General features: G+C 64.5%; 52 protein-coding genes (1 of these 52 only partly in view). 16 read left to right on the top strand and 36 right to left on the bottom strand.

Annotation, left to right across the window (positions count from 1 at the left end; translation table 11 throughout):
• The 26 genes from AC0GNR_RS12465 to AC0GNR_RS12340 all read right to left on the bottom strand — a co-directional run.
• Positions 1–49: the 5' portion of an HDOD domain-containing protein gene (locus tag AC0GNR_RS12465; RefSeq protein WP_472901278.1), read on the bottom strand. The gene continues 785 nt to the left of window position 1, outside the view; the window shows 49 of its 834 coding nt (coding positions 1–49); it begins with the start codon at positions 47–49; its stop codon lies beyond the left edge, outside the window.
• A 106-nt stretch (positions 50–155) separates the two neighbouring features.
• Positions 156–983, bottom strand: coding sequence for an HDOD domain-containing protein (locus AC0GNR_RS12460; RefSeq protein WP_472901277.1), 828 nt, complete (start codon positions 981–983; stop codon positions 156–158).
• A gap of 180 nt (positions 984–1,163) precedes the next feature.
• Complete coding sequence (locus tag AC0GNR_RS12455; RefSeq protein WP_472901276.1) at positions 1,164–3,572, bottom strand: Tex family protein; 2,409 nt, start codon at positions 3,570–3,572, stop codon at positions 1,164–1,166.
• Between the two features lie 391 nt (positions 3,573–3,963).
• Positions 3,964–4,557 (bottom strand): HD domain-containing protein, encoded by a 594-nt coding sequence (locus AC0GNR_RS12450; RefSeq protein WP_472901275.1) that lies wholly within the window; start codon positions 4,555–4,557, stop codon positions 3,964–3,966.
• Positions 4,554–5,462: an SDR family oxidoreductase gene (locus AC0GNR_RS12445; protein ID WP_472901274.1), complete on the bottom strand. Its 909-nt coding sequence runs from the start codon at positions 5,460–5,462 to the stop codon at positions 4,554–4,556. Before AC0GNR_RS12445 ends, AC0GNR_RS12450 begins: the two co-directional genes overlap by 4 nt.
• A 19-nt stretch (positions 5,463–5,481) precedes the next feature.
• Positions 5,482–5,973 (bottom strand): GNAT family N-acetyltransferase, encoded by a 492-nt coding sequence (locus AC0GNR_RS12440; protein ID WP_472901273.1) that lies wholly within the window; start codon positions 5,971–5,973, stop codon positions 5,482–5,484.
• A complete protein-coding gene (locus AC0GNR_RS12435) occupies positions 5,970–6,905 on the bottom strand; it encodes a glutathione S-transferase family protein (protein WP_472901272.1) in 936 nt (311 codons plus the stop codon). Before AC0GNR_RS12435 ends, AC0GNR_RS12440 begins: the two co-directional genes overlap by 4 nt.
• A gap of 70 nt (positions 6,906–6,975) precedes the next feature.
• Positions 6,976–8,625, bottom strand: a complete 1,650-nt coding sequence (locus AC0GNR_RS12430) for an isovaleryl-CoA dehydrogenase (RefSeq protein WP_472901271.1) — start codon at positions 8,623–8,625, stop codon at positions 6,976–6,978.
• A gap of 54 nt (positions 8,626–8,679) precedes the next feature.
• On the bottom strand, positions 8,680–9,447 hold the full coding sequence (locus tag AC0GNR_RS12425) for a carbon-nitrogen hydrolase family protein (protein WP_472901270.1): 768 nt from the start codon (positions 9,445–9,447) through the stop codon (positions 8,680–8,682).
• 11 nt (positions 9,448–9,458) lie between these two features.
• On the bottom strand, positions 9,459–10,478 hold the full coding sequence (locus AC0GNR_RS12420; RefSeq protein WP_472901269.1) for an NADP-dependent oxidoreductase: 1,020 nt from the start codon (positions 10,476–10,478) through the stop codon (positions 9,459–9,461).
• A gap of 35 nt (positions 10,479–10,513) precedes the next feature.
• Positions 10,514–10,942, bottom strand: a complete 429-nt coding sequence (locus AC0GNR_RS12415) for a PaaI family thioesterase (RefSeq protein WP_472901268.1) — start codon at positions 10,940–10,942, stop codon at positions 10,514–10,516.
• A gap of 108 nt (positions 10,943–11,050) precedes the next feature.
• Positions 11,051–11,842, bottom strand: a complete 792-nt coding sequence (locus tag AC0GNR_RS12410) for an SDR family oxidoreductase (RefSeq protein WP_472901267.1) — start codon at positions 11,840–11,842, stop codon at positions 11,051–11,053.
• 200 nt (positions 11,843–12,042) lie between these two features.
• Positions 12,043–12,345, bottom strand: a complete 303-nt coding sequence (locus tag AC0GNR_RS12405) for a Dabb family protein (RefSeq protein WP_472901266.1) — start codon at positions 12,343–12,345, stop codon at positions 12,043–12,045.
• A complete protein-coding gene (locus AC0GNR_RS12400; protein ID WP_472901265.1) occupies positions 12,345–14,168 on the bottom strand; it encodes an acyl-CoA dehydrogenase in 1,824 nt (607 codons plus the stop codon). Before AC0GNR_RS12400 ends, AC0GNR_RS12405 begins: the two co-directional genes overlap by 1 nt.
• A gap of 151 nt (positions 14,169–14,319) precedes the next feature.
• Positions 14,320–15,288 carry a Bug family tripartite tricarboxylate transporter substrate binding protein gene (locus AC0GNR_RS12395; protein ID WP_472901264.1) on the bottom strand — a complete coding sequence of 323 codons (969 nt, stop codon included), beginning with the start codon at positions 15,286–15,288 and terminating at the stop codon, positions 14,320–14,322.
• A 46-nt stretch (positions 15,289–15,334) separates the two neighbouring features.
• A complete protein-coding gene (locus tag AC0GNR_RS12390; protein ID WP_472901263.1) occupies positions 15,335–15,667 on the bottom strand; it encodes an AtuA-related protein in 333 nt (110 codons plus the stop codon).
• Between the two features lies 1 nt (position 15,668).
• Positions 15,669–17,039 carry an acyclic terpene utilization AtuA family protein gene (locus tag AC0GNR_RS12385; RefSeq protein WP_472901262.1) on the bottom strand — a complete coding sequence of 457 codons (1,371 nt, stop codon included), beginning with the start codon at positions 17,037–17,039 and terminating at the stop codon, positions 15,669–15,671.
• 28 nt (positions 17,040–17,067) lie between these two features.
• The gene (locus AC0GNR_RS12380) at positions 17,068–18,243 is read right to left on the bottom strand and encodes an acetyl-CoA C-acyltransferase (protein ID WP_472901261.1); all 1,176 of its coding nucleotides are present in this window, start codon (positions 18,241–18,243) and stop codon (positions 17,068–17,070) included.
• 147 nt (positions 18,244–18,390) lie between these two features.
• Positions 18,391–20,499 carry a 3-hydroxyacyl-CoA dehydrogenase NAD-binding domain-containing protein gene (locus AC0GNR_RS12375; RefSeq protein ID WP_472901260.1) on the bottom strand — a complete coding sequence of 703 codons (2,109 nt, stop codon included), beginning with the start codon at positions 20,497–20,499 and terminating at the stop codon, positions 18,391–18,393.
• A 226-nt stretch (positions 20,500–20,725) separates the two neighbouring features.
• Positions 20,726–21,421, bottom strand: coding sequence for an ABC transporter ATP-binding protein (locus tag AC0GNR_RS12370; protein WP_472901259.1), 696 nt, complete (start codon positions 21,419–21,421; stop codon positions 20,726–20,728).
• Between the two features lie 13 nt (positions 21,422–21,434).
• Positions 21,435–22,229, bottom strand: coding sequence for an ABC transporter ATP-binding protein (locus AC0GNR_RS12365; protein ID WP_472901298.1), 795 nt, complete (start codon positions 22,227–22,229; stop codon positions 21,435–21,437).
• A 53-nt stretch (positions 22,230–22,282) separates the two neighbouring features.
• Complete coding sequence (locus AC0GNR_RS12360) at positions 22,283–23,575, bottom strand: branched-chain amino acid ABC transporter permease (RefSeq protein ID WP_472901258.1); 1,293 nt, start codon at positions 23,573–23,575, stop codon at positions 22,283–22,285.
• A gap of 4 nt (positions 23,576–23,579) precedes the next feature.
• Positions 23,580–24,605: a branched-chain amino acid ABC transporter permease gene (locus tag AC0GNR_RS12355; RefSeq protein WP_472901257.1), complete on the bottom strand. Its 1,026-nt coding sequence runs from the start codon at positions 24,603–24,605 to the stop codon at positions 23,580–23,582.
• Positions 24,606–24,759: 154 nt separating this feature from the next.
• On the bottom strand, positions 24,760–25,989 hold the full coding sequence (locus AC0GNR_RS12350; protein WP_472901256.1) for a branched-chain amino acid ABC transporter substrate-binding protein: 1,230 nt from the start codon (positions 25,987–25,989) through the stop codon (positions 24,760–24,762).
• A gap of 161 nt (positions 25,990–26,150) precedes the next feature.
• Positions 26,151–27,362, bottom strand: a complete 1,212-nt coding sequence (locus tag AC0GNR_RS12345; protein ID WP_472901255.1) for a branched-chain amino acid ABC transporter substrate-binding protein — start codon at positions 27,360–27,362, stop codon at positions 26,151–26,153.
• 133 nt (positions 27,363–27,495) lie between these two features.
• Entirely contained in the window at positions 27,496–29,139 is a 1,644-nt protein-coding gene (locus AC0GNR_RS12340; protein WP_472901254.1) for a 3-(methylthio)propionyl-CoA ligase, read from the bottom strand.
• A 131-nt stretch (positions 29,140–29,270) separates the two neighbouring features.
• On the opposite strand from AC0GNR_RS12340, the gene AC0GNR_RS12335 reads away from it, so the two are divergent.
• From AC0GNR_RS12335 to AC0GNR_RS12320, 4 genes are all read left to right on the top strand, one after another.
• The gene (locus AC0GNR_RS12335; RefSeq protein WP_472901253.1) at positions 29,271–30,791 is read left to right on the top strand and encodes a protein adenylyltransferase SelO; all 1,521 of its coding nucleotides are present in this window, start codon (positions 29,271–29,273) and stop codon (positions 30,789–30,791) included.
• 60 nt (positions 30,792–30,851) lie between these two features.
• The gene (gene msrB / locus AC0GNR_RS12330) at positions 30,852–31,268 is read left to right on the top strand and encodes a peptide-methionine (R)-S-oxide reductase MsrB (RefSeq protein WP_472901252.1); all 417 of its coding nucleotides are present in this window, start codon (positions 30,852–30,854) and stop codon (positions 31,266–31,268) included.
• A gap of 25 nt (positions 31,269–31,293) precedes the next feature.
• Positions 31,294–32,214, top strand: coding sequence for a cysteine synthase A (gene cysK, locus AC0GNR_RS12325; protein ID WP_472901251.1), 921 nt, complete (start codon positions 31,294–31,296; stop codon positions 32,212–32,214).
• A gap of 179 nt (positions 32,215–32,393) precedes the next feature.
• Entirely contained in the window at positions 32,394–33,419 is a 1,026-nt protein-coding gene (locus tag AC0GNR_RS12320; protein ID WP_472901250.1) for an LLM class flavin-dependent oxidoreductase, read from the top strand.
• A 51-nt stretch (positions 33,420–33,470) separates the two neighbouring features.
• Here the strand turns inward: AC0GNR_RS12320 and AC0GNR_RS12315 are convergent, their stop codons facing one another.
• Positions 33,471–34,457: a YcjF family protein gene (locus AC0GNR_RS12315; RefSeq protein WP_472901249.1), complete on the bottom strand. Its 987-nt coding sequence runs from the start codon at positions 34,455–34,457 to the stop codon at positions 33,471–33,473.
• 94 nt (positions 34,458–34,551) lie between these two features.
• Positions 34,552–35,010, bottom strand: a complete 459-nt coding sequence (locus AC0GNR_RS12310) for a hypothetical protein (protein WP_472901248.1) — start codon at positions 35,008–35,010, stop codon at positions 34,552–34,554.
• 156 nt (positions 35,011–35,166) lie between these two features.
• On the opposite strand from AC0GNR_RS12310, the gene AC0GNR_RS12305 reads away from it, so the two are divergent.
• The 6 genes from AC0GNR_RS12305 (at position 35,167) to AC0GNR_RS12280 (ending at position 40,653) form a co-directional block, all read left to right on the top strand.
• Entirely contained in the window at positions 35,167–35,715 is a 549-nt protein-coding gene (locus tag AC0GNR_RS12305) for a septation protein A (protein ID WP_472901247.1), read from the top strand.
• Positions 35,712–35,990, top strand: a complete 279-nt coding sequence (locus AC0GNR_RS12300; protein ID WP_472901246.1) for a BolA family protein — start codon at positions 35,712–35,714, stop codon at positions 35,988–35,990. Before AC0GNR_RS12305 ends, AC0GNR_RS12300 begins: the two co-directional genes overlap by 4 nt.
• A 136-nt stretch (positions 35,991–36,126) precedes the next feature.
• Entirely contained in the window at positions 36,127–36,906 is a 780-nt protein-coding gene (locus AC0GNR_RS12295; RefSeq protein WP_472901245.1) for a peptidylprolyl isomerase, read from the top strand.
• 194 nt (positions 36,907–37,100) lie between these two features.
• The gene (locus tag AC0GNR_RS12290; protein ID WP_472901244.1) at positions 37,101–38,441 is read left to right on the top strand and encodes a glutamine synthetase family protein; all 1,341 of its coding nucleotides are present in this window, start codon (positions 37,101–37,103) and stop codon (positions 38,439–38,441) included.
• A 176-nt stretch (positions 38,442–38,617) separates the two neighbouring features.
• Positions 38,618–40,006 carry an aspartate aminotransferase family protein gene (locus AC0GNR_RS12285; RefSeq protein ID WP_472901243.1) on the top strand — a complete coding sequence of 463 codons (1,389 nt, stop codon included), beginning with the start codon at positions 38,618–38,620 and terminating at the stop codon, positions 40,004–40,006.
• A complete protein-coding gene (locus tag AC0GNR_RS12280) occupies positions 40,003–40,653 on the top strand; it encodes a GntR family transcriptional regulator (protein WP_472901242.1) in 651 nt (216 codons plus the stop codon). The genes AC0GNR_RS12285 and AC0GNR_RS12280 overlap by 4 nt, the downstream gene beginning before the upstream one ends.
• On the opposite strand, the gene AC0GNR_RS12275 is transcribed toward AC0GNR_RS12280, so the two are convergent.
• Both AC0GNR_RS12275 and AC0GNR_RS12270 read right to left on the bottom strand, forming a co-directional pair.
• On the bottom strand, positions 40,654–41,430 hold the full coding sequence (locus tag AC0GNR_RS12275) for a heparan-alpha-glucosaminide N-acetyltransferase (protein ID WP_472901241.1): 777 nt from the start codon (positions 41,428–41,430) through the stop codon (positions 40,654–40,656).
• Positions 41,427–42,188, bottom strand: coding sequence for an alpha/beta fold hydrolase (locus AC0GNR_RS12270; RefSeq protein WP_472901240.1), 762 nt, complete (start codon positions 42,186–42,188; stop codon positions 41,427–41,429). Before AC0GNR_RS12270 ends, AC0GNR_RS12275 begins: the two co-directional genes overlap by 4 nt.
• Positions 42,189–42,256: 68 nt before the next feature.
• Between AC0GNR_RS12270 and AC0GNR_RS12265 the strand changes: the two genes are divergently transcribed.
• Positions 42,257–44,239 (top strand): peptidase U32 family protein, encoded by a 1,983-nt coding sequence (locus AC0GNR_RS12265; RefSeq protein ID WP_472901239.1) that lies wholly within the window; start codon positions 42,257–42,259, stop codon positions 44,237–44,239.
• Positions 44,240–44,265: 26 nt separating this feature from the next.
• Here the strand turns inward: AC0GNR_RS12265 and AC0GNR_RS12260 are convergent, their stop codons facing one another.
• From AC0GNR_RS12260 to purL, 5 genes are all read right to left on the bottom strand, one after another.
• Positions 44,266–44,814, bottom strand: a complete 549-nt coding sequence (locus AC0GNR_RS12260; protein WP_472901238.1) for a hemerythrin domain-containing protein — start codon at positions 44,812–44,814, stop codon at positions 44,266–44,268.
• Between the two features lie 134 nt (positions 44,815–44,948).
• Complete coding sequence (locus tag AC0GNR_RS12255) at positions 44,949–45,923, bottom strand: DUF808 domain-containing protein (protein WP_472901237.1); 975 nt, start codon at positions 45,921–45,923, stop codon at positions 44,949–44,951.
• A 71-nt stretch (positions 45,924–45,994) separates the two neighbouring features.
• Positions 45,995–46,411 carry a PIN domain-containing protein gene (locus AC0GNR_RS12250; protein ID WP_472901236.1) on the bottom strand — a complete coding sequence of 139 codons (417 nt, stop codon included), beginning with the start codon at positions 46,409–46,411 and terminating at the stop codon, positions 45,995–45,997.
• Positions 46,408–46,671 carry a FitA-like ribbon-helix-helix domain-containing protein gene (locus AC0GNR_RS12245; protein WP_472901235.1) on the bottom strand — a complete coding sequence of 88 codons (264 nt, stop codon included), beginning with the start codon at positions 46,669–46,671 and terminating at the stop codon, positions 46,408–46,410. Before AC0GNR_RS12245 ends, AC0GNR_RS12250 begins: the two co-directional genes overlap by 4 nt.
• 74 nt (positions 46,672–46,745) lie before the next feature.
• Positions 46,746–50,903: a phosphoribosylformylglycinamidine synthase gene (purL, locus tag AC0GNR_RS12240; RefSeq protein ID WP_472901234.1), complete on the bottom strand. Its 4,158-nt coding sequence runs from the start codon at positions 50,901–50,903 to the stop codon at positions 46,746–46,748.
• Positions 50,904–51,017: 114 nt separating this feature from the next.
• Here purL and map point away from each other — a divergent pair, with 114 nt between their 5' ends.
• Entirely contained in the window at positions 51,018–51,845 is an 828-nt protein-coding gene (gene map / locus AC0GNR_RS12235) for a type I methionyl aminopeptidase (protein ID WP_472901233.1), read from the top strand.
• Between the two features lie 28 nt (positions 51,846–51,873).
• Positions 51,874–54,633, top strand: coding sequence for a [protein-PII] uridylyltransferase (locus tag AC0GNR_RS12230; RefSeq protein WP_472901232.1), 2,760 nt, complete (start codon positions 51,874–51,876; stop codon positions 54,631–54,633).
• 181 nt (positions 54,634–54,814) lie between these two features.
• Here the strand turns inward: AC0GNR_RS12230 and def are convergent, their stop codons facing one another.
• Positions 54,815–55,354 carry a peptide deformylase gene (def, locus tag AC0GNR_RS12225; protein ID WP_472901231.1) on the bottom strand — a complete coding sequence of 180 codons (540 nt, stop codon included), beginning with the start codon at positions 55,352–55,354 and terminating at the stop codon, positions 54,815–54,817.
• Between the two features lie 90 nt (positions 55,355–55,444).
• Here def and AC0GNR_RS12220 point away from each other — a divergent pair, with 90 nt between their 5' ends.
• The 3 genes from AC0GNR_RS12220 to AC0GNR_RS12210 all read left to right on the top strand — a co-directional run.
• Entirely contained in the window at positions 55,445–55,816 is a 372-nt protein-coding gene (locus tag AC0GNR_RS12220; RefSeq protein ID WP_472901230.1) for a hypothetical protein, read from the top strand.
• Positions 55,726–56,094 (top strand): type II toxin-antitoxin system prevent-host-death family antitoxin, encoded by a 369-nt coding sequence (locus AC0GNR_RS12215; protein ID WP_472901229.1) that lies wholly within the window; start codon positions 55,726–55,728, stop codon positions 56,092–56,094. The genes AC0GNR_RS12220 and AC0GNR_RS12215 overlap by 91 nt, the downstream gene beginning before the upstream one ends.
• Before the next feature lie 219 nt (positions 56,095–56,313).
• A partial coding sequence (locus AC0GNR_RS12210) for an IS30 family transposase (RefSeq protein WP_472901228.1) occupies positions 56,314–57,087 on the top strand: 774 nt, incomplete at its 3' end.

Genomic DNA, 57,087 nt, shown 5'->3' with positions numbered 1-57,087 from the left:
GTGCGGTCGGGAGTGCGTTGGGCTGTTTCAGGAGCTTGTCGAGGTGCATGGTGTGCCTGCCAATCGGTGGGGTCTGTCTCAGCGGATATGCGCTAAGTGTTATTTCGTCTCTGCGCCTCAAGACTTGAGACTTTTTAGCTCGTTGGTCGGTGAAGCTAATCGGTGAACGCGCTGATCGCCTGGCTGAACGACCATTCGGAGGGATCTTTACCCAGCACGCTGTCGAGATCGAGCCCGAGAGTCAGGCCCACCATGTCGGGGAACGTGGCCACCAGGCCGTTGTTGTCGAGCTGGATTTCTTCGGCCCGAGCGCGCCACGAAGCCAGGTGCAACACACCGCCCAATGGGTCGTAGGCGGCGCCTTCAAAAGGCTCAATCTGGTTGGCCAGTGCCGACACCATGGTGGTGGGAAACTGCCACTTTTCGATCATGCCGGCGCCTACGTCGGCATAGGTGTAGCCAAAAGCCGCTTTTTCGGCGGCGGCGCGCTGCAGGTCAAGCGGCGGCACGCGCATGTCGATCGGCCCTACTTCGTCGGGCATGGCAATGTGCATCACCAGGTCGCCAATGGCGTGGATCAGGCCAGCGGTGAAGGCGTTGCCTTCGTGCTGGCGCAGCAAGCCCGCCAGCGAGCGCGAGATTTCGGCCACGCGCAGGCTGTAGCGCCAAAACTGTTTCAGATCGACGCCAGGGACGTTTTTGAAACTCGCGCCCAGCGCGGCCGCCATGACCAGCGAGCGCACATGGGTCATGCCCAGCAGCGCCACCGCCTCATCAGCACTGCCCACTTTGCGGCTGACACGGAAAAAAGCCGAATTCGACAGCCGCAGCACGCGGGTGGTGAGCGCCGGGTCGCGGCCAATGAGCTCCCCCACCCGTTTCGGGCTGGGGTCTTCCTTGTTCATTTCCCCCAGCAAGTCGGAGACGCTGCGCGGCATGGTGGGCAGCGCCCGGGGATAGTTCAGAAGGGCTTCGAGTTGCATGGGCTGAAGTCCGTAGAGGTGGGTCGGATGTATTACCTGTTGGTATCGACCCAGACCGCCGCAACTTGAGCCCCTGCTGTCGCCTCCCAAGCCACCCTCCCGCACTGCGAAAAAGTGGGTCATCAAGCCGCTTAATAGTGGCAGCAGGGTTTGCTGGGAATACCAACTGCAGGACGAGCTTCAGCGCTTGCCCTGCAGCTTGGCAAATGCCGACGCCATGGCCGACGGTGTGGCCTGTGCGGGGGCTTGCGCACCTCGGGGCGCCGAGCGAGGCCCCTGGCGCGCAGGCTCAAACCGGTTGTCCCGGGCGCCGCCGTCCCGGCCAGACGAGGCCGGTGCGTCGCCCAGCTTCATCGACAACCCGATGCGCTTGCGCGCCACATCCACCTCCATCACCTTGACCTTGACGATGTCGCCGGTCTTGACGATTTCGCGGGCGTCGTTGACGAACTTGTGCGCCAGCTGACTCACATGCACCAGGCCGTCCTGGTGCACACCCAGGTCAATGAAGGCACCAAATTGCGCGACGTTGCTGACCGTTCCTTCCAGAATCATGCCCTCGCGCAGATCGCTGATGTCGTCCACGCCGTCGTTGAAGCGGGCCACCTGGAAGTCGGGGCGCGGGTCGCGGCCGGGTTTTTCCAGCTCGGTCAGGATGTCCTTGACCGTGATGACACCGAATTTTTCATTGGCAAACAGCTCCGGGCGCAACGTTTTGAGCATGTCGGCCCGGCCCATGAGCGCTGCCACCGGCTGGCCGGTCTGCGCCATGATTTTTTCGACCACCGGGTAGGTTTCCGGGTGCACGCCGGTCATGTCCAGCGGGTTGTCGCCACCGCGGATGCGCAGGAAGCCCGCGCTCTGCTCAAAGGTTTTGGCGCCCAGGCCCGCCACGTCCAGCAACTGCTGGCGGCTTTTGAAGGCGCCGTTGGCCTCGCGCCAGCGCACCACCGCCTTGGCCACACTGCTTGATAGGCCCGACACCTTGGACAGCAGCGGCACGCTGGCCGTGTTCAGGTCCACGCCCACGCCGTTCACGCAGTCTTCCACCACCGCGTCCAGCGTGCGGGCCAGGTCGCTCTGGTTCACGTCGTGCTGGTACTGGCCCACGCCAATGCTCTTGGGGTCGATCTTCACCAGCTCGGCCAACGGGTCTTGCAACCGCCGGGCAATGCTGGCCGCACCACGCAGACTCACGTCCACGTCGGGCATTTCTTGAGAAGCAAATTCGCTGGCCGAATACACCGAAGCGCCCGCCTCGCTCACCACCACTTTTTGCATGCCGTGGCAGGGGTGACCGGGTTCGGTGCCTTTTTGCACCAGCTTGATCAGGTCGGCGGCCAGTTTGTCGGTTTCACGGCTCGCCGTGCCGTTGCCAATGGCAATCAGGTTCACGCCGTGCTTCTCACACAGCTTGGCCAGCGTGTGCAGCGAGCCCTCCCAATCGCGCCGGGGCTCGTGCGGGTACACGGTCGATGTGTCCACCAGCTTGCCGGTGGCGTCCACCACGGCCACCTTCACACCGGTGCGAATGCCCGGGTCCAGCCCCATCACCACGCGCGGGCCAGCCGGTGCGGCCAGCAGCAGGTCGCGCAGGTTGTCGGCAAATACCTTGATCGCCACCGCCTCGGCGCTTTCGCGCAGGCGGGCAAACAGGTCGCGCTCGCTGGACAGGCTGAGCTTCACGCGCCAGGTCCAGGCCACGCATTTGCGCAGCAAATCGTCTGCCGCCCGGCCCTTGTGGCTCCAGCCCAGGTGCAGCGCAATGCGGCCTTCGGCCAGCGACACGGTGGGCGCGGACCGGCCGGTTGCCGTCAGCACCGGCTCGGGCTCGGGCAACACCAGCTTGGCGTCCAGCATTTCCAGCGAACGCCCACGAAACACCGCCAGCGCACGGTGCGAGGGCACGCGGGCAATGGGTTCGTCGTAGTCAAAATAGTCGCGAAACTTCGCCACATCGGGGTGGTTTTCATCCTTGCCGGCCACCAGCGTGCTTTTCAGCAGGCCTTCGGCCCAAAGCCATTCGCGCAGGTTTTGCAGCAGCGTGGCGTCTTCGGCCCAGCGCTCACTCAAAATGTCGCGCACGCCGTCCAGCACCGCCTGCGGCGTCGAAAAGTCGGCACCGGGCTTGCCGTCGTCCAGCACTTCGGCTGGCCTGGTGAACGCAGCGGCTTCGGCCAGCGGGTCCAGCGTCGGGTCGGCAAACAGCTTGTCGGCCAGCGGCTCAATGCCAAATTCCCGCGCAATCTGCCCTTTGGTGCGGCGCTTTTGCTTGAACGGCAGATACAGGTCTTCCAGTTCCTGCTTGGTCGGCGCGGCCGCAATGGCGGCGCGCAAAGCGTCGGTCAGCTTGCCCTGTTCGTCGATGCTTTTCAGCACCGTGCCACGGCGGTCTTCCAGCTCGCGCAGGTAAACCAGCCGGTGTTCCAGTTCCCGCAACTGGATGTCGTCCAGTCCGTCGGTGACCTCTTTGCGGTAACGGGCAATGAACGGCACGGTGGCGCCACTGTCCAGCAGCTCGACAGCGGCCTTGACCTGGTGAACGCCGACCCGAATTTCCTGCGCGATCTGCGCGATGATTTTTTGCATGTCCCTAGGGGCTCCAGCGGCCCGGTGTCATTCGAAGCGGGGGAGTTTGCCACATGGGCGGTGACCGATTTCGGTACGCTGATTGCGGAGCGTCGTCCATCACATGGGTGTTCCGCTCGCTCGGAATGGCTTGGGCTCATTTGGTGAAGCCCCTCGGTTCGCGTTCAATCTGCTCGATGCTCGCCATCCAGGAGTTCATTGTCCCGGCGCTTGCGGGGATGCGCGCCCTTACTGCGTGCGTTGCCCGGTGGGCGCGGGGCAGAACGCCTTTGTAACAATCAGCAACAAGGCAGAAGGCTGCGCACCGCTGTCGGTGCTGGCGCTGGCAGAGGGATTGGTCGACTTGGAGTCCCCATCACCGCCTTGAATGCGCCGCAGCGCGGGTGTTCGTTCAGCGCCCCTTAGCCGGCGGTTCCATGGCGGCCTTGTAGATGCTGTTGCGGGGTGTTGCCATCAGGCGCCTCAGCATGGGCTCGAAGTGGTCGAGCGGCAGGGCTTCCACGGCGGGGTCGAAGGCCCGGTTGTCGTACAGCTCGACGAATTCGGCCGTGCGGTCGTAGTGTGGGTGCGCCTTGAACTGGTCGCGCATGTGGCGGTCCAGCCCGATGTGGTGGAAGAAGTTGTAGCCCTGGAACACGCCGTGGTGCTGCACCATCCAGAGGTTTGCGTCGCTGACGAAGGGTTTAAGGATGGCGGCGGCGATGTCGGGGTGGTTGAAGCTGCCCAGCGTGTCGCCAATGTCGTGCAGCAGCGCGCACACCACGTATTCCTCGTCCCGTCCGTCCTGCAGCGCCAGCGTGGCGGTCTGGCGGGAATGGGTCAGTCGATCGACCGGAAATCCGCCAAAGTCGCCGTCGAGCAGACGCAGGTGGTCGAGGATGCGGTCAGGCAGCGACTTGGCCATCTTCATGGCCTCAGGGACGATGATTTGCCAGTCTTCCCTTGTGCTTTCTTCCATGCAGGTGAATTGGGCGCGAGCGTTCATGGGGTAGCCCTCAGCGCCTGGCGCAAGCCTTCGCCAATCTCCGGCCGTTCGGCAAACGGATCGGCCGGGTTGGTGCCGGCCACGATGGCGTCGAAACGCTGGCGGGCGTTGCCCAGTGCTTTGGGGTGGCTGTAGATGTAAAACTGGTCGGCGCGCATGGCGCTAAACACCATGTCGGCCACCTGGGCGGCGGTGATTTTGCCGGAGCTCACGGCTTTGTCGCTCATGGCCTGGCCGATCAGTTGGCTCTGGGTGGCTTGCTCATCGGCCAGCTCGGCGGGTTTGTTGCGGTGGCTCTGGCTGATGCCGGTGGGCACGAAATACGGGCACAACACGCTGGCGCTCACCTGGTCGCTCACCAGTTTCAGGTCTTGGTAGAGCGTTTCGGTCAGGCTCACCACGGCGTGTTTGCTCACGTTGTAAATGCCCATGTTGGGCGGTGTCAGCAGGCCCGCCATGCTGGCGGTGTTGACGATGTGGCCCCGATACGCCGGATCGGCCTTGGCAGCGGCCAGCATCATGGGGGTGAACAGGCGCACGCCGTGGATGACGCCCCACAGGTTCACGCCCAGCACCCATTCCCAGTCTTTCACCGAGTTTTCCCAGATCAGGCCGCCCGAGCCCACGCCGGCGTTGTTGAACACGAAGTGCGGCGCGCCAAAGCGCTGTTGCACCTCGGTGGCCAGAGCATCCATTTGCTCGGCGTTGGACACGTCGACCCGGCGCGCGAGCACCTGCGCGCCCGCGGCTTCCATCTCGGCCTGGGCTTTGTCCAGCGCGTCTTGCTGCACGTCCACCAGCACCAGGTTCATGCCCAGCCGGGCGCCGATGCGGGCACATTCAAGCCCGAAGCCCGAGCCGGCGCCAGTGAGTACCGCGGTTTTGCCTTTGAAGTCTTCAATCATGGGGTCTCCTGTGGGTGGTTCAGCGCCGGATCATTTCGGTGTGCGCAATGCCGTCTTCGTCATACAAATCGCCCACGGCTTCAAAGCCGTGCTGCTGGTAAAAGTGTTGCAGGTGCGCCTGCGCGCCAATGCGGATGGGCTGCACGCCCCACAGGCTGTAGAGGGTGCGCACCGACTCGGCCATGAGCACATGGCCCAAGCCGGTGCCGCGCGTGGTGGGCGCCGTCACCACCCGGCCAATGCTCGCCTCGGTGTACTTGAGGCCCGCCGGCACCAGGCGGGTGTAGGCCAGCAACTCGGGTTCGCCTGCGGGGTTCAGGCGTTCGCCCAGCAGGTGCATGCAGGCCGGGTCGGCACCGTCCAGGTCTTGAAAGGCGCAGGCCTGTTCCACCACAAACACCGCGCTGCGCAGTTGCAGCAGCGCGTACAGCGTGCGCGGCAACAAGGCGCCAAACGGCAGGCAGCGCCAAGCCACGGGTGCAACGGCTGGGGGCAAAGCGGTCGGGCTCAAGCGCGCACTTCCCGCAGCACAAAGCCGATGCGCGGAAAGTGCACATGCAACGTGCCCGCGCGTTCGTCGGTGCGCTCCAGCGTGTAGCGGGTGCGGGTGGCGGCGCGCAAGATGCCTTCGGTGGGCTCCTGGCCAAAGGCTTCGGCGGCCACGGTGACGCGGCTGCCCAGCGGTATGCCGTGTTCGTCCTGAAATGCTTCGTCACCCAAGGGTGCGGGCTGGGCGGCAGCGGCCACGGCAATGGCTTCGGCCGAACTGAGCTTGCTCAGGTGGCCATGGCCAAGCGCGGCCATGCGGTCCATCCAGGCGAGCACGGCCGGGGTGGCGTCCAGAACGCCGGCCATGGCCGGGTTGATGACGCGGCTGAACCACAGCGGGTGGTAGGCGGCAAAGTCGGCCACGCAGGGGGCTGCACCCAGCAAAAATGGCGCGTCTTCCAGCATGTTGGCCAGGCGGCGTAGGTAGCTTTTGTAGGCGGCGGTGGCGTCACCAGGGCGCAGGCTGGTCATGCCGGCGCGCATGGCGCCGCGGTCGGCGGCAAAGGCTTGCGCGGCTTCGGGTGGCTGCCCGGCAAACAGGGCCGCCGCACCACGGGGGCTGAGGTTGTGGCCCATGGCGGCCCAAAACAGCGTGCTGTCGGCCCACTGCGCCAGCACGCGGGCCACGCCTTTTTGGTGTTCTGGGTAGAGCGTGGGCTTGGGCTGGCGGTGCTCCAGCACGTCGCAAATCAGCGCGGTGTCGCAGTACACGTCGGCACCGATCTGCAAAAACGGGGTGCGGCGGTAGCCGCCGGTGAGCGCCAGCACATCGGGCTTGGGCATGATGCGCGGGATCACCACGCTCTGCCAGGCCAGCTGCTTGTGGCCCAGGATCAGGCGCACCTTTTCAGAAAAGGGCGATGTGGGGTAGTGGTGAAGAATGAGGTCGGTCATGGCGTTTCGCGTTTGGGTCGGGTCTTGTTGAGGGCTTCGACAGGCTCAGCCTGAACGGATATTTCGCGGCTCACGTGGGCAGGGCCCGGTGGATGATGCTGTCAAAGTCCACGCCTGCGCCCAGCGACCCAAAGCTCAGGCCCCAGTCGCCGCCCAGGCGCGAGTCGCAGAAGGCGCCGAACACAGCGCCGGGCGCGGTTTGCGCCAGCAGCGCGGCCTGAACGGTCAGCGCCACGTCTTGCGCCAGGCGGCGGGCTTCCATTTCGGTGGCCATCAGCTCCACGCGGGTGGGCAGGCTGGCCGCTAGGTGGTCCAGCGCGGGGTGCATGCCCTTGGCGGGCGCCAGCTCGTGGGCCAGCGCGGCGGCGGCATCGGCCTTGCGCAGGGCACGCAGCAGGTCCAGCGCCATGATGTTGCCCGCGCCTTCCCAGATGCTGTTCACCGGCATTTCGCGGTAAATGCGCGCCATGATGCCTTCACCGCCCTCTTCCACATAGCCGTTGCCGCCCAGGCATTCCATGGCTTCCTGGGCGAAATAGCTGCCGCGTTTGCAGATCCAGAACTTGGCCACGGGCGTGAGCAGGCGCTGCATCACGCGCTCGTGCTCGTCGTTGGCGGCGCGGTCGAAGCTGCGCGCCAGCCGCAGGGCCAGCGCGGTGGCGGCTTCGGACTCCAGCGCCAGATCGGCCAGCACGTTTTTCATCAGCGGCTGATCGATCAGCTTTTTGCCGAAGGCGCTGCGCTGGGTCGTGTGGTTCAGTGCGATGGAGAGCGCCTGGCGCATCAACGCGCTGGTGCCCAGGGCGCAGTCCAGCCGCGTCATGGTGCCCATGGCCAGGATCTGCGGCACGCCCCTGCCCTCCTCGCCCACCAGCCAGGCCGTAGCACCGCTGAACTCCACTTCGGAACTGGCGTTGGCCTTATTGCCCAGCTTGTCTTTCAGGCGCTGGATGAAGAGCGCATTCAGCGAACCGTCGGGCAGCACGCGCGGCAGGAACAGGCACGACAGGCCGGAGGGCGTCTGCGCCAGGATCAGGAAGGCGTCGCACATGGGCGCCGAGAAGAACCACTTGTGGCCGGTCACCTTGAAGCGCTGGCCCCAGTCGTCCGACCCAGCGGGCACCGCCTGCGTCGTGTTGGCCCGCACGTCGGAGCCACCCTGCTTTTCGGTCATGCCCATGCCCATGGTCACGCCGGCCTTGTCTTTCCAGAGCTTCAGCGCCGGGTCGTAGGCGCGACTGGTGAGCTGGGGCGCCCAGTCAGCGTAGATGGCCGGGTTGTCCTTGAGGGCCGGCGTGACCGCGTAGGTCATGGAGATCGGGCAAAGGATGGAAGGCTCCAGCTCGGTGAAGAGCATGAAGCCCGCTGCGCGATTCATGTGCGCCATGCCGGTGGCCTGCTCGGCCTCCGAAAACGCGGTGCCGTGCAGGCCGGCCGCGGTGGCCGCCGACATCAGCGCGTGGTAGCTCGGGTGGAACTCCACCTGGTCGATGCGGTGACCAAAGCGGCTGTGGCTCTTGAGCTGCGGCGTGAACACATTGGCCAGGCGCGCATGCTGCTGCATCTCCGCGCTGCCGACCTGCTGGCCGAGGGCGCGCAACGGTGCGGTGTCGAGTGCTGGCGCATTGAAGCGCAGTGCATCCTGCAGCGCCCGGTTGCCCTCGAACAGGTTGACATCGACCAGCGGCTCGGGCTGATTGAAGACTTCGTGGGTCGTCATGTTTGCTCCTACGGTCCATCCATCGCCAACGCAAGGGGCCTGGTCTCGCTCCGATCAGAGCGGAACACCCCGACCCAGCCAGTCGGACTGCTGTCGGTCCGCCACCAGCAGGCCGGCACCATCCCCGGGCAAGGCTGCGACACAGCGCCCTGCTTCGTCCCAGAACGCACTGCGTCCTGCGCACAGAAAACCACCCGAAGGGCTGCCCATGTTCGCCAGCAGAACGGGCATCTGGTGTGTGATCGCGTGGGTTTTCAACAAGGCTGCATCAGCGGCATAACCCTGCCCGGACACGACCATTCCCGCCAGATACAGCGTGGCGCCCGCCCCGTGCGCGGCCTTCGGGTGGGTGGCATGACTCACGTCCGCACAGATGGCCAGACCGCACTGCCGCCCAGACACATCGAACACGAACGGCTGAGTGCCCCCCGCGCTCGCGTAGAGCTCCTCACCAGGATGCAGGTGCTGCTTGTGATAGACCTGCACACCGCTATCAGGCCCAATGACCAGCGCTGAAATGTGCGGCAACGCCTCCGCGTTGTGCACCCCGGCCGGCGCCGTGGGTGCCCCTACGACCAGGGTCATCGCGTGGCGCCGGGCGGCCTCTTTCAACGGAGTCAGGAGGGTGTCGTGTGGGGGCGTGAGGCACTGCCTCAGCATGGTTGGCTCGTACCCCGACAACGACAGTTCGGGAAACAGCAACAGCTGCACACCGTGGCGCGCCGCAACCTCCACCATGTGAATGTGCTGATGCAGATTGGCCACCCGGTCCCCGGCCACCGGGGTGGTCTGCGCGGCAGCGATCGTGAACAGCTCGTGCACGGGGACTGGCATCAGGGAATCAGTTTGACCAACTGTTTGCCGAAGTTCTTGCCCTTGAGCAGGCCCATGAAGGCCTCGGGCGCGTTCTCCAGGCCCTGGGCGATGGTCTCGCGCGGGCGCAGCTTGCCGGTGGCGACCAGGGTGCCCAGCTCGGTGAGCGCTTCGGGCCAGACTTCCATGTGCTCGCTGACGATGAAGCCTTCGACCTTGAGGCGGTTGACCAGGATCAGGGCCGGGTTCGTCAGGGGCAGTGGCGCGCCGTCGTAGCCGGCGATCATGCCGCAGACCGCAATGCGGCCAAAGGCGTTCATGCGCAGCAGCACCGCGTCGAGCACCATGCCGCCCACGTTTTCAAAGTAGCCATCAATGCCGTTCGGGCATTCCTGCTTCAGGGCTTTGGCCAGTGAATACATGTCCTGGTGCAGCTTGTAGTCGATGCAGGCGTCAAAGCCCAATTCGGTGACCGCGTACTGGCATTTGTCCGGCCCACCCGCAATGCCCACCACGCGGCAGCCACGTGCTTTGGCCAGCGCGGCAAACGCGCTGCCCACCGCGCCCGTGGCGGCGCTCACCACCACGGTTTCACCGGCTTTGGGGTTGATGATCTTGACGAGCCCGTACCAGGCGGTCACACCAGGCATGCCCACCGCGCCCAGGTAATACGACAGCGGCACGTGCGTGGTGTCCACCTTGCGCAGCGCACCGGGCTGGGTGGCGTCCACCACGCTGTACTCCTGCCAGCCGCCCATGCCCACCACCTGGTCGCCGGCCTTGAGTTTGGGGTGTTTCGATTCGACCACCTCGCCTACGGTGCCGCCAATCATCACCTCGCCCAGCGGCTGCGACGCGGCGTAGCTCTTGCTGTCGTTCATGCGCCCGCGCATGTACGGGTCCAGGCTCAGGTAGTGGTGCTTCACGAGCACCTGGCCGTCGGCCAGGGGCGGCGTTTCGGTGGTGACCAGCTTGAAGTTGTCCACGGTAGCTTCGCCTTGGGGGCGGTTGTCGAGCACGATTTGGTGGTTGGTGGGCATGGGGTGGGTCTCCGGTGGGTTAGGTATGAGGCCGATCAGTCGGTCTTGATGGTGTTGAGAGCCTGGGTGCTTTTGCCACCCACGGGCAGGCGGGCGACAAATTTGAAGGTGCCGGTGGCGTGGGCGCAGAGCTTGCCGGCCGCGTCAAAAATGCTGCCCTCGGTGAAGGCCATGGTGGCGGTTCGGTGCAGCAGGCGGCCTTTGGCCAGCAGCGGCCCTTTGGCGGCGCGCATGAAGCTGGTTTTCATTTCAATCGTGACGCAACCCATGGCCGGCTCAACCGTGCGTGCGGCGTGCGCCATCACCACGTCGAGCAGCGTCATGCTGGCGCCACCATGCACCACGTTGAACGAGTTTTCATGCTCGGGCTGCGGCGCAAAGGCGATCTCTGCCTCGCCGCCCTCGAATTTCTGGAGCTCGAAGCCGAGCAGCTCGACAAAGGGAATGTGGACCGAAAACTGCATGGAGACTTGTCAAAAATGACCGTTCGTCCTGAGCCTGTCGAAGGACTTGCGCGGTGTTCGTGTGAAGGCTTCGACAGGCTCAGCCCGAACGGTATGGGGTGAATTCATTCAGCCTCCCGTGATAACCGAGACACCGCCATCGACGGCCAGCCATTGCCCGGTGATGTGTTTGCCAGCGTCGGACGCGTACAGCACCGTCAGGCCTTTCAGGTCTTCGTCGTCGCCCAGACGACCCAGTGGCGCATGGGCGGCCAGTTTCTCTTCACCCATGGCCTTCAAGGTGCCCTGGGTCATTTTGCTGGGGAAGAAACCCGGGCAAATGGCGTTGACGCGGATGCCGTGGGCGCCCCATTCGGCAGCCAGCGCGCGGGTGAAGTTGATCACCGCGCCCTTGGACGTGTTGTAAGCAATGGTCTTCATGCCCGACGGGTTGCCGCCCAGGCCGGCGATGCTCGCGGTGTTGATGATGCTGCCCGACCGGCGCGGAATCATGCTGCCCTTGGCGATGAGCTGGCTCAGCAAAAAGTAGCTGCGCACGTTGAGGTTCATCACCTTGTCCCAGGCTTCCAGCGGGTGGTCTTCGGCCGGTGCGCCCCAGGCGGCGCCGGCGTTGTTCACCAAAATGTCCACGTCGCCCACACGCTGCAGGGTTTCGCTGGTGAGGCGGCGAATGTCTTCTTCCAGCGAGCAGTCGGCGGCAATCCAGCGCGCGTCAATGCCGGCAGCCTGCAGTTCGGTGGTCGCCTCTTCCAGGTCAGACGCTTTGCGCGAGCTGATCACCACACGGGCACCGGCCTCGCCCAGCGCATGCGCCATTTGCAGGCCCAGCCCGCGCGAGCCGCCGGTGATGAGGGCGGTTTTGCCCTTGAGGTCAAAGAGTTGCTGGATGTTTCGGGTCATGTTGTCTCCTTCAGGTTTGTTGGGCTCCCTCCCCCGCTGGGGGAGGGTTGGGGTGGGGGCACGTTCCTATAGATCCGGCCCAGTGAAGTCTTAAAGTCCGTTCGGGTTGAGCTTGTCGAAACCTTCCTCAGACATTGCACCAGCCCTTCGACAGGCTCAGGGCGAACGGTTGATACTTCATAGGGCCGAATCAATAAGTATCAAGTCTCATAGTCCATGCACTGGCGCTCTTGCACCACCGCCTTCATGAACGGTTTGATGGCCACATGCTCCGGGTGGCTCTGGTAAGCCGCCAGCGCGGCGTGGTCGGTGAAGGGGGTGTTGAGCACCAGGTCGTAGGTGCATTCCAGCCCGGGCTGGGCTGTGCCCACCTCGAACCGCACCACACCTGGTACCAGCGCGGCACACGCTTGCAGCAGCGCCTGCGCCTTGCGCACATTGGTCGCCCGGTCCGCGCCCTCGGCGTGCTCTTTCAGTTTCCACATCACCACATGGTGCAGCATCAGAAAGCCTCCTCGGGCAGGCTGGCGCAGGTCTGGTCGCGGTTGCTCACCACCTGCAGCCAAGCGCCAATCTTGGGCAGCTCGTAATGGAAGAAAAACCGCATGGCCGCCAGGCGCCCGGTGCGGGCCGGTGTGTCTGCTGCCGCAAGGGCGGCCAGCGCCACGTCCAGCCAGATCCAGGCCAACACCGTGTGGCCAAAGGCCTGCATATAGGGCACGGCGTTGGCCAGCGCGTCTTGCGGGTTGCCGGTGGCCCAGGCGGCTTTGGTGGCAGCGCCCACCTGCGCCAGCGCAGCCCCCAAGGCGTTGGCGTGCGCGGCCAGTTCGGGCTGCTGAATGGCGCGTTCGATGGTGGCGTTGATGCGCCCGGTCAACAACTGCAGGCCCTTGCCGTTTTCCATCAGCACCTTGCGGCCCAGCAGGTCCATGCCCTGGATACCGTGCGTGCCTTCGTGGATCATGTTGAGCCGGTTGTCGCGCCAATACTGCTCAACCGGGAAGTCGCGCGTGTAGCCATAGCCACCGTGCACCTGTATGGCCAGGCTGTTGGCCTCCAGGCACCATTCGCTGGGCCAGCTTTTGGCGATGGGCGTAAGCACCTCCAGCAACAGACGCGCATCGTCGGCCACGTCCGCTGCCGCGGTGTGCTGCTCGTCCACCAGGCGGGCGCAATACAGCTCGAGCGCCAGCGCGCCTTCGCAATAGCTCTTTTGCGCCAGCAGCATGCGTTTCACATCGGCGTGTTCAATGATGCGAACCTGCGGCGCGGCGGCGTCTTTGCCACCGCTTGAAACGGGGCGCCCCTGGGGCCGGTTCTTCGCGTAGTCCAGGCTGGCGTGAAAGCCCGCCATGCCCAGCATGGTGGCGGCCATGCCCACGCCAATGCGGGCCTCGTTCATCATGTGGAACATGCAGTGCAAGCCCTTGCCGGGCTCGCCCACCAGGTAGCCCACAGCGCCCGCTTCGCCCTTCACGGGGTATTTGCCTTCGCCAAAATTGAGCAGGGTGTTGGTGGTGCCGCGCCAGCCACATTTGTGGTTCAGGCCGGCCAGCGCCACGTCGTTGCGCTCGCCGGTCAGCTGGCCTTCGGCGTCCACCAGCTTTTTGGGCACGATGAACAGCGAGATGCCGCGTGTGCCGGGCACCAGCTTGCCGTGTTCGTCCGGAATCTTGGCCAGCACCAGGTGGATGATGTTTTCGGTCAGCTCGTGTTCGCCGGCCGAAATCCACATTTTGTTGCCCTTGAGGCGGTAGCGCGGCCCCAGCGGGTCGGCCTCAAAGCCCTCGCCGTCCGGCACAGCGCGGGTCACCACGTCGCTGAGCGACGACCCGGCCTGCGGCTCGCTCAGGCACATGGTGCCGGAAAAGCGGCCGCTGAATTCGTTGAGCGCAAACACGCGTTGCTGCGCTTCGGTGCCGTGTTTCATCAGCAAATTGGCGTTGCCCGTGGTCAGCATGCCGCTGCCGATGCTGACCGAAGCCATGGCAAAGAACGCGTTGGACGCCGACTCCACCGTGTAGGGCAACTGCATGCCCCCCACGGCATAGTCTTGTGCCGCGCTGAGCATGCCGCTCTCGGCAAAGGCCTTGTGAGCGTCGTGCGTGGCTTGCGGCAGCGTCACCTTTTCGCCGTCAAAGTGCGGCTCTTGCGTGTCCACCAGGCGGTTGAACGGCGCGTACTTTTCGCGCGCAATGCGTTCACAGGTGTCCAGCACCGCGTCAAACGTTTCGCGGCTGTGGTCGGCAAAGCGCGCGCGCTGGTTCAGGCCCTCGGTGGCCAGCCAGTCGTAAAGCAAAAAGTCGATGGTGGTGCGAAGGCTCATGGCAACGGTGCGTGCGAAGTGGCGGTGGATTTCAAGTGTGCCGCCTACCGGCGCGAGAACAAGGGGCACATCCCGATGGGGCAGCGAATTTCGTCCCTCGCGAGACAGTCCGCTGCGGGACAGTGCCAGCCGACACCGCCCCGCAAAGCCGTTACTGGGGTTCGATTTTCGCGTCGCGGATCGCCTTGGCCCATTTGGCGGTTTCGGCCGCGCTGCGCTTGGCCAGGTCAGCTGGCGTGCCTGGGTCCACGGCAAAGCCGATACCGGCGAACCGCTCTTGCACTTCCTTGCTGTTGGCGGCGGCGTTCACGGCCTGGTTGAGCTTGTTGACGATGTCAGCGGGCGTGCCAGCCGGCGCAAACACCGCAAAGTAGGCGATCAGCTCGTAGTCTTTCAGGCCCAGGGCTTCGTTAACGGTCGGCAGGTCGGGCACGGCGGGCGAGCGTTTTGCAGACGTGACCGCGAGGCCACGCACCTTGCCAGCCTTGACCTGCGGCAGCATCACGGCAAAGTCGGCGCTGAACATGTTCACTTGCCCGCCGATGAGGTCGGTCATGGCGGCCGGGCCACTTTTGTACGGCACATTGGTGAGCTGGATGCCCGTCATGCCGGCCATCATCTCGGTGGACACCAGCTGCGAGGTGCTGGCACTGGCGAAGGTGACGAAGGTGGGTTTGGCCTTGGCCATGTCCACCAGCTCGCGCAGGGTCTTGGCTGGCACGTCGTTGTTGACCGCCATGATCAGCGGTACCGAGCCCATGTAGGCCACGGGCGCAAAAGCCTTGTCCTGATCGTAGGGCAGTTGCTTCATCAGGCTTTTGAGCGCCGCGTTGGTGCTGTTGGTGCCGATCAGGATGGTGTAGCCGTCGGGCGCAGCCTTGGCCACCGCATCAGCGCCCAGCATGCCGTTCACGCCGGGCTTGTTGTCGATCACGATGGGCTGCCCCAGCGCCTCCTGCATCTTCATCGCAAAGGCGCGCCCAATGGTGTCGGTGGCACTGCCAGCGGCGAAGGGCACGACCGCTTTGATGGGCCGGTCGGGCCAGGCCTGAGCCAGCGCGGTGGATGAACACAGCAGCGCGGCAGCGGTGGTCGCCAGCAATCGGAACATAGAACCCATGAAAGTCTCCTGTTTGTGGTTGAAAAGTGGCCGTCCAGTGTAGGGCTCAGAGCGGCAGATCGAGCAGTGCCGCACCCAGGGTTTTGCCGTGTGCGTCGAGCGCCAACGAGCGCGTGACGCCACCGCCCAGCGCGTCGAACATGACGAAGTGCACGGCACCCAGGTGGGGCAGCGTGTAGCGCTGAACCTCGCCCAGCACCACGCCCGCGTAGTGGGCCCGCACCCGCTCGACGGTGAGCAGGCGCTCCAGCACGGCATAGTCCGCCGTTTCCAGTGCAATCACGCTGAGCGTGGCCCGGTTGCCCTTGTCGCCCGAGCGCGCGATGGCGATGTCGCGCAGGGTGCGGGGCGCCTTGGAAGTGGGGGGAGGTGGTGACATCTCAGGCCTCTGTGTGGCGTTCGAGGATGTCGAAGCGGGGTTGTACCGCGCTGCGCGGTACCAGAGCCGAAGCCGCTGCAATCACCTCGCGCACGGTCTGCGTCACGCCACCGCCCCCCGCCGGGCCGTTGAGGTAGAGTGTTTCCACCTCCTGGCCCACGGCTTCAGCCTGCGCGCGGGTAGCGCAGCGCACCGCGAGTCGCACACGCACCTCATAGGGCTCGCGGTCAGCTCCCAGATGCGCGCCGTGCATCGCGTTCACGCCAATCAACTCGGCGCGGCGCTCCAGACCGGTGAGGCCATGGAACAGCGCGGCGTCGTCCAGCCGTTGGTGCAGGATGGACAGCGCGAGTTCGCCCCGAGCGCGCGCACCCAGGCCGGCGTACGAAATCTGACCCTCGCCGATGAAACCATCCCGGTAACCCAGCGTCACCTTCAGTTGCTCTGGGCGGGCACATCCGCTGGCGCCCTGTGCCAGCACCCGGTCTGTTTCGAGCTGGCTGAAGCGCACCTGTGAAAAGTCTCCCACCACATCGGCCTGCAGGTAGTGCGCAGGGTCCTCCACCTCATAAAGCAGTTGCGCGGTGCAGCTCAGCCGGTCCACACGCCCACCGGTGCCGGGCAACTTGGTGATGACGGCGCTGACGTCGGCAGACACTTCGGCCAGCGGGAAGCCAACGCGGTGCAGATCGGGCACGTCCACATGGCCCGGGTCGGCCAGGTAGCCGCCACTGACCTGCGCCGCACATTCGAGCAGGTGCCCCACCAGCAGGCCCTGCCCCAGCCGGGGCCAGTCGTCTGCAGACCAACCAAAGTGGGCCATGAGCGGCGCCAGAAACAATGAGGGGTCGGCCACGCGACCGGTGATGACCACGTTCACGTCTGCCTGCAGCGCGGGCAACAAGGCGTCGGCGCCGAGGTAGGCGTTGGCCGAGACCAGGCGCCCGTCCAGCGCCCGCACGCTGTCGGGCGAGTCCATCAGCGGCACGTCGTTCGCCTGCATCCAGGGCAACACGTCGTCGCCCGTCACCACCGCCACACGCAGGCGCGGCAGGCCCAGTTCGCGCGCCACGTCCAGCACGGCGCGCCCCGCCGCCATCGGGTTGGCGGCACCCATGTTGGTGATGATGGTGACGCCGTTGCGCACGCAGGCTGGCAACACCGCACGCATCCGCGCCTTGAGCATCGGGTCGTAGCCCGCCTCTGGGTCGGCCGCACGGCGCAGCTGGGCCAGGGCAATGGTGCGTTCGGCCAGGCACTCGAACACGAGCACATCCAGTTCACCGCGCTCGGCCAGGTCCACAGCGGGGTCGATACGGTCCCCGGCGTAGCCAGCGCCAGCGCCGATCCGGTAAGGCCTGGTGTCTTGCACGTCCGGATCTGCGCGGTGGCGGGCTGGATTACAAGACTTCGAAGATGCCCGCAGCGCCCATGCCGCCGCCAATGCACATCGTCACGCACACCCGCTTGGCGCCGCGGCGCTTGCCTTCGATCAGCGCGTGGCCGGTCAGGCGCTGGCCAGACACACCGTAGGGGTGGCCCACCGCAATGGCGCCGCCGTTGACGTTGAGCCGGTCGTGTGGAATGCCCAGCTTGTCGCGGCAATACAGCACCTGCACCGCAAACGCTTCATTCAGTTCCCACAGGTCGATGTCGTCCATCTTCAGGCCCAGGCGGGCCAACACTTTGGGGATGGCGAACACGGGTCCAATGCCCATTTCGTCTGGCTCGCAACCGGCCACGGCAAAGCCCAGGAAGCGGCCCAGCGGCTGCAGGCCACGCTTTTCGGCCAGGGTTTCATTCATCAACACGCAGGCGCCCGCGCCGTCTGAAAACTGACTGGCGTTACCGGCCGAAATGAGGCCACCCGGCAGCGCCGAACGCAGGCCGTGGATGCCTTCAAACGTGGTGCCGGCGCGGATGCCTTCGTCGTTCTCGATCGTGACCTGCTTGGTCATGAGGCCCATCACCTTGTCTGCCACGCCGGCGGTCACCGTCATGGGCGCAATTTCGGCTTTGAACAGGCCGGCTTCGAGTGCGGCCGAAGCGCGCTGCTGGCTGGCGGCGCCGTATTCGTCCATGGCGTCGCGACCAATGCCGTAGCGCTTGGCCACTTGCTCGGCGGTTTGCAGCATGTTCCAGTAGATCTCGGGCTTCATCTTTTCCAGCGCGAGGTCTTTGAGCATGTGGGTGTTCATTTCCTGCTGCACGCAAGAAATGCTCTCCACGCCGCCGGCCACGTACACATCGCCTTCGCCGGCGATGATGCGCTGTGCGGCCAGGGCGATGGTCTGCAGGCCCGACGAGCAAAAACGGTTGACCGTCATGCCCGATGCCGTGATGGGTAGGCCGGCCTTGAGCGCAATCTGGCGCGCGATGTTGGCGCCCGTGGCGCCCTCGGGGTTGGCGCAACCCATGATCACGTCTTCAACTTCAGCGGCGTCGATGCCGGCGCGCTGCACGGCGTGTTGCACGGCGTGGCCGCCGAGCGTGGCGCCATGGGTCATGTTGAAGGCGCCCTTCCAGCTCTTGGCCAGGGGCGTGCGGGCGGTGGATACGATGACGGCGTTGGTCATGATGGATTCCAGGTGAAATTCAAGAGTTGAGCGAAACCGCCCCGTCCAAGGCTCCCGTGGAACCGCCCTTCGACAAGCTCAGGACGGGCCACAGGGAGCGTCCCCCTCGGGGGGAAGACGCGAAGCGGCGCAGGGGGGCGTTCATCTTCAGAAGGTTTTGCCTTCGGCAGCCAGCTTGGCCAGCAAGGGCGCCGGCTCCCAGAACTTGGCGTCGTCCAGCGGATTCTTGGCAAAGCGCTTCATGGCCTGGACCACGTTGAACAAGCCCACTTCGTTGGCGTAGTTCAGCGGGCCACCGCGGTACACCGGGAAGCCGTAACCAAAGATGTAGACCACGTCGATGTCGCTGGCCTTGTTGGCAATGCCCTCTTCCAGGATGTGTGCGGCTTCGTTCACCAGCGAAAACACCAGGCGCTGCACGATTTCTTCGTCGGAGATTTTGCGCGGCGTGATGCCCAGGGCGGCGCGGTGGTCCTCGATCATCTTCACCACGTCGGCGTTCGGGATGGCGTCGCGCTTGCCCGGCACGTAGTCGTACCAACCGGCGCCGGTCTTCTGACCGTAGCGACCCTTCTCGCACAGCAGGTCAGCGGTCTTGCTGTACTTCATGTCCGGCTTTTCCTGGTAGCGGCGCTTGCGAATGGCCCAGCCAATGTCGTTACCGGCCAGGTCGCCCATGCGGAACGGGCCCATGGCCATGCCGAACTTTTCCATGGCCTTGTCGACCTGCTCGGGCGTGCAGCCTTCGTCCAGCAAAAATCCGCCCTGGCGGCCGTATTGCTCGATCATGCGGTTGCCGATGAAGCCGTCGCAGACCCCGGAAACCACCGCTGTCTTCTTGATCTTTTTGGCCACCGCCATCACCGTGGCCAGCACGTCTTTGGCGGTCGCTTCACCGCGCACCACTTCCAGCAGCTTCATCACGTTGGCCGGGCTGAAGAAGTGCATGCCCACCACGTCCTGCGGGCGCTGGGTGAAGTTGGCGATCTTGTTGACATCCAGCGTGGAGGTGTTGGACGCCAGGATGGCGCCGGGCTTCATCACGCGGTCGAGTTCCTTGAACACCGCTTCCTTGACGCCAATCTCTTCAAACACCGCTTCAATCACCAGGTCGGCCGAGCCGATGTCGTCATAGGTCAGTGTGGTGCTCAGCAGGGCCATGCGCTGCTCGTACTTGTCTTGCTTGAGCTTGCCCTTTTTCACCTGGGCTTCGTAGTTTTTGCGGATGGTGGCCACGCCGCGGTCCAGCGCTTCCTGCTTCATTTCCAGCATCTTCACCGGGATGCCGGCATTGAGGAAGTTCATGGAAATGCCGCCGCCCATGGTGCCGGCACCGATCACGGCCACCGACTCAATGGCGCGCTTGGGCGTGTCTTCCGGCACGTCGGGGATCTTGCTGGCAGCACGCTCGGCCACAAACAGGTGGCGCAGCGACTTGCACTCGGGCGTCCACATCAAAGCGATGAAGATCTCGCGTTCGAAGACCATGCCGTCATTGAATTTCTTCTTGGTCGCGGCTTCAACGGCGTCCACGCACTTGGCGGGCGCCGGGAAATTCTTGGCCATGCCTTTGACCATGTTGCGCGCAAACTGGAAATAGGCGTCGCCGTCTTTGTGCTTGCACGGCAGGTTGCGCACCAGTGGCAAAGCCGAACCGTCAGCGTGTTTGGCCGCCATCTCGCGGGCCAAGGCCAAGGCCTCTTCGGCCAGCGACTCGCTGGAGCCAGCCATCTTGTCAAACAGCTTCTGGCCGGGCAACTGCGCCAGCATCTCGCTCTTCACCGGTTCGCCACTGACGATCATGTTGAGCGCGGCTTCCACACCCAGCACGCGCGGCAGGCGCTGCGTACCACCGGCACCGGGAATCAGGCCCAGTTTCACCTCGGGCAAGGCCACGCTGCAGCCGGGTGCTGCAATGCGGTAATGCGCGCCCAGCGCCAGCTCCAAGCCGCCACCCATGCACACACTGTGCACGGCGGCAATGACCGGTTTGCTGGTGTTTTCCACCGCCAGGATCACGCTCAGCAGATTGGGTTCTTGTACCGCTTTGGGCGAACCAAATTCGCGAATGTCGGCGCCGCCCGAATACGCCTTGCCAGCGCCCGTGAGCACGATGGCTTTGACGGCGGCATCGTTCTGAGCCTTGTCCAGGCCCTCCACGATGGCCTGGCGGGTGGACAGCCCCAGACCGTTGACCGGCGGGTTGTTCAGCGTGATGACGGCGACGTCGCCGTGGACCTGGTACTCAGCGGTCATGGAATCTCCTCTGTGTGGATCAGTAAGTGGATCGGTAAGGGATGCACGTCCAAAAAAAGAACGATCGTGCGATTTTAGGGAATTTGTCCGGTGCGGCAAGCGCCACTTGTCGCAAGAGAGTCAACGGCGCGGGGGTCTTGCTCAGAGATGCCGTGAAACTGGCTTGGCCAGGCCAGAGGCATCGCCCCCCAGTGGGGGATGACGCCGCAGGCGGCGCAGGCAGCGTTCAAACCTCCAGCCACTCTCTTCGGGTGTAAGGATCGGCCCGCAGGCTGTCTGGCGTGCCCTGAAACACGATGCTGCCGTGCCCCATGACCAGCGCCCGGTCTGAGATGGCCATGGCAATGGTGAGCTTCTGCTCAATCAGCAGCACCGATACGCCACGCGCTTTCAGGGTTTGCAGGTACTGCCCCACCAGCTCGACAATTTTGGGTGCCAGGCCCTCGGTGGGCTCGTCGATGATGATCAGGTCCGGGTCGCCCATGAGCGTGCGGCACAGGGTCAGCATTTGCTGCTCACCGCCAGAAAGCACACCCGCTTCGGTGTGCTCGCGCTCTTTCAGGCGGGGAAATATGGCGTACATGTCGTCAAAGCTCCAGCGCGAGCCTTTGCCCTTGCCTTTTTGCCCAAGCAGCAGGTTCTGGTGCACGGTGAGCTTGGGGAAAATATCGCGGTTTTCAGGCACATAGCCCAGGCCCATGTGCGCAATCTCAAACGGCTTTTTGCCCTGGATGGACTGGCCTTTCCAGGTGATGGTGCCGGTGCAGTCCACCAGGCCCATGATGGCTTTGGCCGTGGTAGAGCGCCCCGAGCCGTTGCGCCCCAACAGCGCCACGATCTCGCCCTTGCCCACTTCAAACGAGACGCCGTGCAGCACGTGGCTCTTGCCGTAGTAAGCGTGAAGGTTTTCGATTTTCAGCATGGTGCGGTCTTCCTCAGTGTCCGACCGATGCGGCCTGCTCGTCGGCCAGCACCGAACCCAGATAAGCCTCTTGCACCTTCGGGTTGGCACGCACCGCTTCCGGGGTGTCGAAGGCAATCACCTCGCCGTACACCACCACCGCAATCTTGTCGGCAAGGCCAAACACCACGCCCATGTCGTGCTCCACGGTCAGCAGGGTCTTGCCCACCGTCACCTCGCGGATCAGGTCAATGAAGCGGGTGGTTTCGCTCTTGCTCATGCCCGCGGTCGGCTCGTCCAGCAAGATCACGCCGGCACCGCCCGCGATGGTGATGCCGATTTCCAGCGCACGCTGTTCGGCGTAGGTCAGGTTCATGGCCAACACATCGCGCTTTTTGTCCAGCCGGATCATCTGCATCAGATCTTCGGCGCGGTCGTTGGCGTCGTCCATGTCGGCCAGAAAGCGGAACAGGGTGTATTTGTAGCCCAGGCTCCAGAGCACGCCGCAGCGCAGGTTTTCAAACACGCTGAGCTTGGGGAAGATGTTGGTGATCTGGAAGCTGCGCGACAGCCCCATGCGGTTGATCTCAAACGGCTTTTTGCCGTTGATGCGCTGGCCGCCCAGCAAGATGTCGCCGCTGGTGGGGGCAAACCGGCCCGAAATCAGGTTGAACAAGGTGGACTTGCCGGCGCCATTGGGGCCGATGATGGCCACCCGCTCGCCGCTGCGCACCGCCAGGTCAACGCCCCGGATGATCTCCGTCTTGCCAAAGTTCTTGTGCAGTTGGCGCAGTTCCAGCGCGTAGCCACCGGCATGGATGTGGCTCATGGACTGGTCAAACGGCGCGGCAGCGGGCGCCGCAGGGGTCGCGTGTTGGGTGCTCATTGGGTCTCCCGGCGCTTGATTTCTTTTTCAATGTCGGTCTGGATGGCCGACCACTGCTGCATGAACATGCGCCGCGTGACCTCAAAAAGGCCCATGCCGGTGAGCATGACGAACACGCCACCAAACCAGCTGTCGGCCGCCTGCGTGTTCAGGGTCACGCCCAGAAACCTCACGGTCTCTCCCATGGCAGTGCTCAGCTGAAGGTGGTAGACCATCTCGATCAGCGCGCCCGCACCGGCCAGCACCACCAGCGCGGTCAGTGCCAGAGCCAGGTAACTCACCCAAAGCTCGCGCAGCCGGCCAAAGGCAGCCACCCGCAGGTTCATCATGATCAGGCTGGCAATGCCGCCCGGCGCATACATCACCATGAACAAAAAGATGAGTCCCAGGTAGAGCAGCCAGGCCTTGGTAATTTCCGAGAACAGCACAAAGGCCAGCACCATCAAAATGCCGCCGATGATGGGCCCGAAGAAGAAGGTGGCGCCGCCCAGGAAGGTGAACAGCAGGTAGCCCCCGGAGCGGATCGGCCCCACCACCTCGGCGGTGACGATTTCAAACTGGATGGCGGCCAGACCACCGGAAATGCCCGCAAAGAACCCCGCAATGATGAACGCCAGGTAACGCACCATTTGCGTGTTGTAACCAATGAACTCGACGCGCTCCGGGTTGTCGCGCACGGCATTGAGAATGCGGCCCAGCGGTGTGCGGGTGAAGGCAAACATGAGCGCCACGCTGACAAAGGTGTAGACCGCGATCAGGTAGTACACCTGCACACCCGGGCCGTAGGTGATGCCCATGACCGCATCGCCCACCACGCGGTCGGCGGTCACACCGGCTTCGCCACCGAAAAACTCGGAAAACATGAGCGACATGGCAAACACCAGCTCGCCCATGCCCAGCGTGATCATGGCGAAGGTGGTGCCGGCTTTTTTGGTGGTGACATAACCAAACAGCACAGCAAAAAACATACCGGCCAGGCCACCCACCAGCGGCACCATGCTCACCGGCAGTGAAAGCGCGCCTTCGGACACCCTGAGCAAGGCATGAATGGCCATGTACGAACCCAGCCCGGTGTAGACCGCGTGCCCGAAACTGAGCATGCCGCCCTGTCCCAGCAGCATGTTGTAGGACAGGCAGGCAATGATGGCGATGCCCATCTGCGCCAGCATGGACACCGACAGGTTGCTGGTGAACACCTTGGGCGCAAACAGGAGAACGAGCGCAAACAGCGACCAGATCACCCAACGGCCAACGTTGTAGGGTTTGAAACTGTAGTGAGTGGATGCCATGGTGTCAGGTCTCCCGGGTGCCCAACAAGCCCTTGGGCCGGAAGATCAGCACCAGGACAAGGAACAGATAGGGCAGGATGGGCGCCACCTGCGAGATGGTGAGTTTGAGCACCGAGTTGTCTTGCCAGGCCTCGGACAGTGGCAGTCCCATGCCCTGGAACAGCCCGATGAGCGAGTGGTCCAGCGCCACGGCAAAGGTCTGCACCACGCCAATGATGATGGACGCCAGGAACGCACCCGAGAGCGAACCCAGCCCGCCCACCACCACCACCACAAAAATGAGTGAACCCAGCGTGGCGGCCATGGCCGGCTCGGTCACGAAGGTGCTGCCGCCAATGAGGCCGGCCAGCCCGGCCAGGCCGGTACCGGCGCCAAACACCAGCATGAAGACACGCGGCACGTTGTGGCCCAGGGTTTCCACCGTCTCGGGGTGGGTGAGCGCGGCCTGAATCACCAGCCCGACGCGGGTGCGGGTGAGCAGCAGCCACACGCTGGCCAGCATCACCACGGCCACCAGCATCATGAAGGCACGGGTGGCGGGAAAGGGTGAGCAGATGGTCTGAACCACGGCGCCGCACATCTCGGCCGGCGCCCTGCCCCAGACCAGGCTCAGCCCGTCGGTGGCATGGCTGACCAGGGTGAGCGCTGAGCCCTGCAGCACCTCGGGCGGACGGAACTGCACCGCCGTGCGGCCCCAGACCAGCTGCACCAGTTCCAGAATGATGTAGGACAGGCCAAAGGTGACGAGCAGCTCGGGCACGTGGCCAAACTTGTGCACCTTGCGCAGGCTGAGCCGTTCAAACAACGCGCCCAGCATGCCCACGGCCAGCGGGGCGAGCAGCAGCGCTGGCCAGAAACCCACCACCTGCCCAATCGAATAACCGATGTAGGCGCCCAGCATGTAGAAGCTCGCGTGGGCAAAGTTCAGGACCCCCATCATGCTGAAGATCAGGGTCAGACCCGAACTCAACATGAACAGCAGGAGCCCATAGCTCAACCCGTTGAGCATGGAGATGATGAAGAACTCCACGGCGTGTGACTTTCCGGACCTTCGTGCAGGGTCCAAAAGAAAAAGGGAGATGGGGCGTGTCCCGTCAAAGGGTCACGCGTCAAGAACAGGCGCAAAGCATACCTTCGGGCCGCCGGTGCAAGCGGCCCGAAAGCAGTGCGTCACCAGCGAGCGTTCAGGGGCGCTTCATCTGGCAGCTGGTGGGCGTGCTGGCCACGTAGGCCGGGTACTCCTGCACAGGCACCAGGGTCATGCCGGTGTTTTCGGCGCTGTAGGGGTGCTTGGCATCGGTCTTTTGCCAGCGCGTGATGTACAGCGGTTGCTGCAACTGGTGGTCCAGCTTGCGGATCTCGACCTCGCCGTTGAAGCCCTTGAACTTGAGGCCCGACAGCGTGGCCGCCACCTTCACCGGGTCGGTGGACTTGGCCTTGGCCATGGCATCGCCCAGCGCGGCGTAGATGTTGGGGATGGCGGCGGTGTACATGTCATCCTTGAAGCGCTGGTTGAACTCGGCCATCCAGCCCTTCATGGGTTCGCCCATGTTGTAGTGGTTGTAAGCCACCTGGTAGACGCGGCCTTCGCCGCCCTTGCCCAGTGCCGTGGGGGTGCCGGTGACACCCGTGTAGTAGGTGTAGAACTTGCCGTCGAAACCGCCTTCGTTGGCGGCCTTGACCAGCAGCGCCAGGTCAGAACCCCAGTTGCCGGTGATCACGGTGTCGGCGCCGGAAGCCTTGATCTTGGCGATGTAGGGCGCGAAGTCGCGCACCTGGGCCAGCGGGTGCAACTCTTCACCCACGATCTGGATGTCTGGGCGCTTGCGCTTGAGGTTTTCCTTGGCAAACTTGGCCACCTGGTGGCCATGCGAGTAGTTCTGGTTAAACAGGTAGACCTTCTTGACGTCGGTCTTGTCCTTCATGTAGGTGGTCATGGCTTCCATCTTCATCGACGTGTCGGCGTCGAAGCGGAAATGCCAGTAGCTGCACTTGCTGTTGGTGAAATCTGGGTCCACGGCCGCGTAGTTGAGGAAGATCACTTCCTTGCCGGGGTTGCGCGCGTTGTGGCGGTTCACCGCGTCGATCAGCGCGCCAGCCACCGACGAGCCGTTGCCCTGGGCCAGGTAACGCACGCCCTGGTCAATGGCCGCCTGCATGGCGGTCAGGCTTTCGGCGGGACTGAGCTTGTTGTCGAAGCCCACCACTTCAAATTTCACGCCAGCGGGGTTGCTCTTTGAGTACTTTTCAGCAAAAAACTGCCAGCTCTTGAGCTGGTTGTTGCCCACCGGTCCCATCAGACCGGTCTGGGGGTCAATCCAGGCGATCTTGACCGTCTCGCCCTTCTGGGCAAAGGCGCTCGCCAGCGACAAAGACATGGCAGCAACAGCAATCGATTTGAGAGCGAAATTCATGGACGGTCTCCTGGTGGGTGGCAAAACGCCAGCGTACCTTTTTGGTGTAAGCCAGCGCTCAGGGATTGCCCCTAGACGCTATCGCGCAAGTGACTGTGCGCTAGCACAACCGTAGCATTTGCATACATTCGAAGCGCTCAGTTGGCGCCTGTGGGGGCGCTTCAAGGCCGCTGCATCTGGCAGCTGGTGGGGCCGCTGATCTGGGCCGCGTCCATGTACTGCACAGGGGCAAAGGTGTAGCCCGTTTCTTCGGCGCTTCTGGGGTGGGTGGCGTCCACTTTTTGCCAGCGCGACACATAGAGCCCCTTGAGCAGCTGGTGGTCGTCAGCCCGCAGGTGCACCGGCCCGTTGAAGCCTTTGAAGATCATGCCGCTCAGGCGCCCCGCCACCCTTGCGGGATCGGTTGAGCCCACGTGTGCCATGGCGTGGCTCAGCATTTCGATGCCGTCGTAGCTGGCGTAAATGGTCAGGTCTTCAGCGTATTGCTTGCGAAAGGCGGTGGCCAGCGCCTGAATGGGCCCGGCCTGGTTGCTGTGGTTGTAGGCCACCTGATACACCGGCAGGCGCCCACCGGTTTCGGCCAGCGCCTCTGGCACCCCTTTGAGCGCCGGGTAATAGGCGTAAATCGGCAGGTAGACGCCTTGCTTGTGCAGGGCCTTCACCAGGTCACGCAGGTCGGCACCCCAGTTGCCGGTGGCCAGCGCCTGTGCGCCCGAGGCCTGGATGCTGCGCGCGTGCGGAGTGAAATCGTGGCCCTGAAAGGGCGGGTGCAGCTCATCGCCCACGATCTGCACGTCGGGCCGCTGCTGCGCCATGGTGTCCCGGAAATAGCGGGAAAACTGCTGACCGTGTGCGTAGTTCTGGTTGAGCAGATACACCCGGCGCAGATCGGGCTGTGCTGCCATGAAGCCTGTCATGGCGCGCATTTTCATGGCGGTGTCGGCGTCGATGCGGAAATGCCAGAAATTGCATTTCTCGTTCGTCAGTTCCGGGTCCATGGCCGCGTAGTTGATAAAGACCACCGCACGCTCGGGGCTGCGCAGGTTGTGCCGGGCAATGGCGTTGCTCAAGGCCGCAGCCACGCCCGAGCCGTTGCCTTGAACGATGTAACGAAAGCCTTGGTCGATGGCCGCCTTGAGCGCGTTCAGGCTTTCTTGCGGCGAACCCTTGTTGTCAAAACCCGCCACCACAAAGCGCACGCCCGCCGGGTTGGCGCCGCCGCCCTTGTGCTCGGCCATGAACTGCCAGCTGCGCAGGCTGTTGCGGCCAATGTCGGCTGCAGGTCCTGAGAGCGGGTCGATGAAGGCGATGCGCACCGTCTGGCCCTGCAGCGGCAACGGGCTGGCCGCTTGCGCGCCCCAGGGAGCCAGCACCAGACACGCCCCAGACCACACAGCACCAACCCAACCGCGCCAACGCCCGGCTCTGGGGCGGGAGCTTGGTTGGGCCAACGGACGCTTGATCTGCAGGGGGTTCGTCATAGGAGCATTGTCGGCCCAAGCTTGTTCACAGCCCTGGCAACACGTAGTCCTTGAGCTGCTGGCGCAGCGTCATTTTTTGCATTTTCCCGGTCGCGCCCAGCGGAATCGCGTCCACAAACACCACGTCGTCAGGCACCTGCCATTTGGCGATCTTGCCTTCGTAGAACGCCAGCAGTTCGTCGCGCGACACCTCGGTGCCCGGCTTTTTCACCACCACCACAATCGGGCGCTCGTCCCATTTGGGGTGTTTCATGCCCACGCAGGCCGCCATCGCCACAGCCGGGTGGGCCATGGCGATGTTCTCCACGTCAATCGAGCTGATCCACTCGCCGCCTGACTTGATCACGTCTTTGCTGCGGTCGGTGATCTGCATGAAACCGTCGGCGTCGATGGTGGCCACATCCCCGGTGGGGAACCAGCCTTTGCCCGCGGCGTCGTAGCGCAGCGGGTCGCCGCCCTCCCCCTTGAAGTAGCTGGCAATGATCCACGGCCCGCGCACGAGCAGGTCGCCATAGGTTTTGCCGTCCCATGGCAGCTCCACGCCGGCTTCGTCCACGATCTTCATGTCCACGCCGTACACCGCGCGCCCCTGCTTGAGCAGCACCTGGGTCTGCGCTTCGGGCGACAGCGCCAGCTGGGCATTTTTCAGCGTGCACACCGTGCCCAGGGGCGACATTTCCGTCATGCCCCAGGCGTGCAGCACCGCCACGCCGTAGGTGTTGTTGAAAGTGTTGATCATGGCCGGCGGGCAGGCCGAGCCGCCGATCACCGTGCGCCTCATGGTGCTGAACTTCAGCCCGCCCGCCTGCATGTGGCCCAGGAGCATCTGCCACACCGTGGGCACGCCAGCAGCCATGGTCACCTGCTCGCTTTCCAGCAGTTCGTAGATGGACTTGCCGTCCATCGCCGGGCCGGGAAACACCAGTTTGCAGCCAGTGGCCGCGGCCGAGTACGGGATGCCCCAGGCATTGACGTGGAACATGGGCACCACGGGCAACACGCAGTCGCGGGCGCTGAGGTTGAGCGAATCGGGCAAGGCGCCGCTGTAAGCGTGCAGGATGGTCGAGCGGTGCGAATACAGCGCGGCCTTGGGGTTGCCGGTGGTGCCGCTGGTGTAGCACATGCTTGATGCGCTGTTTTCATCCAGATCGGGCCACAGGTAGGCGTCGCTCTGGTGGGCCATCCAGGCCTCGTAGCTCAGCAGGCCGGGCACGCCGCTGTCAGCGGGCAGTTTGTCGGCGTCGCACAGGGCCACCCAGTGTTTCACGCCGGGGCACTTGGCTGCCACCGCCTGCACCAAAGGCAGGAAGGTCATGTCGAAACAGATGGCGCGGTCGTCGGCGTGGTTGATGATCCAGGCCAGTTGCTCGGGGTGCAGGCGCGGGTTCAGCGTGTGCAGCACGCGGCCGGTGCCGCTGACGCCAAAGTACAGCTCCAGGTGGCGGTAGCCGTTCCAGGCCAGCGTGGCCACGCGGTCGCCAAAGGCTAGGTGCAGACTGTCCAGCGCGTTGGCCACCTGGCGCGAGCGCTTGGCGATCTGGCCCCAGGTGGTGCGGTGGATGTCGCCTTCGACCCGGCGAGACACGATTTCGCCGGTGGCGTGGTGGCGCTCAGCGTGGGTGATGAGCGAGGAAATCAGCAGCGGTTGGCTTTGCATTTGTCCCAGCATGGGGCATCTCCTTGGGTAGCAACAACGAATTTAAAGCGACAGCTGTCATCATGCCGCACCCGGCCTGCGGGCCGCCCCCGGGTTGCCCCCGAAAGCCCGCTCAGGTGTGGGCTCAAGTCGTCTGGGAGACAATGAAACCCATGATTGCTCCCCTAGCTGACCACCCCAGCCACTGGTCTCACCGGTTCGCCGAACTCGGCCCCGACTTTCACACCGAACTGCGCCCCACCCCCTTGCCCGCACCCTACTGGGTGGGCACCAGCCTGAACCTGGCGCGTGAACTGGGCCTGGACCCCGCCTGGCTCCAGAGCGACGAAGCCCTGCACACCTTCACCGGCAACCGGCTGTTGCCCGGCATGCGCCCGCTGGCCAGTGTGTACAGCGGGCACCAGTTTGGCCACTGGGCAGGCCAGCTGGGCGACGGGCGGGCCATTTTGCTGGGCGAGTTGGCCACGCCACAAGGCCCGCAAGAAGTGCAGCTCAAGGGCGCCGGGCTCACGCCGTATTCGCGCATGGGCGACGGCCGGGCCGTGCTGCGCAGCTCCATCCGCGAGTTTCTGTGCAGCGAAGCCATGCACGCGCTGGGCATTCCCACCAGCCGGGCGCTGTGCATCACCGGCTCCGACGCGCCGGTGCGCCGCGAAGAGATCGAAACCGCCGCCGTGGTGACGCGCACCGCACCCAGCTTCATCCGGTTCGGCCATTTCGAACATTTCTCGCACAGCGGGCAACACGCCCAGCTGCGCCAGTTGGCCGATTTCGTCATCGCCCACCACTACCCGCACTGCCTGGAACGCAGTGGCAATCCCTATGCGCATCTGCTAGAAGCCGTGAGCGAGCGCACCGCCCACACGGTGGCGCAATGGCAGGCGGTGGGCTTTTGCCACGGGGTCATGAACACCGACAACATGAGCATCCTGGGCATGACCATCGACTACGGTCCGTTCCAGTTCATGGACGCCTTCAACCCCGCCCACATTTGCAACCACACCGACAGCGGTGGCCGCTACGCCTACCACCGCCAGCCCAACATCGCCTACTGGAACCTGTTTTGTCTGGGCCAGGCCCTGCTGCCGCTGATGGACGAGCAACAAGAGGCACTTGACGCGCTGGAGCCCTTCAAAACCGTGTTTCCGGCCGCCTTGCAACAGCGCATGGGCGCCAAACTGGGCCTGGACAGCGTGCAACCCGGTGACGAAGCGCTGACCGAGCAGTTCATGCAACTCATGGCCAAAGACGCGGTGGACTTCACGATCGCCTGGCGCCGCCTGAGCCACGCCGTGGCAGGTTTTGCGGCAGCCGGCGCGGCAGAAGCCGAGGCCCGCCGCGCCCTGGAGCCCGTGCGAGACCTGTTCTTGCAGCGCGAGGCGTTTGACGTCTGGGCGCAAAACTGGCGCAGCCGGCTGCAAAGCCAGCCCGGCTTTGACCCGCTGGGCACCCAGGCCCGCATGCTGCGCACCAACCCGCAGGTGGTGCTGCGCAACCACCTGGGTGAAATCGCCATTCAGCGTGCCCGCGAGGGCGATTTTTCTCGTCTGCAGCGCTTGCAGGCGGCGCTGGAACAACCATTTGACGCCCTGCCCGGCTGCGACGACCTGGCCGACTTTCCGCCCGAGTGGGCTGCACAGATTGAAATCAGCTGCTCGTCTTGAACCGCGAGTGCGGTACCCTGCCCTTCACATGAGCGCACCGATTCCCCTGAGGAGATTGACATGACCTACCCGATTGAAAAAACCGAAGCCGAATGGCGCGACCTGCTAGCCAGCAAAGGCGCCGAGCGCCATGCGTTTGAGGTGACCCGCCACGCCGCCACCGAGCGCCCGTTCACCGGGAAATTTGAACAGGTCTGGACCGACGGCAGCTACCACTGCATCTGCTGCGGCAACCACCTGTTTGACGCCGGCACCAAGTTTGACGCCGGCTGCGGCTGGCCCAGCTTCTCCCAGGCGATTCCGGGCGCCATCACCGAAATCACCGACCGCAGCCTGGGCATGACCCGCGTGGAAACGGTGTGCAGCCAGTGCGGCGCGCACCTGGGCCACGTGTTTGAAGACGGCCCGGCGCCCACCGGCCTGCGCTACTGCATGAACTCGGCCTCGCTCGACCACCAGACCCCAAGCGGCAAATAAGCTGAAGCCCCGAACAGGACACCCCATGAAAGCCCAGAACATCCTTGAAACGATCGGCCACACGCCGCATGTGCGCCTGCAGCGGCTGTTTGCCGGCGCCACCCAGCAGGTGTGGATCAAGTCCGAGCGCAGCAACCCCGGCGGCTCCATTAAAGACCGCATTGCCCTGGCCATGGTGGAAGACGCTGAGGCCAGCGGCGCCCTGCAGCCCGGCGGCACCATCGTTGAGCCCACCTCGGGCAACACCGGGATTGGCCTGGCCATGGTGGCCGCCGTCAAGGGTTACAAGCTCATTCTGGTCATGCCCGACAGCATGTCGGTTGAGCGGCGCCGCCTCATGCTGGCCTACGGCGCATCGTTTGACCTCACGCCGCGCGAAAAAGGCATGAAGGGCTCCATTGCCCGTGCCGAGGAAATCGTGGCCGCCACACCCGGCGCCTGGATGCCCCAGCAGTTCAACAACCCGGCCAACACCGCCGTGCATGCACGCACCACCGCGCTGGAAATCCTGGCCGACTTCCCCGAGGGCATCGACGCCCTCATCACCGGCGTGGGCACGGGCGGCCACCTCAGCGGCTGCGCCCAAGTGCTCAAAGCCCACTGGCCGCAGCTCAAGGTGTACGCGGTGGAGCCGGTGGCGTCGCCCGTCATCTCGGGCGGCAGCCCGGCGCCGCACCCCATTCAGGGTATCGGTGCGGGCTTCATTCCCGGCAACCTAGACACCACCTTGCTCGACGGTGTGATCCAGGTGGACGCCGAACCCGCCCGCGAAATGGCCCGCCGCTGCGCCCGCGAAGAAGGCATGCTGGTGGGCATTTCGTCGGGTGCCACGCTGGCCGCCATTGCCCAAAAATTGCCCGACCTGGCAGCCAGCGCCGTGGTGCTGGGCTTCAACTACGACACCGGCGAGCGTTATTTGTCGGTGGACGGCTTTCTGCCGGCATGAAGAAGCACCCCCCGCGCCGCTTCGCGTCACCCCCCTCAAGGTGGGCGGCACTGGCCGTCTGGCGGAGCCGGCCCGGCGGTGCCCCTGGGTGGCTTGGCCTCGTGCGTGACGGGCGGCGCCCCTGCGCCGGGGCGTGCTGAGCTTGCCGGATGGCGGCGCTTCGGCGCCATGGAGAACCAATGACCAACGCACTAAACAACATTTCCCTGTCCATGCTCGACCTGGTGGCCGTGCGCGAAGGCCGCAGCGTGGCCGACGCGTTGGCCGTGGCGCTGCGCACCGCGCAGCACGCTGAAACGCTGGGTTTCAAGCGCTACTGGCTGGCCGAGCACCACAACATGAGTGGCATTGCCAGCTCGGCCACCGCGGTGCTGGTGGGCCACATTGCGGGCGGCACGCAGCGCATCCGCGTCGGCTCGGGTGGCGTCATGCTGCCCAACCACGCGCCGCTGGTGGTGGCCGAGGCCTTTGGCACGCTGGCCGAACTGTACCCGAACCGCATCGACCTGGGCCTGGGCCGCGCCCCCGGCACCGACCCGCTGACGATGCGCGCCCTGCGCCGCGACCGGGTGGAAACCGAAGCCGACTTTCCGCGAGACGTGGCCGAACTGCAGCAGCTGCTGGGGCTGCCACAGCCCGGCCAGCGCCTCATTGCCATGCCCGGCGCGGGCACCAACGTGCCCATCTGGCTGCTGGGCTCCAGCCTGTTTTCAGCACAACTGGCGGCCCAGCGCGGCCTGCCCTACGCCTTTGCCTCGCACTTTGCCCCGCGCTTGCTGCTGCAGGCGCTCGACGTGTACCGCAGCCAGTTCCGGCCGTCGGCCACGCTGGACAAGCCCTACGCCGTGGTCGGCGTGCCCCTCATTGCCGCGCCCACCGACGACGAAGCCGACTACCTGGCCAGCAGCACCTACCAGCGCGTGCTGGGCATACTGACCGGGCGGCGTGGCCAACTGCCACCGCCGGTGCACGGTTTCATGCAGCACCTGCACCCCCAGGAGCGCGCCGGCATTGCCGACTTTCTGGCCGCCGCCGTCATTGGCGGGCCTGAAACCGTGCGCGAAGGCTTCAACACGCTGGCGCAAGCCACCGAGGCCGACGAGTTCATGCTGGTGAGCGATGTGTATGAACCCGAACTGCGTTTGCGCTCGCTGAGCATTGCGGCAGCGGCCATGGCTGGCGAGGCCTTGGCTGCGGCCCACTGAAGCACCTGACCGCCAAGCCAGCGGTTGGCACCGCCAGCGTTTCGTTTTTTGTCAGGCGCCCCGCACCATGGCCAGCACCTTGGCCGCGTCCAGCGTTTGTGCCTGGTGCTGGATCTGCGGCAGGTACTGCGCCTGCATCTGTTTGGCTGGCCCCAGCAGGTTTTGAAACGTTTCGCGCAGCAAGGCGGTGCTCATAACCCGCCCGCCCGCGTAGTAGCGCTTGGCCACCTGGCCCAGCGCGTAGGTGGTGGCAAACGAAAACGCCATGCCGGTAGCCGCCCCGCCCAGTCGGCCCACCGTGCGCCCGGCCGCTTTGCCCAGCAGGCCACCCAGCAGCTTGCGGCCAAACTGCTCCAGGTATTGCGACGTGAGGCCCACGCCCACCGCTGCGATGAACTCGCGTATGTGACCCTGGTCCAGCTCCACACCGTGGGCTTTGCCAATGCCGTAGACCATCTTCACCTGCAGCGGAATGATGGCCATGGAAGCCCACGACTGCGGCAGCAACTCCAGCGCCCCGTTGAGCATGGCGTATTTCAGGATGGATTTGTCCAGATCGGCGTCGAGTGCGGCCTGCACCTGCTGTGCCGGTGCCGGTGCCACTGGGGCGCTGGTGGTGGCCGGTGCTGCTGGAACCACCACGGGCACAGCGGCGTCGGTCGCGTTCAGCAACGCACGCTCGTCCGCCTCAAAAGCCTGCGCCTCACCCGCATCCAGGTTCAGGCGGGCTTTCAGGTCGGCGAGAAAGCTGGCCTCGGCCGGGCTCTGGCGCCCATCGGCGTCGCAAACGCACACAGCCATTTCATAGGCCAGCTGGCGTTGCCCCGGCCCGTTCAGGCCGGCCACGGCGTCGGCCAGCGACACGCGCTGCAGCAGCACGTCCTGGTAGAGCTGGGCCAGCCCAGCCCCGCCGGATTCGTGGCCCAGCGTGTCGGCCAGCCGGCGAATGGCTTCGCGCTCGGTGTCGGCCTTGTGGCCGTCGGCAAATGCGGCCAGCAAGGCCACTGAGAGAATCGACTTTTGTTCCAGGGTGTCCATGTGTGTAGCGGTGTTGGGTTAACGAACTGAAGCATAGAGCCCAGTTACCGCACCAAGTTCCACACGGGCACAGGACGGGCAGACGCCCAACCCCTCAGCTGCGCGCCACGTCAATTGCGTCCTGGGTGGACCGCAAAATACCCCGCACCAGGGGAAACATCTCGCCAATGGCGTCCAGCAGGCTGCCCACCGTGAGGCTGCACACGCTCAACAGGTGAATCTGCGCAAAGGTGGACGTGCCGTCCTTCGACTCGCCCTCCGGCGCCAGGCTGTGGCGGATGGCGACCGCCAGACCGTCCAGCTCCAAAATTTTCAACCGCGCCGGGGTCGACGTCGACGTCATGCCCATGCGCGACCAGTAAGCCAGCGCCACTTTTTCCATGAAGTCGGTCTCCAGCGAAGCCGACATGACTTCGCTGACCCAGGGCACCAGCGGCATCAGGTGCGACTTGCTCGCCTCGTCTGACAGCACCCGGTCCACCAGGGCGTTGGTCTGCCCCAGAAACCCCGCCAGGGACACCTTGAAACTCTCAAACTGGTCGTCGTCGCTCATAAACCACCTTCACACAGGGAAACAAAGAATGCGCGGTGCACCTGCGTTCGGCCAGGTGCAGGCTCTGATGGTTTTCTTATCGGCAACGGCTGGGCAAACTGTGGGCCCATCTTGGGCCGCACCATCGGTCAACCGCGCAAGCCCGATAATCCGCCCATGCGTTTTCTTATTGACTTTTTCCCCATTGCCCTTTTTGTCGCAGCCTACAAGCTGCACGACATCTACACCGCCACCGCCGTTCTCATGGCCGCCACGGTGTTGCAGACCGGCATCATTTACGGCATTGACCGCAAACTGCAGACCCTGCAAAAGGTGACGCTGGTGCTGGTGCTGGTGTTTGGCGTGCTCACCCTGGTGCTGCAAGACGAGCGCTTCATCAAATGGAAGCCCACCGTGCTCTACGCCAGCATGGCCATCGTGCTAGGCGCGGCGCTCTGGGGCTGGAAGAAGAACTTCCTGCAAATTTTGCTGGGTAGCCAGCTCACGCTGCCCACTGCCGTGTGGGGGCGGCTCACGGTCATCTGGGTGGCTTATTTCCTGTTCATGGCGGCCATCAACGGCTATGTGGCGGCCTACTATTCCACCGAAGACTGGGTGAACTTCAAGCTCTGGGGCTACATCTTCCCGGTGGTGTTCATCATTGGCCAAGGCCTTTACATCGCGCGTTACATCAAAGACGACGGCAACGAGGCCGAAAAATCATGAGCGATCAAGACTTCATTCCCACCGCTCCGGCGCTGGAAGCCCGCTTGCGTGAAGCGCTGTCGCCCACGCTGCTGGAAGTGCTGGACGAAAGCGCCGACCACGCCGGCCATGCAGGCTCCAACGGCATGGGCTACGGCACCCACTTTCGGGTGCGCATTGGCGGCCCCGCGTTTGCCGGGCGCAGCCGCGTGGCACAGCACCGCCTTGTGTATGATGCGCTGCAAAAATTCACCGATGCAGGCATGCACGCACTGGCCATTGAAATCAAGGCTTGAGCCCTGGCTGGGCCACGAACAGCGGGGCTTTAAAAAGCGTGCTCTGGCCTGAACTACCTGCCTACGTTTGGATACCTGTTTGCTGAAACCCGGCCCTGTGCGGCGGCTCCCACCTTTTTTCACCCCGAGGAACACCATGAAATTCTCCCTGACGGCCCTGACCGCGGCCGCTTTGATTGCAGCCGCTCCCTGGGCTGCGGCCCAAAACGTGGCCATCGTGAATGGCAAGGCCGTGCCTACCGCGCGCGTGGAAGCGCTGGCACAGCAGGTGGCCGCTTCGGGCCGTCCGGTGGACGACACGGTGCGCGCCCAGTTGAAAGAAGAGGTGGTGCTGCGTGAAATCTTCATGCAGGAAGCCCAGAAGCGCGGTATTGGAGCCACTGCCGAATACAAAACCCAGATGGAACTGGCCCGCCAGACCATCATGATCCGTGCGCTGTTTGCCGACTTCCAGAAGAAAAACCCGGTGACCGACGCCGACATCAAGGCCGAATACGACAAGTTTGCCGCGGCCAACGCTGGCAAGGAATTCCGTGCCCGCCACATCCTGGTGGAAAAAGAAGACGAAGCCAAGGCCATCATCGCGTCCATCAAGGGCGGTGCCAGCTTTGAAGATATTGCCAAAAAGCAGTCCAAAGACCCAGGCTCCGGCGCCAACGGTGGCGACCTGGACTGGGCTGCAGCCGGCAGCTACGTAACGGAGTTTTCCGAAGCCATGGTGAAGCTGGACAAAGGCCAGATGACCGCTGCGCCGGTGAAGAGCCAGTTCGGCTGGCACATCATCCGCGTGGACGACGTGCGCCAGGCTCAGCTGCCCGCCTTTGACGAGGTCAAGCCGCAAATTGCCCAGCAGATGCAGCAGCAGAAGCTGTCTGAGTTTCAAAATAAGCTGCGCGAAAAAGCCAAGGTGGAGTGAGCTTGGCGCTGCCAAGCAGCGTTCTTCACCCCAAGACGCGGCCCAGGCCGCGTTTTTTTTCGTCCACTCAACATCCAAGCGCCACTCAAATTTGATCAAATATTGAGTTGAACCCGATCATTGTTCATAATTTGGCTTTTATTTGATCAAATAAGCATTGCACCTGCGGTGTGAAGCACCACCAGGCCAGACCGATGAACACCGATTCCCTCAAAGACTTTTTCGCCCAGCACCGCATCCAAGAAGTGGAATGCGTGATCCCGGACATGACCGGCATTGCGCGCGGCAAAATTTTGCCCAAAGACCTGTTTTTGAAGTCCGGCCACATGCGCCTACCCAAAAGCGTGCTGCTGAACACGGTGAACGGCCAGCAACCCGACAACACCGCCTTTGTGGGCGACACCGACCCCGACATGGTGTGCGTGCCCGACCTGAGCACCGCCCGCGTGGTGCCCTGGGCGGCCGAGCAGGTGGCGGTGATCATTCACGACTGCGAAGAGTTTGACGGCCGGCCCGTGGCACTGTCACCGCGCAGCGTGTTGCGCGGTGTGCTGGACCGCTACACGGCGCGCGGCTGGCAAGCGGTGGTGGCACCCGAGATGGAGTTTTACCTGGTGGCCCGCCACCAAAACCCGCACGAGCCGCTGCAGCCGCCCCTGGGGCGCACCGGCAAGCCCGAGGCCGGGCGACAGTCGTATTCCATCGACGCGGTGAACGACTTCGACCCCTTCTTTCTGGAGCTGTCGCGCTTTTGCGAGGTGCACCGCCTTGGCGTTGAAACGCTCATTCACGAGGCCGGCGCGGGCCAGATGGAAATCAATTTCACCCACGGCGACCCGATGGACCTGGCCGACCGGGTGTTTCTGTTCAAGCGCACGGTGCGGGAAACGGCTCTGCGCCACGGTATTTTTGCCACCTTCATGGCCAAGCCGATGGAAGCCGAGCCCGGCAGCGCCATGCACATCCACCAGAGCGTTCTGGACAGCCAGACCGGCCACAACATCTTCAGCCTGCCCGACGGCTCGGTGAGCCCGGCGTTTGGCCACTACATCGCCGGTTTGCAGCGCTATGTGCCTTTGGTCATGCCCATGCTGGCGCCCTATGTGAACTCGTACCGGCGGCTCTCACGCAACATGTCGGCGCCCATCAATGTGCAGTGGGGCTTTGACAACCGCACCTGCGGCATTCGCGTGCCCGAGTCCGACGCCGCCAACCGCCGCCTGGAAAACCGCGTGCCCGGCGTGGACGTGAACCCTTACCTGGCCATGGCCGCCACGCTGGCCTGCGGTTACCTGGGCATGAAACAGGCGCTGGAGCCCACCGCGCCCATGCGCAGCAGCGCCTGGGACATGGACTACGAACTGCCCAACCACCTGGAAGATGCGATACGCCGCATGCGCACCTGCGAGCCGCTGCGCGAGGTGCTGGGCGGCGCGTTTGTCGACGCGTTTCTGGCCGTGAAAGAACTGGAATACGCCACCTACAACCGGGTCATCAGCTCGTGGGAACGCGAACACCTGTTGCTGCTGGTTTAGGCAGACACCCCGTGTGCCGCTGCGCGGCTTTCCCCTCTCTCGCCTGCGGCGGGAGGGTTGCGCACCTGGTGGCCCGCCCTGAGCGTGACGAAGGGCGGTTCCACGGGTGCCTTGGAACGAAGACACGCGCGCCTGAGACCGAACGGTATGCCAGCTTGAAAAACGATTGAAGCCCCATGCAAAACGAAACCCATCCCCGCACCGGCATTGACTGGCCCCGCGCCCAGGCCTTTCTGGCCCGTGAGCGGGCCCACTACGCGACACGCAACCCGCAGTCGGCCGAGCTGGCGGCGCAGGCGCAGCAGCACCTGTTGTTTGGCGTGCCGCTGCACTGGATGAACGACTGGGGCACGCCCTTTGCCCTGCACGTGGACCGCGCCAGCGGCGCGGTGGTGACCGACGTGGATGGCCACAGCCTGGTGGACTTTTGCCTGGGCGACACCGGTGCCATGTTTGGCCACGCGCCCGCGCCGGTGGCCGCCGCGCTGGTGCAGCAGGCCACGCGCGGCTACACCACCATGCTGGCCACGGCAGACGCCGCCGCCGTGGGCCAGGCCCTGAGCGAGCGCTTTGGCCTGCCCTTCTGGCAGTTCGCCATGAGCGCGACCGACGCCAACCGCTACACCCTGCGCTGGATAAGGGCCGCCACGGGGCGCAAAAAGCTGCTGGTGTTCAACGGCTGCTACCACGGCACCATTGAAGACGTGTTTGTCGATCTGGTGGGCGGCCAGCCGGTGCAGCGCAACAGCCTGCTCGGCCAGGTACACGACCTCACCGAGCACACGGTGGTGGTCGAGTTCAACGACCTGCCAGCGCTGGAAGCCGCGCTCAAACAAGGCGAAGTGGCCTGCGTGCTGGCCGAGCCGGTGATGACCAACATCGGCATGGTGCTGCCCGAACCCGGCTTCTGGGCCGCTGCGCAAGCGCTCATCAAGCAACACGGCGCCCTGCTGGTGATGGACGAAACCCACACCATCAGCACCGGCCCCGGCGGCTACGCGCGCGCCCACGGCATACAGGCAGACGCGCTGGTGCTGGGCAAGCCAGTGGGCGGCGGCGTGCCCTGCGCGGTGTACGGCATGAGCGCCAGCCTGGCCCAGCGCGCCATGCTGGCCAAGCAAGACGCCCCGCCCGGCCACAGCGGCATCGGCACCACGCTCACCGGCAACATGCTCGCCATGGCCGCCATGCGCGCCGCGCTCACCGAGGTGATGACGCCCAGCGCCTACGACCACATGCTCACCCAGGCCGAGGCGCTGGCCAGCGGCCTACAAGGCGTTTTGCAAAAGCACCGCCTGCCGTGGTGCGTCACCCAGGTGGGCGCGCGCACCGAGTTTCAGTTTTGCGCCACCCCGCCCACCAACGGCAGTGAGGCCGACCGCGTGCTCGACGGCGAGCTGGAGCACCTGATCCACCTGGGGCTGCTGAACCGGGGCATTTTGATCACCCCGTTTCACAACATGATGCTGGTGTGCCCGCAAACCACCCCGGCCCACGTGGCCCAGCTGCTGGACGCCCTGGACGCGGTGCTGGGCGAGATCACCACCGCGGTGCCAGCCGCATGAAGGCCGCGCCCGCCCCCACCCAGCAAGACAGCACCTACCTGCGCCTGCGCCAGTGGGTCACGGTGGGCCGATTTTTGCCGGGTGAGCGGCTGAAAATTCACGACATTGCGCAACAGCTCGGCGCCGGCGTCATGCCGGTGCGCGCCGCGCTGCAACGCCTGGCGGCCGAAGGTGCGCTGGTCAACGTGCCCCACAGCGGCATGCTGGTGCCGCGGCTTTCGGTGGCCGAGTTTGACGACGTGTTGAGCATGCGCCTGCTGCTCGAAGGCGAGGCCGCCGAGCGCGGCGCCCACCGCCTGGACAGCGCCGGCTTGGACGAACTGATCGCACTGGAACGGCGCATGGGCGAAGCCCTGACCGCCGGTGACGCCACGGCCTACCTCGACGCCAACGAGGCGTTTCACCTGCGCCTTTACCAGGCCGCCGGCTCGCCCACGCTGATGGCGCTGATTGAAACCGTGTGGCTCAAGGTGGGGCCGCTGTCCAACCGTCTGTTTGAAGCCGAAGGCGCCAGCGCCGTGCTCAACGATGCGCATGGCGGCGCGATGCAGGCCCTGCAGCGCAAAGACAGCGCCGGCGTGCGCCGGGCGATCGAGCGCGACTTGTTCGTGGCCGCGCAGTTTCTGCGGCCGTTTTGCGTGGGCTGATCAGCTGCCGCGCAGCCACACGAAAGCACCCACCAGGCCCATCAGCACCGGCTGGTGCAGCAGGTAGTAGCTCAGGCTCCACTGCCCCAGCGTGACCAAGCCTCGGCGAACCCCGCCCGCAGGCGCATCGGCCGAGCCCAACCAAGCGGGCCGGTGTTTCAGAGCCCATTGCCCAGCAGCCATGCCCCACCACACCGCGCACAGCCACGGCAGCAGCGGCACATAGTCTTCGGTGATGGGTTTGCGGCTGATGAAACCCAACCCGTTCAGCCACGGCGTGTTGAACACCTCCAGCGCCGGCATGGCGCCGATCAGCCACGGCGCGGCCCATTTCAGCGCCACCGCCAGTGCACCCAGCAGCCACAGCCAGGCGCCCCAGCCGGCGGTGAGCCGGGCCACGATCAGCATGGCCGCAATGCCGTGCAGCACGCCAAAGTAAATAAAACTGTTGGGAAACATCACCACCGACCCCACCGTGACCAGCAACGCGGCCCCCGCCACCTGCGCCCAGCGGCGCCAGAAACGCGGCCAGCTCTGCCCCCGGTGCAGCGCCACCGCCTGCGACAAGCCGGCGGTGAACAGAAAGCCGCTCACGATGGCGGTGCGCTGCCAGGTCCAGAACGGATCGTTGTAAAAATTTTGCTGAATCAGGCCAAAGTGGTTCAGGTCAAAGCTGAAATGAAAGGCCGTCATCCAGAGCATGGCGGCAGCGCGCAGCAGGTCAATGCGGTCCAGCCGCCCCGTTGCGCGACTTGGCTCAGGCACCCGCACGCTCATGCCGCCTGGCGCTGGATGCGCAGCAACAGGTCGGCCAGCCCTTGCGGCTCGCTCACCATCGGGTCGTGGCCGGTGGCCATTTCCAGCACCTGCCAGCCCGGTTCGCTGCGCACCCGCGCGCGCGACGGCGCAATGGTGGCCAGCGCGGGCATCGTGCAGTCAATGAAGGTGCGCGGCACAGCGGCCACGCGCTCGGCATCAAAGTCCAGCGGCTGCTGGTACAGCTTGAAGGGCTGCGGCGTCTGGCGCCGGTTCACCCAGTCGCGGTCGGCGCCTTCCAGGCCAAACAGCGCGGCGTCGGGCGGTGGAAAGCTCAGGCCCCCGCTGGGTTGGGCGGCGGCCATGCGCGCCTGCTTCGTCTCAGGCGCGTGGTGGCTGCTCCAGCTGTCGCCGGGGTGTGGCAGCGCCGCGTCCAGGTACACCAGATGCGCCAGCAAGCCCGGGCGCTCGCGCTGCAGCCGGTCGGCCACGCCGGTGATCACCATGCCCGCGTAGCTGTGGCCCACCAGCACCACCCGCTGCAGCTCTTCGGCCTCGATGAGCCCGATCACATCCTGTATGTGCGTGTGCAGGTCAATGGCCGGGCTCAGCAGGTGGGCCCGCTCGCCCACACCCGTGAGCGTGACCGCGTGCGCGTCCACCCCAGCGCCCCGCAACAGCGGCAAAACCCGGCGCCAGCACCAGGCACCGTGCCACGAGCCGTGCACCAGCACCACAGCGGGTTGCGCGCTTTGATTGAACGGGGCAGGTGCATGCATCGGTGTTCTCCTGGACAATATCGCGTTGGTTTTTTTCGCCGTCCACCGATTTTGCACGCTCGACACCCATGCTGCCCCACCACCTGGAACTGCTCTCCCCCGCCCGCGACGCCGACATTGGCATCGAGGCCGTGAACCACGGGGCTGACGCCGTGTACATCGGCGGGCCATCGTTTGGCGCCCGCACCAGCGCCGACAACTCGGTGAAAGAAATTGCCCGCCTGGCGAAATACGCGCACCGCTTCGGCAGCCGCATTTTTGTGACGATGAACACCATCTTGCGAGACGATGAACTGGAGCCCGCCCGCAAGCTGGCCTGGCAGCTGTATGACGCTGGCGCGGACGCACTCATCATTCAAGACATGGGCTTGCTGGAGATCGACTTACCGCCCATCCAGCTGCACGCCAGCACGCAAACCGACATCCGCACGCCCGAAAAAGCCCGTTTTCTGCAAGACGCTGGTCTCTCACAAATTGTGCTGGCGCGTGAACTCACGCTGCAGCAGATCGCAGACATTCGCGCCGCCACCGACCCCGAGCGCTGCACGCTCGAATTTTTTGTGCACGGCGCGCTGTGCGTGGCCTACAGCGGCCAGTGCTTCATCAGCCACGCCCACACCGGGCGCAGCGCCAACCGCGGCGACTGCTCGCAAGCTTGCCGCCTGCCTTATGAGGTGAAAGACAGCCAGGGCCGCATCGTGGCGCACGACAAACACGTGCTAAGCATGAAAGACAACAACCAGAGCGACAACCTGCGCGCCCTGATCGGTGCCGGCACCCGCAGCTTCAAAATCGAGGGCCGCTACAAGGACATGGGCTACGTGAAAAACATCACCGCCCACTACCGCGTGCTGCTCGACGAGATTCTGGAAGACCGCCAGGCGTCGGCCAACCCGCTGGCCCGCTCGTCCAGCGGCAACTGCACCCTGCACTTTCAGCCCGACCCCGACCAGAACTTCAACCGCGAGTTCACCGACTACTTTGTGCAGGGCCGCAAAGAAGACATTGGCGCCTTTGACACGCCCAAAAACCCGGGCCGCCCCATTGGTTATGTCACCCAGGTGGGTCCCAACTTTGTTGAGCTGGAAACCGACGACCCCGCCACCGTGATCCACAACGGCGACGGCCTGTGCTACCTGGACCTGCAAAAGGAACTCACCGGCCTGCAGATCAACCGCGCCGAGCGCCTGCCCGCGCCCAGCCGCTGGCGCGTGTACCCCAAAGACGCCATCGACACGCTGAAAGACCTGCGCAAAAACACCGTGGTGAACCGCAACCGCGACATGGACTGGGTGCGCAGTCTGGAGAAAAAGTCGGCCGAACGGCGCATAGGCGCCTGGCTGCAACTGGACGAAACGCCCCAAGGCCTGAGCCTGACCGCCACCGACGAAGACGGCCACAGCGCCACCGCCACCCTGCCCTGCACCCTGGAGCCAGCCAAAGACGCTGCCCAGGCGCAGAGCAAACTGCGCGAAGCTCTGGCCCGGCTGGGCGACACGATTTTTGAGCCCATCGACGTGGCGCTGAACCTTTCGCAAGCCTGGTTCGTACCGGCTTCCTTGCTCAACCCGCTGCGCCGCGAAGCCATTGAAAAGCTGGAAGCCGCCCGCGCCACCGCCTGGCAGCGCCTGCCCCGCGCCGAGCCGGTGCAACCGCCCGCGCCCTACCCCGAAGACACGCTCACCTACCTGGCCAACGTGTTCAACCAGAAAGCGCGGGACTTTTACGCCAAACACGGCGTGAAAGTGATCGCCGCCGCCTACGAGAGCCACGAAGAGCCCGGCGAAGTGAGCCTGATGATCACCAAGCACTGCGTGCGATTTTCGCTCAGCCTGTGCCCCAAGCAGGCCAAAGGCATCACCGGCGTGCAGGGCACGGTGCGCGCCGAGCCCATGTCACTCGTGCACGGCGACGAAAAGCTCACCCTGCGCTTTGACTGCAAACCCTGCGAGATGCATGTGGTCGGCAAGATGAAACCGGCGGTGCTCAAGGCTGCGCAAAGCAGCCCGCTGAAGTTTTACCGGACGCGGCCGGTGACTGGCCTTCACTGAAGCAGCGCGCTGGCGCTGCTTGTGCCTCAGATGTACGCGTTGACCGGCTTCACGTGCCGCATGTGCAGCGACAGGCCGAGCGCGGCCATGTGGTTGCTGTTGCGGCTCAAGATCTTTTCTGACAGCGGCAAAAATTCGGCCTCTTCATAGGCGGCATGGGCGGTGTATTCGCTCACCAGTCGCTGCACTTCCGACACATCCAGGTCGGTGCTTTGGCCTTTGGCCACGCGTTTCAGGCCGCTTTCCAGCGTCTTCCACAGCGCTTCCACCATGCGGTGCTCTTGCGTGAGGCGCGTGGTCATGGCCTTGACTTTCAGCAGTTCTTCGCCCGGGGTGGCGCTGGCAATGACGGCGGGGAACAGCTCGCGCTCTTCTTCCAGATGGTGTTCAAAAATCGCTTCACGGAAAAACTCCAGCGACTGTTCTGCGATTTGCCGCGCCCGGGCGGCCGGAGCCAGCAAGGCGGGCAATTCGTCCAGCGCGTTCAGGCGTTTGATGATGCCGCTGTGGCAGTTGGTGAAGTTGGTCAGCGGGGCATCTGCGTCAACCGTTGCGGCATGGGGGGTGGCGGTCATGGTGTGGCTCCTGTTGTGGTTGTTCAAACCGAGCGGCTGAACGAACCATCAGCACACTCACGATTGATGGAGCCCAGTCTAGAGATTGCCAGCGAGTGGGCCTTGATGCAGGTCAAGACCGCCTCTTTTGTGCGTCAATGCGCAACCGCAGCGCCCTGCCCGCGCAGCCGCTTCCAGCCGGTGAGCAGCAGCACCACCGCCCCGCCGGCCAGCAGACCCGCGAATGCGCCCGCCAGGCTGGACACCACAGCCCCCAGCCAGCCCAAGCTGCCGGCAAAGGCTTCTACCGCATGGCCCAGGGCCGGAATGCCGTGCAACAAAATGCCGCCACCCACCAGAAACATGGCCGCGGTGCCCACCACAGACAGGGTTTTCATGAGCCAGGGTGCGGCGGTAAGGATGCCGCGGCCCAGCGACTGCTTCCACGCAGCGCTCTGGCGGCTCAGGTGCAGGCCAGTGTCGTCGAGCTTGACGATGCCGGCCACCAGGCCGTAAACGCCCACCGTCATGACGATGGAAATGCCCACCAGCACCGACAGCTGTTTGGCGAACGTGGCGGCGGCCACCGTGCCCAGGGTGATGACGATGATTTCGGCGGACAGAATGAAATCGGTGCGCACCGCGCCTTTGATCTTGTCTTTTTCAAACGCCACCAGGTCCACCGTTTCGTCCGAAACGGCTTTCACCATTTCCACGTGGCGGGCGTCCTCCTCCGACTTTTTGTGCAAAAACGCGTGCAGCAGTTTTTCGGCACCCTCAAAGCACAGAAACAGGCCGCCCAGCATGAGCAACGGTGTGATGGCCCAGGGCGCAATGGCGCTGATGGCCAGCGCCGCCGGCACCAAAATGGCTTTGTTCAGAAACGAGCCCTTGGCCACCGCCCAGACCACGGGCAGTTCCCGGTCGGCCTTCACGCCGGTGACCTGTTGCGCGTTGAGCGCCAGGTCGTCACCCAGCACGCCAGCGGTTTTCTTGGCGGCCAGTTGCGTCATGGTCGCCACGTCGTCGGCAGCGGCCATGCCCTGGCGAGCGGCCACTTTGGTCATCACGGCTACATCGTCCAGGATGGTGGCGATGTCGTCGAGCAGCATGAGGAGACTGGTGGCCATGGTGTGCGTCTATCTGGGTAAAAAGGGCGGGTGCGCTCGGTTTGAACGCGGTGAAGCCCGTGGGCAAAGCTTCAGTCCCAGGGGTTGATGAGCTGAAGGTCCAACAATGCGAAGTCACGGGTATTGCGCGTGGCGAGGCGGGCACCGTGCGCAGCGCAAATGGCAGCAATCTGGGCGTCAGCGGTTGAAATGGTGCGGCCTGCCTTTTCCCTTTGCACCACCATCTGTGCACACGCAACGGCGGCATCCAGGTCAAACGGCAAAACTCGGCCCGCAAAGTCTTCAAAAACCATGGCCCGCACGGCAAAAAGCAGGTCGCTTTTGCGAATGCCGTCCGGCATGCGCCCCACACCGTAAAGCAGTTCGGCCACGACGACGCTGCACAAGCAGAGCTGTTCGGATGGCTGCGCGTTGACCCAGTCAAGCACGTTGGGCGCAGGCTGCGCCCGCATCAGCTCGGACACCACATTGGTGTCCAGAACAATCATGTGTTGGCTCCAGCGTCACCAAAGTGTGCGGCGCGTGGCAATTCGGTGCGTGGCGGCATGTTCACATCTTCCGCCCCGCCCAAGGCAGCAAAGCGGGCGTGAACGCGGCTCCCCAAACCTGGTCCTGCGGTGGGCTGTGACAGCACTTGCCGCAAGATGGTGCGCACCTCTTCCTCCATGGATCGCCCATGGGCTGCAGCCGTTTGGCGCAGCTTGTCTTTGATGTGCGGTTCGAGGTTGCGGATCGTGAGCGTGCTCATCGCGGGCTCCAACAGATGGTAAAAATTGCTGTCAATGCTAGCACCGACAGCAATCTCAGACAAACGAACCTGGCTTAGCCCACCCACTTGCGCGCGTTGCGCCAGATGCGCATCCACGGGCTGTGGGCGCTCTGGCCACCGGCTTTTTCCACATCCATCCAGCTCATCTGGATGTTGCGGAACACGCGTTCGGGGTGCGGCATCATGGCGGTGAAGCGGCCGTCTGCCGTGGTCACGGCGGTTAGGCCTGCGGGGCTGCCGTTGGGATTGAACGGGTACTGCTCGGTGGCGGCACCGGTGTTGTCCACAAAGCGCATGGCCGCAATGGCTTGCGCGGGGTCGCCGCGGAACTTGAAGTTGGCAAAGCCTTCACCGTGCGCCACGGCAATCGGCAGGCGGCTGCCGGCCATGCCTTGCAGGAACAGGCTGGGCGATTCGAGCACTTCGACCATCGACAAGCGGGCTTCAAAGCGCTCGCTCTGGTTGGTGGTGAAACGCGGCCAGGCCTGGGCGCCGGGGATGATGTCGGCCAGCTCGGCAAACATCTGGCAGCCGTTGCACACGCCCAGGCCAAAGGTGTCTTGGCGGGCAAAGAAACCCTGGAACTGCTCGGACAGCAAAGGGTTGAAGGTGATGGAGCGCGCCCAGCCAATGCCGGCGCCCAGCGTGTCGCCGTAGCTGAAACCGCCGCAAGCCACCACGCCCTGGAAGTCTTCCAGCTTGGCGCGGCCGCTTTGCAGATCGGTCATGTGCACGTCAAACGCCTCAAAGCCTGCTTGCGTGAAGGCGTAAGCCATTTCCACATGCGAGTTCACGCCCTGCTCGCGCAAGATGGCGACCTTCGGGCGGCTCAGGTTCAGAAACGGCGCGGCCACGTTGTCCAGCGGGTCGAAGCTGAGCGACACATGCATGCCCGTATCGGACGGCAGGCCGGCGGCTGCGTGCTCGCTGTCGGCACAGGCCGGGTTGTCGCGCTGCTGGTTGATGCGCCAGCTCACGCTGTCCCACACCTGGTGCAGGTCAAACAGGTCGGCACTGAACACCGACTTGGTGTCGCGCCACACCTGCAGCTTGCCCTTGCCCACGTCCATGCCGGACGACTCGGGGCGGGTCTTGCCCACAAAGTGGCTGTGCTTGCTCAGGCCGTGTTCGCGCAGGGTTTGCATCACAGCGTTGCGCTCGGCCGTGCGCACCTGCAGCAGCACGCCCAGCTCTTCACTGAACAAGGCCTTGAGCGTGAGTTCTTCGCGGCGGGCGCTGACCTGGGTGGCCCAGTTTTTGGCGTCGCCGCTGTCCATGCGGCTGTCGGCAATGCCGTCGCCCTCGGTCACGAGCATGTCCACATTCAGCGCCACGCCCACATGGCCGGCAAAGGCCATTTCAGCGGCAGCAGCCAGCAGGCCACCGTCGCTGCGGTCGTGGTAGGCCAGCAGCTTGCCTTCGGCGCGCAGCGCGTTGACGGCGTTCACCAGGTTGACGAGATCTTGCGGGTCGTCCAGATCGGGCACGGCGCCGCCAGGCTGGCCCAGCGCCTGAGCCAGCATGCTGCCGCCCATGCGGTGCTGGCCCTTGCCCAGGTCCACCAGCACCAAGGTCGTGTCTTCCGTGGTGCGGTCGAGTTGAGGGGTGAGCGTGCTGCGCACGTCAGCCAGCGTGGCAAAGGCGGTCACGATCAGGCTCACGGGCGAGGTCACTTTTTGCTTGTCGACCCCGTCTTGCCACTGGGTGCGCATGGACAGGCTGTCTTTGCCCACCGGAATGGAAATGCCCAACGCCGGGCACAGCTCCATGCCCACGGCTTTCACGGTGTCGAACAGCGCGGCGTCTTCGCCGGGTTCGCCACAGGCGGCCATCCAGTTGGCGGACAGCTTCACGCGCGGCAGCTCAATGGGCGCGGCCAGCAGGTTGGTGATGGCTTCGGCCACCGCCATGCGGCCCGACGCAGCCGCGTCGAGCGAGGCCAGCGGCGTGCGCTCGCCCATGGCCATGGCTTCACCCGCAAAGCCAGAAAAGTCGGCCAGCGTCACGGCGCAGTCGGCCACCGGCACCTGCCAGGGGCCGACCATCTGGTCGCGGTGGCTCAGGCCACCCACGGTGCGGTCGCCAATGGTGATAAGGAAGCGCTTGGACGCCACGGTGGGGTGGCTCAGCACGTCGATGACCGCTTTTTGCAGGTCGACGCCGGTGAGGTCCATGGGCTGCGGCGCACGCGCCACGCTTTTCACGTCGCGGTGCATCTTGGGCGGCTTGCCCAGCAGCACGTTCATGGGCATGTTGACGGGGTTCTGGCTCCCTCCCCCGCTGGGGGAGGGTTGGGGTGGGGGCTCGCCTGCCGATGAGGTGTCGGCGCGCAGGCCCCCATCCCTGCCTTCCCCCAGGGGGGGAAGGGGCAAATCCGAACTGCCCTGCCGTGGCGTTGCCAAGGGCAAATCCACATCGCTCACCACCAGATGGCGCTCTTCGGTGGCCACGCCCACCACCGCAAACGGGCAGCGTTCGCGCTCGCAAAACGCCTGAAACTGCGCCAGCGACTCGGGCGCGATGGCCAGCACGTAGCGTTCCTGGCTTTCGTTGCACCAAATCTCTTTGGGCGCCAGGCCACTTTCTTCCAGCGGCACGGCGCGCAGGTCAAAGCGGGCGCCGCGCCCGGCGTCGTTGGTCAGCTCCGGGAAGGCGTTGGACAAACCGCCCGCGCCCACGTCGTGAATGGCCAAAATCGGGTTCTTGTCGCCCTGCTGCCAGCAGTGGTTGATGACCTCTTGCGCGCGGCGCTCAATCTCGGGGTTGCCGCGCTGCACGCTGTCAAAGTCGAGCGAAGCGGCGTTGGTGCCGCTGGCCATGGAACTGGCCGCGCTGCCGCCCATGCCGATCTTCATTCCCGGGCCACCCAGCTGAATCAGCAGCGAGCCGGCGGGGAATTCGATCTTGTGGGTCTGCCCGGCGTCGATCACGCCCAGGCCGCCCGCGATCATGATGGGCTTGTGGTAGCCGCGCTGCACGCCGTCCACGGCCTGCTCGTATTCGCGGAAATAGCCCAGCAGGTTGGGCCGGCCAAACTCGTTGTTGAAAGCGGCGCCGCCCAGCGGGCCCTCGGTCATGATCTGCAGCGGGCTGGCAATGTGCTCGGGCTTGCCGCCCGGCTGGTCGCTCAGGCCGCCCCAGAGCTTGGACACGGTGAAGCCGGTCAGGCCCGCCTTGGGCTTGGAACCGCGCCCGGTGGCGCCTTCGTCGCGAATCTCGCCGCCTGCGCCGGTGGACGCGCCGGGAAACGGCGAGATGGCGGTGGGGTGGTTGTGCGTTTCCACCTTCATCAAGATGTGGTGCGTGGCCGGCTCGGCCACGTAGGCGGGCGAAGCGTTGCCGCCGGCGCGCGCCACAAAGCGCTCCACCGGGTTGCCTTCCATGATGGACGCGTTGTCCGAGTACGCCACCACGGTGTGCTGCGGTGCCAACTGGTGCGTGTGGCGGATCATGCCAAACAGGCTTTTGTCCTGCGCCACGCCGTCAATGGTGAACTGCGCGTTGAAGATTTTGTGGCGGCAGTGCTCGCTGTTGGCCTGCGCAAACATCATCAGCTCCACGTCGGTGGGGTTGCGCTGCAAGCCGGTGAAGGCGTTCACCAGGTAATCAATCTCGTCGTCGGCCAGGGCCAGGCCCCAGGTGGTGTTGGCTTGCACCAGGGCCGTGCGGCCACCCGCCAGCACATCCACATGCGCCATGGGCGCCGCGTGCAGTTCGGTGAACAAGGCGCTGGCCTGGCTGCGGTCTAGCGACACGTTTTCGGTCATGCGGTCGTGCAGGCTGTCGGCCACGGCTTGCAGTTGCTCGGCGCTCAGGCTGGCTTTGCCCAGCAGGCCGCTTTTAAGCTGCAGCCGGAATTCCACCAACCGCTCCACCCGGTGCAGTGCCAGGCCGCAGTTGTGGGCAATGTCGGTGGCTTTGGACGCCCAGGGCGACACAGTGCCCAGCCGCGGCATCACCAGCAGCGCCGGGGCGCCGCTTTCGGTCAGCTTCTGGTGCGCTTGCGAGCAAGGCTCGCCGTAGGCCAGCAGCTGGCCCAGGCGCTCCACGGTGGCGGCGTCGGGCTCGGCGTCAAACGACGCCAGGTGCACAAAGCGCGCCGTGAGGCCGGTGATCTTGTCGGAAATGCCCACGAGGCGGGGCAAAATTTGCTGGACTTTGAAGTCGCTGATGGCATTGCCGCCATCAAAAAAGCGCAGGTGCAGGGACACGGTGGGAGCCTGGGGTGCGTGAACCCAGAGGGTGGGTGGAAACCCGCGATTTTACCCGGGCAACCCGCCCACCCCCGCCAACCACGCCCAGCCCCGGTGGGATAATCCAGCCCCATGAGCATCACCTACAAAGACGAAGCCGGCATCGCAGGCATGCGCGTGGCCGGCCGACTGGCCTCCGAAGTGCTGGACTACCTGACCCCGCTGATCCAGCCCGGCATGACCACGCTGGAAATCGACCGCCTGGCGGCCGAATACATGAAGCAGCAGGGCACGCGCTCGGCCACCATTGGCTACCAGCCCAGCGGCTACCCGCCCTACCCCGGCCACCTGTGCACGTCCATCAACCAGGTGGTGTGCCACGGCATTCCCAATGAAAAGCCGTTGAAAAAAGGCGACATCCTGAACATCGACGTCACCGTGATCACGCCCGAAGGCTGGTACGGCGACAACAGCCGCATGTTCCTCATTGGCGGCGAAGCGGCCTGCAGCATCCAGGCAAAGCGCCTGTGCCACGTCACCTTTGAAGCCATGTGGAAGGGCATTGCCATGGTCAAACCGGGCGTGCGCTTGGGCGACATTGGCCACGCCATTCAAACCTTTGCCGAAAGCAACGGCTACACCGTGGTGCGCGAGTTTTGCGGCCACGGCATCGGGCAACGCTTCCACGAAGACCCGCAGGTGCTGCACTACGGCCGCCCCGGCACGCTGGAAGAGCTGAAAGCCGGCATGACCTTCACCATCGAACCCATGATCAACGCGGGCAAGCGCGACATCAAGGAAATGGGCGACGGCTGGACCATCGTGACCAAAGACCGCTCGCTCTCGGCCCAATGGGAGCACACCATTTTGGTCACCCCCACGGGCTACGAGGTGCTCACGCTCTCGGCCGGCAGCCCGCCCGTGCCCGCCTTTGTGAACCAAGTCCCCGCCACCGTCTGACCGGGCCACCGGCCACCAGGAGAACGCCATGAGCGACCCCAAAGGCGACATTGGGGCGCTGCGCCTCCATTACCGCAGTGAAAAATCGGCCATTCTGGAGCGGCTGGGTGTGCAAGGCGCCTCTTCGCGCGGCGTACGCAGCGCGTTGCAGCGCCTCACACGCCTGACCGACCAGACCCTGCGCGCGCTCTGGAGCCACGCCGGCTTTGGCCCCAGTTTCACCCTGATGGCGGTGGGCGGCTACGGCCGCGGTGAGCTGTTTCCGTTTTCTGACGTGGACGTGCTGGTGCTGCTGCCCGACGGCAGCCAGCCGGAGCAAGACGAAACGCTCAAGGCCCGGCTGGAAGGTTTCATTGGGTCTTGCTGGGACGTGGGCCTCGAAATTGGCTCCAGCGTGCGCACCGCCGCAGACTGCGTGGAAGAAGCCGCCAAAGACGTGACGGTGCAAACCTCGCTCCTGGAATGCCGCCTGCTTTGCGGCAGCAAAGCGCAGTTCAATGCCCTGGTGGGCCAGCTGAACGAGGCGATGGACCCCAAGGCCTTTTTTGTGGCCAAAACGCTGGAAATGCGCCAGCGCCACAACAAGTTTGAAAACACGCCGTATTCCCTGGAACCCAACTGCAAAGAGTCGCCCGGCGGCCTGCGCGACCTGCAGATCATCTTGTGGGTGGCCAAAGCGGCCGGCTTGGGCCGCAGCTGGGACGAACTGGCCCGCAAAGGCCTGGCCACGCCGCTGGAAGCGCGCCAGATCAAGGCCAACGAAGCCCTGCTCAGCCTCATTCGCGCCCGGCTGCACCTGCTGGCCAACCGCCGCGAAGACCGGCTGGTGTTTGACCTGCAAACCGCCGTGGCCGAGTCGTTTGGCTTCAAGGCGCAGGTGCCGGCAGTCATCACCCCCAGCGGCCCGGGCGGGCACACGCCCCCGCACGCCCGGGGCATGCGCCGCGCCAGCGAAGCGCTGATGAAGCGCTATTACTGGGCGGCCAAAGCGGTCACCCAGCTCAACCAGATTTTGCTGCTGAACATTGAAGAGCGCCTGAGCAGCAACGACGCTGGCGTGGACCGCCGGCGCCCGCTGAACGAACGCTTTTTTGACAAAGGCGGCATGCTGGAGGTGGCGCACGACAACCTGTATGTGCAACAACCCCACGCCATTCTGGAAACTTTTTTGATCTACCAGACCACGGTGGGCATCAAAGGTTTGTCGGCGCGCACGCTGCGAGCGCTGTACAACGCGCGGCCGGTGATGAACGCGAAGTTCCGCGCCGATCCGGTCAACCGCGCCACCTTCCTGAAGATCCTGCAGCAGCCCGAAGGCATCACCCACGCCATGCGGCTGATGAACCAGACCTCGGTGCTGGGGCGCTACCTCTGGGTTTTTCGCAACATCGTCGGGCAGATGCAGCACGACCTGTTCCATGTGTACACCGTGGACCAGCACATCTTGATGGTGCTGCGCAACGTGCGCCGCTTCTTCATTGCCGAACATTCGCACGAATACCCGTTTTGCTCGCAGCTGGCCGCAGGCTGGGACAAACCGTGGATCTTCTACATTGCCGCGCTGTTTCACGACATTGCCAAGGGCCGCGGCGGTGACCACTCGGACCTGGGCGCGAAAGACGTGCGCATTTTCTGCCGGCAGCACGGCATAGCCCGCGAAGACAGCCAGCTCATCGAGTTTCTGGTGTCCGAACACCTGACCATGAGCCGCATGGCGCAAAAGGAAGACCTGAGCGACCCGGACGTGATCAACGCGTTTGCCAAGCGCGTGGGCAACGAGCGCTATCTGACCGCGCTCTACCTGCTCACCGTGGCTGACATCCGCGGCACCAGCCCCAAGGTGTGGAACGCCTGGAAAGGCAAGCTGCTGGAAGACCTGTACCGCTACACGCTGCGCGCGCTCGGCGGGCGCGCCCCCGACCCCGGCGCCGTGGTGGAAGCCCGCAAACGCGAAGCCCTTTCGCTGCTGGCGCTGCACGCCCTGCCCCACCTGGCGCACAAAGCGCTGTGGGACACGCTGGACGTGAGCTACTTCATGCGCCACCAGGCCGACGAAATTGCCTGGCACACCCGGGTACTCACCAAGCAGCTGGCCGTAGCCGCCTCGCAAACCAACCACCAGCAGGCCACGCAAAACGCCCGCGCCGCCGCCAAGCGCCCCGCTGCGCCCGACGGTGAAGCCAGCGCAGACAACAACGTGCCGGGCGAACACTGCATCGTGCGCGCACGCATCTCGCCCGAAGGCGAAGGCCTGCAGGTGCTGGTGTACGCACCCGATCAAAACGACCTGTTTGCCCGCATCTGCGGTTACTTTGACACCTCGGGTTTCAGCATTCTGGACGCGCGCATCCACACCACGCAAAACGGCCACGCGCTCGACACCTTCCAGGTGGTGGCGCCCACGCTGTCAGAGCACTACCGCGAACTCATCGCCATGGTGGAAAACAACCTGGCCCAGACCATTGACGAGCGCGGGCCACTGCCCACCCCCACGAAAGGCCGCCTGTCGCGCCGCGTCAAGAGCTTCCCCGTGACACCCCGGGTAGACCTGCGCCCCGACGACAAAGCCCAGCGCTGGCTGCTCAGCGTGTCGGCCAGCGACCGCGCCGGCCTGCTGTATTGCATTTCACGGGTGCTGGCGCGCCACGAAATCAGCGTGCAACTGGCCAAAATCACCACCCTGGGCGAGCGCGTGGAAGACACCTTCCTCATCAGCGGACCACAGCTGCAGGTGAACAAGCGGCAAATTGAAATTGAAACCGAGTTGCTGGAAACGCTGGAAGGCTGAGCCGTCCGCACTCCCCGCTCCCACCCCCTCTCCCGGTAGCGTGAGAGGGCCGGGGTGAGGGTCTTCAGCGTTCTATGAAGCCGGCTCGTTGACCAATTTCCCACCGTTCGCCCTGAGCTTGTCTAAGCCCTTCGACAAGCTCAGGGCGAACGGTGGATACCACTCCCGGCCGCATCGATCCTCAATCGTCATCCCCCGCGTCCAGCCCAGGAAACAGCACCTCGGTAAAACCAAAGCGCGTGAAGTCGCGCACCCGCATCGGGTACAGCTTGCCCCACAGGTGGTCGCACTCGTGCTGCACCACCCGGGCGTGAAAGCCATCGGCCTCGCGGTCAATCGCCTGGCCCAACGCGTCGAACCCCTGGTAACGGATGCGCTTGAAGCGAGGCACCACGCCGCGCAGGCCCGGCACCGACAAACACCCCTCCCACCCGTCTTCCTCCTCGTCGCCCAGCGGCGTGATCACCGGGTTGACCAACACCGTGCGCGGCACCACCGGCGCGTCGGGGTAGCGCGGGTTGGGCGCGTCGGTGCCAAAAATCACCACCTGCAAGTCCACCCCAATCTGCGGCGCCGCCAGGCCCGCGCCGTTTGCCGCCGCCATGGTGTCCAGCAGGTCGGCCACCAGGCGGTGCAGCTCGGGCGTGTTGAAAGTGCCCACAGGCTGCGCCACGCGCAGCAGGCGCGGGTCGCCCATTTTCAAGATGGTGTGAATGGTCATGCTGCTGTTTCTGGGGTTATGGATTACCCCGTGGGGTGTTGGGCCGGGCCGTTATAAAGTGCAGTTTTGAACCGCTTCGGAGGATTTTCCATGCAAACACGCGTTCACTCTCTGCCCTCCGTTTCCAACCGGCTACGCTGGGCCGCCACCGCCGTGCTGCTGGGCGGCTCCTTGGTGTTTTTCAGCACCCAGGCCAGCGCCCAAGGCGCCGAAATCTTCAAAGACGCCAACCTGGCGCTCGGTGAAAAACTCATCGCCGAACACAAGTGCGTCGCCTGCCACGTCAGCAAAGTGGGCGGCGACGGCAGCGCCATGTACAAGCCCTTGGGCAAGATCAACACCGCCGGCCTGTTGCGCGGCATGGTGGAAATGTGCAACACCAGCATGAACCTGGGCCTTTTTCCCGAAGAAGTGAGCGACGTGGCAGCGGTGCTCAACCGGGACCATTACAAGTTCAAGTAACGAGCCATCTGGAGATTGCGGTGCGCGCATGGACTGATCAAGATGCGAAAGCTCGTTTTAGTGAGTTCTTGGATGCGTGCCTGGTGGAAGGGCCGCAAATGGTGACCAGAAGAGGAGTCGAGGCGGCCGTCCTGGTGCCGGTACAAGAGTGGCGCTGCCTGCAGTCGGCTGCCCGCCCATCCTTGAAGCAACTGTTGCTGTCTGACCAAGCGCGTGCCGACATGATCGTGCTAGCGCGGGGGCAAGCCAAGCGCCGCACGTTGGAGCCCATGGTGTGACGAGCATGTATTTGCTCGACACCCATGTGGTTTCTGAACTCCGCAAGCCGCGCCCACATGGTGGCCTGGTGGCTTGACTGGAATCCATTGACGATGGTCAGTTGCACGTATCCGCCGTGACTATTGGCGAAATTCAGGCAGGCATTGAGTTGTCGCGCGAACAAGACCCGGCGGATTCAAAAGTGAAGTGCAACACCTGCCACCGAGTAAGGTCAGCAGATGCAAAGCAGCCCGCCCAGAAGGTATCAACAACTCCAGCCAGAGGACCGTATGACGCTGGCCAGTCTGGTCCAGCAGAATTTCAGCGTACGTGAGATGGCACTGGCCATGGGACGATCCGCCAGCACCATCAGCAGAGAGCTTCGACGCAACGCACAGCCAGCAGGCTACGCCAGCGCCACCGCGCGTGCCTGCGCCCAGCAGCGGCGTACGCAAGGCCGTCCCCCCAACAAGCTTCACCGCGACGGCGTGCTCTTTGATGTGGTGCGCCACTTTCTTAGCGAGCGTTGGTCTCCCGAACAGATTGCCCTGACACTGGGCGCCATCCTCCCCAAAGGCCATGAGCACCGCGTGTCACACGAGACCATCTACAACTGCATCTACGCCCAGCCCGTGGGCGAGCTCAAGCGTGAGCTGATCGCCTCCCTGCGCCACGCCCACAACAAGCGCGTACCTCGCAGCAAAGGGCAAGACCGGCGCGGCCAGATCCCTGACATGGTGAGCATCCACCTGCGACCGCCGGAGATCGAAGACCGGCAGTTTCCTGGCCACTGGGAGGGTGACCTGATCAAGGGGGCGGCCAACGCCAGTGCCGTGGGCACCTTGGTCGAGCGCACCAGCAGGCTGCTCATGCTCATCAAACTGCCCGAGTTCAAACCCGCCAGCGCAGCCAACGTGATGCAGGCCTTCTCTGACAAGCTGTTGGGGATCGCCGCGCCCATGCGCCAGAGCATGACGTACGACCAGGGCCGGGAGATGGCGATGCACAAGGAG

Source organism: Hydrogenophaga sp. LT287, from assembly GCF_055702805.1.
This window is presented reverse-complemented; position numbering and strand designations above follow the sequence as displayed.

Coding starts and splice junctions, on each gene's coding strand:
- AC0GNR_RS12460 (WP_472901277.1), bottom strand. CDS start 983: ATGCAACTCGAAGCCCTTCTGAACTATCCCCGGGCGCTGCCCACCATG.
- AC0GNR_RS12455 (WP_472901276.1), bottom strand. CDS start 3,572: ATGCAAAAAATCATCGCGCAGATCGCGCAGGAAATTCGGGTCGGCGTT.
- AC0GNR_RS12450 (WP_472901275.1), bottom strand. CDS start 4,557: ATGAACGCTCGCGCCCAATTCACCTGCATGGAAGAAAGCACAAGGGAA.
- AC0GNR_RS12445 (WP_472901274.1), bottom strand. CDS start 5,462: ATGATTGAAGACTTCAAAGGCAAAACCGCGGTACTCACTGGCGCCGGC.
- AC0GNR_RS12435 (WP_472901272.1), bottom strand. CDS start 6,905: ATGACCGACCTCATTCTTCACCACTACCCCACATCGCCCTTTTCTGAA.
- AC0GNR_RS12430 (WP_472901271.1), bottom strand. CDS start 8,625: ATGACGACCCACGAAGTCTTCAATCAGCCCGAGCCGCTGGTCGATGTC.
- AC0GNR_RS12420 (WP_472901269.1), bottom strand. CDS start 10,478: ATGCCCACCAACCACCAAATCGTGCTCGACAACCGCCCCCAAGGCGAA.
- AC0GNR_RS12415 (WP_472901268.1), bottom strand. CDS start 10,942: ATGCAGTTTTCGGTCCACATTCCCTTTGTCGAGCTGCTCGGCTTCGAG.
- AC0GNR_RS12410 (WP_472901267.1), bottom strand. CDS start 11,842: ATGACCCGAAACATCCAGCAACTCTTTGACCTCAAGGGCAAAACCGCC.
- AC0GNR_RS12405 (WP_472901266.1), bottom strand. CDS start 12,345: ATGCTGCACCATGTGGTGATGTGGAAACTGAAAGAGCACGCCGAGGGC.
- AC0GNR_RS12400 (WP_472901265.1), bottom strand. CDS start 14,168: ATGAGCCTTCGCACCACCATCGACTTTTTGCTTTACGACTGGCTGGCC.
- AC0GNR_RS12395 (WP_472901264.1), bottom strand. CDS start 15,288: ATGGGTTCTATGTTCCGATTGCTGGCGACCACCGCTGCCGCGCTGCTG.
- AC0GNR_RS12390 (WP_472901263.1), bottom strand. CDS start 15,667: ATGTCACCACCTCCCCCCACTTCCAAGGCGCCCCGCACCCTGCGCGAC.
- AC0GNR_RS12380 (WP_472901261.1), bottom strand. CDS start 18,243: ATGACCAACGCCGTCATCGTATCCACCGCCCGCACGCCCCTGGCCAAG.
- AC0GNR_RS12375 (WP_472901260.1), bottom strand. CDS start 20,499: ATGACCGCTGAGTACCAGGTCCACGGCGACGTCGCCGTCATCACGCTG.
- AC0GNR_RS12370 (WP_472901259.1), bottom strand. CDS start 21,421: ATGCTGAAAATCGAAAACCTTCACGCTTACTACGGCAAGAGCCACGTG.
- AC0GNR_RS12365 (WP_472901298.1), bottom strand. CDS start 22,229: ATGAGCCACATCCATGCCGGTGGCTACGCGCTGGAACTGCGCCAACTG.
- AC0GNR_RS12360 (WP_472901258.1), bottom strand. CDS start 23,575: ATGGCATCCACTCACTACAGTTTCAAACCCTACAACGTTGGCCGTTGG.
- AC0GNR_RS12350 (WP_472901256.1), bottom strand. CDS start 25,989: ATGAATTTCGCTCTCAAATCGATTGCTGTTGCTGCCATGTCTTTGTCG.
- AC0GNR_RS12340 (WP_472901254.1), bottom strand. CDS start 29,139: ATGCTGGGACAAATGCAAAGCCAACCGCTGCTGATTTCCTCGCTCATC.
- AC0GNR_RS12335 (WP_472901253.1), top strand. CDS start 29,271: ATGAAACCCATGATTGCTCCCCTAGCTGACCACCCCAGCCACTGGTCT.
- msrB (WP_472901252.1), top strand. CDS start 30,852: ATGACCTACCCGATTGAAAAAACCGAAGCCGAATGGCGCGACCTGCTA.
- cysK (WP_472901251.1), top strand. CDS start 31,294: ATGAAAGCCCAGAACATCCTTGAAACGATCGGCCACACGCCGCATGTG.
- AC0GNR_RS12320 (WP_472901250.1), top strand. CDS start 32,394: ATGACCAACGCACTAAACAACATTTCCCTGTCCATGCTCGACCTGGTG.
- AC0GNR_RS12315 (WP_472901249.1), bottom strand. CDS start 34,457: ATGGACACCCTGGAACAAAAGTCGATTCTCTCAGTGGCCTTGCTGGCC.
- AC0GNR_RS12310 (WP_472901248.1), bottom strand. CDS start 35,010: ATGAGCGACGACGACCAGTTTGAGAGTTTCAAGGTGTCCCTGGCGGGG.
- AC0GNR_RS12305 (WP_472901247.1), top strand. CDS start 35,167: ATGCGTTTTCTTATTGACTTTTTCCCCATTGCCCTTTTTGTCGCAGCC.
- AC0GNR_RS12300 (WP_472901246.1), top strand. CDS start 35,712: ATGAGCGATCAAGACTTCATTCCCACCGCTCCGGCGCTGGAAGCCCGC.
- AC0GNR_RS12295 (WP_472901245.1), top strand. CDS start 36,127: ATGAAATTCTCCCTGACGGCCCTGACCGCGGCCGCTTTGATTGCAGCC.
- AC0GNR_RS12290 (WP_472901244.1), top strand. CDS start 37,101: ATGAACACCGATTCCCTCAAAGACTTTTTCGCCCAGCACCGCATCCAA.
- AC0GNR_RS12285 (WP_472901243.1), top strand. CDS start 38,618: ATGCAAAACGAAACCCATCCCCGCACCGGCATTGACTGGCCCCGCGCC.
- AC0GNR_RS12280 (WP_472901242.1), top strand. CDS start 40,003: ATGAAGGCCGCGCCCGCCCCCACCCAGCAAGACAGCACCTACCTGCGC.
- AC0GNR_RS12275 (WP_472901241.1), bottom strand. CDS start 41,430: ATGAGCGTGCGGGTGCCTGAGCCAAGTCGCGCAACGGGGCGGCTGGAC.
- AC0GNR_RS12270 (WP_472901240.1), bottom strand. CDS start 42,188: ATGCATGCACCTGCCCCGTTCAATCAAAGCGCGCAACCCGCTGTGGTG.
- AC0GNR_RS12265 (WP_472901239.1), top strand. CDS start 42,257: ATGCTGCCCCACCACCTGGAACTGCTCTCCCCCGCCCGCGACGCCGAC.
- AC0GNR_RS12260 (WP_472901238.1), bottom strand. CDS start 44,814: ATGACCGCCACCCCCCATGCCGCAACGGTTGACGCAGATGCCCCGCTG.
- AC0GNR_RS12255 (WP_472901237.1), bottom strand. CDS start 45,923: ATGGCCACCAGTCTCCTCATGCTGCTCGACGACATCGCCACCATCCTG.
- AC0GNR_RS12250 (WP_472901236.1), bottom strand. CDS start 46,411: ATGATTGTTCTGGACACCAATGTGGTGTCCGAGCTGATGCGGGCGCAG.
- AC0GNR_RS12245 (WP_472901235.1), bottom strand. CDS start 46,671: ATGAGCACGCTCACGATCCGCAACCTCGAACCGCACATCAAAGACAAG.
- map (WP_472901233.1), top strand. CDS start 51,018: ATGAGCATCACCTACAAAGACGAAGCCGGCATCGCAGGCATGCGCGTG.
- AC0GNR_RS12230 (WP_472901232.1), top strand. CDS start 51,874: ATGAGCGACCCCAAAGGCGACATTGGGGCGCTGCGCCTCCATTACCGC.
- def (WP_472901231.1), bottom strand. CDS start 55,354: ATGACCATTCACACCATCTTGAAAATGGGCGACCCGCGCCTGCTGCGC.
- AC0GNR_RS12220 (WP_472901230.1), top strand. CDS start 55,445: ATGCAAACACGCGTTCACTCTCTGCCCTCCGTTTCCAACCGGCTACGC.